This window comes from Haloactinopolyspora sp. (assembly GCF_027324685.1).
Lineage (GTDB): Bacteria > Actinomycetota > Actinomycetes > Jiangellales > Jiangellaceae > Haloactinopolyspora.
The window spans coordinates 1-56,695 of sequence record NZ_DAHVSH010000175.1 but is presented as its reverse complement, the minus strand read 5'-3'; the positions used below and the strand labels follow the sequence as shown (position 1 = coordinate 56,695).

56 protein-coding genes and 1 pseudogene (1 of these 57 cut by a window edge) are annotated in these 56,695 nt (G+C 67.7%); 36 read left to right on the top strand and 21 right to left on the bottom strand.

The window, feature by feature from the left end; all coding sequences use genetic code 11:
• The 12 genes from M6444_RS19245 to M6444_RS19190 all read left to right on the top strand — a co-directional run.
• Positions 1-1,563, top strand: partial view of an MFS transporter gene (locus tag M6444_RS19245; protein ID WP_298331177.1) — the 3' portion only. The gene continues 78 nt to the left of window position 1, outside the view; 1,563 of the gene's 1,641 nt are visible here — the last part of the coding sequence; its start codon lies off the left edge, out of view; the stop codon is at positions 1,561-1,563.
• Between the two features lie 95 nt (positions 1,564-1,658).
• On the top strand, positions 1,659-1,832 hold the full coding sequence (locus M6444_RS19240; protein WP_298331175.1) for a hypothetical protein: 174 nt from the start codon (positions 1,659-1,661) through the stop codon (positions 1,830-1,832).
• Between the two features lie 40 nt (positions 1,833-1,872).
• On the top strand, positions 1,873-2,238 hold the full coding sequence (locus M6444_RS19235; RefSeq protein WP_298331174.1) for an antibiotic biosynthesis monooxygenase family protein: 366 nt from the start codon (positions 1,873-1,875) through the stop codon (positions 2,236-2,238).
• 45 nt (positions 2,239-2,283) lie between these two features.
• Positions 2,284-3,687 carry an NDP-hexose 2,3-dehydratase family protein gene (locus tag M6444_RS19230; protein ID WP_298331172.1) on the top strand — a complete coding sequence of 468 codons (1,404 nt, stop codon included), beginning with the start codon at positions 2,284-2,286 and terminating at the stop codon, positions 3,685-3,687.
• Positions 3,688-3,727: 40 nt separating this feature from the next.
• Positions 3,728-4,894, top strand: a complete 1,167-nt coding sequence (locus tag M6444_RS19225; RefSeq protein ID WP_298331170.1) for an acyltransferase — start codon at positions 3,728-3,730, stop codon at positions 4,892-4,894.
• Positions 4,895-4,899: 5 nt separating this feature from the next.
• Entirely contained in the window at positions 4,900-5,904 is a 1,005-nt protein-coding gene (locus M6444_RS19220) for an NAD-dependent epimerase/dehydratase family protein (RefSeq protein WP_298331168.1), read from the top strand.
• Positions 5,901-7,010, top strand: coding sequence for a DegT/DnrJ/EryC1/StrS family aminotransferase (locus tag M6444_RS19215; RefSeq protein ID WP_298331166.1), 1,110 nt, complete (start codon positions 5,901-5,903; stop codon positions 7,008-7,010). Before M6444_RS19220 ends, M6444_RS19215 begins: the two co-directional genes overlap by 4 nt.
• 16 nt (positions 7,011-7,026) lie before the next feature.
• The gene (locus tag M6444_RS19210) at positions 7,027-7,629 is read left to right on the top strand and encodes a dTDP-4-dehydrorhamnose 3,5-epimerase family protein (RefSeq protein ID WP_298331163.1); all 603 of its coding nucleotides are present in this window, start codon (positions 7,027-7,029) and stop codon (positions 7,627-7,629) included.
• On the top strand, positions 7,626-8,516 hold the full coding sequence (rfbA, locus tag M6444_RS19205) for a glucose-1-phosphate thymidylyltransferase RfbA (RefSeq protein WP_298331161.1): 891 nt from the start codon (positions 7,626-7,628) through the stop codon (positions 8,514-8,516). The genes M6444_RS19210 and rfbA overlap by 4 nt, the downstream gene beginning before the upstream one ends.
• Positions 8,517-8,544: 28 nt before the next feature.
• Positions 8,545-9,711: a nucleotide disphospho-sugar-binding domain-containing protein gene (locus M6444_RS19200; protein WP_298331159.1), complete on the top strand. Its 1,167-nt coding sequence runs from the start codon at positions 8,545-8,547 to the stop codon at positions 9,709-9,711.
• Positions 9,712-9,735: 24 nt separating this feature from the next.
• Positions 9,736-10,209: a GNAT family N-acetyltransferase gene (locus tag M6444_RS19195; protein WP_298331157.1), complete on the top strand. Its 474-nt coding sequence runs from the start codon at positions 9,736-9,738 to the stop codon at positions 10,207-10,209.
• 76 nt (positions 10,210-10,285) lie between these two features.
• A complete protein-coding gene (locus tag M6444_RS19190) occupies positions 10,286-10,816 on the top strand; it encodes a flavin reductase family protein (protein WP_363326434.1) in 531 nt (176 codons plus the stop codon).
• On the opposite strand, the gene sigJ is transcribed toward M6444_RS19190, so the two are convergent.
• Positions 10,817-11,725: an RNA polymerase sigma factor SigJ gene (gene sigJ / locus M6444_RS19185; RefSeq protein WP_298331153.1), complete on the bottom strand. Its 909-nt coding sequence runs from the start codon at positions 11,723-11,725 to the stop codon at positions 10,817-10,819.
• A 125-nt stretch (positions 11,726-11,850) separates the two neighbouring features.
• On the opposite strand from sigJ, the gene M6444_RS19180 reads away from it, so the two are divergent.
• The 7 genes from M6444_RS19180 to M6444_RS19150 all read left to right on the top strand — a co-directional run bounded on the left by M6444_RS19180 (position 11,851) and on the right by M6444_RS19150 (position 17,432).
• Positions 11,851-12,246, top strand: coding sequence for a nitroreductase family deazaflavin-dependent oxidoreductase (locus tag M6444_RS19180; RefSeq protein WP_298331151.1), 396 nt, complete (start codon positions 11,851-11,853; stop codon positions 12,244-12,246).
• Positions 12,247-12,271: 25 nt separating this feature from the next.
• Complete coding sequence (locus M6444_RS19175) at positions 12,272-13,117, top strand: dienelactone hydrolase family protein (protein ID WP_298331149.1); 846 nt, start codon at positions 12,272-12,274, stop codon at positions 13,115-13,117.
• Positions 13,077-13,397, top strand: a complete 321-nt coding sequence (locus M6444_RS19170) for a hypothetical protein (protein WP_298331147.1) — start codon at positions 13,077-13,079, stop codon at positions 13,395-13,397. The genes M6444_RS19175 and M6444_RS19170 overlap by 41 nt, the downstream gene beginning before the upstream one ends.
• A 5-nt stretch (positions 13,398-13,402) precedes the next feature.
• Positions 13,403-13,771, top strand: a complete 369-nt coding sequence (locus tag M6444_RS19165; protein WP_298331145.1) for an antibiotic biosynthesis monooxygenase family protein — start codon at positions 13,403-13,405, stop codon at positions 13,769-13,771.
• Between the two features lie 73 nt (positions 13,772-13,844).
• On the top strand, positions 13,845-15,575 hold the full coding sequence (locus M6444_RS19160) for an acetyl-CoA carboxylase carboxyltransferase subunit alpha/beta (protein WP_298331144.1): 1,731 nt from the start codon (positions 13,845-13,847) through the stop codon (positions 15,573-15,575).
• On the top strand, positions 15,559-16,044 hold the full coding sequence (locus M6444_RS19155) for a biotin/lipoyl-containing protein (RefSeq protein ID WP_298331142.1): 486 nt from the start codon (positions 15,559-15,561) through the stop codon (positions 16,042-16,044). Before M6444_RS19160 ends, M6444_RS19155 begins: the two co-directional genes overlap by 17 nt.
• A 20-nt stretch (positions 16,045-16,064) precedes the next feature.
• Positions 16,065-17,432, top strand: a complete 1,368-nt coding sequence (locus tag M6444_RS19150; RefSeq protein ID WP_298331140.1) for a biotin carboxylase N-terminal domain-containing protein — start codon at positions 16,065-16,067, stop codon at positions 17,430-17,432.
• Here M6444_RS19150 and M6444_RS19145 read toward each other — a convergent pair.
• Entirely contained in the window at positions 17,398-18,339 is a 942-nt protein-coding gene (locus tag M6444_RS19145; RefSeq protein ID WP_298331138.1) for a hypothetical protein, read from the bottom strand. The two genes, M6444_RS19150 and M6444_RS19145, sit on opposite strands and share 35 nt — an antisense overlap.
• Before the next feature lie 247 nt (positions 18,340-18,586).
• Between M6444_RS19145 and M6444_RS19140 the strand changes: the two genes are divergently transcribed.
• Together M6444_RS19140 and M6444_RS19135 are read left to right on the top strand one after the other, a co-directional pair.
• Positions 18,587-21,370: a BTAD domain-containing putative transcriptional regulator gene (locus M6444_RS19140; RefSeq protein ID WP_298331136.1), complete on the top strand. Its 2,784-nt coding sequence runs from the start codon at positions 18,587-18,589 to the stop codon at positions 21,368-21,370.
• 142 nt (positions 21,371-21,512) lie between these two features.
• Entirely contained in the window at positions 21,513-22,244 is a 732-nt protein-coding gene (locus M6444_RS19135; RefSeq protein WP_298331134.1) for a pyridoxamine 5'-phosphate oxidase family protein, read from the top strand.
• On the opposite strand, the gene M6444_RS19130 is transcribed toward M6444_RS19135, so the two are convergent.
• The 9 genes from M6444_RS19130 to M6444_RS19090 form a co-directional block, all read right to left on the bottom strand.
• Positions 22,241-23,728 (bottom strand): cation:proton antiporter, encoded by a 1,488-nt coding sequence (locus tag M6444_RS19130; RefSeq protein WP_298331132.1) that lies wholly within the window; start codon positions 23,726-23,728, stop codon positions 22,241-22,243. The two genes, M6444_RS19135 and M6444_RS19130, sit on opposite strands and share 4 nt — an antisense overlap.
• A gap of 18 nt (positions 23,729-23,746) precedes the next feature.
• Complete coding sequence (locus M6444_RS19125; protein ID WP_298331130.1) at positions 23,747-23,974, bottom strand: hypothetical protein; 228 nt, start codon at positions 23,972-23,974, stop codon at positions 23,747-23,749.
• A gap of 25 nt (positions 23,975-23,999) precedes the next feature.
• A complete protein-coding gene (gene metG / locus M6444_RS19120; protein WP_298331128.1) occupies positions 24,000-25,517 on the bottom strand; it encodes a methionine--tRNA ligase in 1,518 nt (505 codons plus the stop codon).
• A gap of 621 nt (positions 25,518-26,138) precedes the next feature.
• Positions 26,139-27,605: an HAD-IG family 5'-nucleotidase gene (locus M6444_RS19115; RefSeq protein WP_298331126.1), complete on the bottom strand. Its 1,467-nt coding sequence runs from the start codon at positions 27,603-27,605 to the stop codon at positions 26,139-26,141.
• Positions 27,606-27,612: 7 nt separating this feature from the next.
• Positions 27,613-28,137: a hypothetical protein gene (locus M6444_RS19110; protein WP_298331124.1), complete on the bottom strand. Its 525-nt coding sequence runs from the start codon at positions 28,135-28,137 to the stop codon at positions 27,613-27,615.
• A gap of 10 nt (positions 28,138-28,147) precedes the next feature.
• Positions 28,148-28,987 (bottom strand): carbohydrate ABC transporter permease, encoded by an 840-nt coding sequence (locus tag M6444_RS19105; RefSeq protein ID WP_298331122.1) that lies wholly within the window; start codon positions 28,985-28,987, stop codon positions 28,148-28,150.
• Positions 28,987-29,931 (bottom strand): sugar ABC transporter permease, encoded by a 945-nt coding sequence (locus M6444_RS19100; RefSeq protein ID WP_298331120.1) that lies wholly within the window; start codon positions 29,929-29,931, stop codon positions 28,987-28,989. The genes M6444_RS19105 and M6444_RS19100 overlap by 1 nt, the downstream gene beginning before the upstream one ends.
• Positions 29,928-31,292, bottom strand: a complete 1,365-nt coding sequence (locus M6444_RS19095) for a sugar ABC transporter substrate-binding protein (protein ID WP_298331119.1) — start codon at positions 31,290-31,292, stop codon at positions 29,928-29,930. The genes M6444_RS19100 and M6444_RS19095 overlap by 4 nt, the downstream gene beginning before the upstream one ends.
• Positions 31,289-32,296: a zinc-dependent alcohol dehydrogenase family protein gene (locus M6444_RS19090; RefSeq protein WP_298331117.1), complete on the bottom strand. Its 1,008-nt coding sequence runs from the start codon at positions 32,294-32,296 to the stop codon at positions 31,289-31,291. The genes M6444_RS19095 and M6444_RS19090 overlap by 4 nt, the downstream gene beginning before the upstream one ends.
• A 114-nt stretch (positions 32,297-32,410) precedes the next feature.
• On the opposite strand from M6444_RS19090, the gene M6444_RS19085 reads away from it, so the two are divergent.
• Positions 32,411-33,391, top strand: coding sequence for a sugar-binding domain-containing protein (locus M6444_RS19085; protein ID WP_298331115.1), 981 nt, complete (start codon positions 32,411-32,413; stop codon positions 33,389-33,391).
• Between the two features lie 180 nt (positions 33,392-33,571).
• Here M6444_RS19085 and M6444_RS19080 read toward each other — a convergent pair whose 3' ends face one another.
• From M6444_RS19080 to M6444_RS19070, 3 genes are all read right to left on the bottom strand, one after another.
• The gene (locus M6444_RS19080; protein WP_298331113.1) at positions 33,572-36,046 is read right to left on the bottom strand and encodes a tetratricopeptide repeat protein; all 2,475 of its coding nucleotides are present in this window, start codon (positions 36,044-36,046) and stop codon (positions 33,572-33,574) included.
• A gap of 72 nt (positions 36,047-36,118) precedes the next feature.
• Positions 36,119-37,768, bottom strand: coding sequence for an ABC transporter ATP-binding protein (locus M6444_RS19075; RefSeq protein ID WP_298331111.1), 1,650 nt, complete (start codon positions 37,766-37,768; stop codon positions 36,119-36,121).
• Positions 37,765-38,748: an Lrp/AsnC family transcriptional regulator gene (locus tag M6444_RS19070; protein ID WP_298331109.1), complete on the bottom strand. Its 984-nt coding sequence runs from the start codon at positions 38,746-38,748 to the stop codon at positions 37,765-37,767. Before M6444_RS19070 ends, M6444_RS19075 begins: the two co-directional genes overlap by 4 nt.
• A 159-nt stretch (positions 38,749-38,907) precedes the next feature.
• Here M6444_RS19070 and M6444_RS19065 point away from each other — a divergent pair, with 159 nt between their 5' ends.
• Genes M6444_RS19065 through M6444_RS19035 form a run of 7 tightly spaced genes read left to right on the top strand, consistent with a single transcriptional unit; the run spans position 38,908 to position 46,339 of the window.
• A complete protein-coding gene (locus tag M6444_RS19065) occupies positions 38,908-40,119 on the top strand; it encodes a membrane dipeptidase (protein ID WP_298331107.1) in 1,212 nt (403 codons plus the stop codon).
• On the top strand, positions 40,116-41,756 hold the full coding sequence (locus M6444_RS19060) for an ABC transporter substrate-binding protein (protein WP_298331105.1): 1,641 nt from the start codon (positions 40,116-40,118) through the stop codon (positions 41,754-41,756). Before M6444_RS19065 ends, M6444_RS19060 begins: the two co-directional genes overlap by 4 nt.
• Before the next feature lie 5 nt (positions 41,757-41,761).
• Positions 41,762-42,724 (top strand): ABC transporter permease, encoded by a 963-nt coding sequence (locus M6444_RS19055; RefSeq protein ID WP_298331103.1) that lies wholly within the window; start codon positions 41,762-41,764, stop codon positions 42,722-42,724.
• Positions 42,721-43,590, top strand: coding sequence for an ABC transporter permease (locus tag M6444_RS19050; protein ID WP_298331101.1), 870 nt, complete (start codon positions 42,721-42,723; stop codon positions 43,588-43,590). The genes M6444_RS19055 and M6444_RS19050 overlap by 4 nt, the downstream gene beginning before the upstream one ends.
• On the top strand, positions 43,587-44,759 hold the full coding sequence (locus M6444_RS19045; protein ID WP_298331099.1) for a Xaa-Pro peptidase family protein: 1,173 nt from the start codon (positions 43,587-43,589) through the stop codon (positions 44,757-44,759). The genes M6444_RS19050 and M6444_RS19045 overlap by 4 nt, the downstream gene beginning before the upstream one ends.
• A gap of 13 nt (positions 44,760-44,772) precedes the next feature.
• Positions 44,773-45,618 carry an alpha/beta hydrolase gene (locus M6444_RS19040; RefSeq protein ID WP_298331097.1) on the top strand — a complete coding sequence of 282 codons (846 nt, stop codon included), beginning with the start codon at positions 44,773-44,775 and terminating at the stop codon, positions 45,616-45,618.
• 10 nt (positions 45,619-45,628) lie between these two features.
• Positions 45,629-46,339, top strand: a complete 711-nt coding sequence (locus tag M6444_RS19035; RefSeq protein ID WP_298331095.1) for a VOC family protein — start codon at positions 45,629-45,631, stop codon at positions 46,337-46,339.
• On the opposite strand, the pseudogene M6444_RS19030 reads toward M6444_RS19035, so the two are convergent.
• The 4 genes and pseudogenes from M6444_RS19030 to M6444_RS19015 all read right to left on the bottom strand — a co-directional run bounded on the left by M6444_RS19030 (position 46,329) and on the right by M6444_RS19015 (position 48,655).
• Positions 46,329-46,960 (bottom strand): annotated as a pseudogene (locus tag M6444_RS19030) (dihydrofolate reductase family protein). The gene M6444_RS19035 and the pseudogene M6444_RS19030 overlap by 11 nt on opposite strands.
• Positions 46,957-47,433, bottom strand: coding sequence for an SRPBCC domain-containing protein (locus tag M6444_RS19025; protein ID WP_298331091.1), 477 nt, complete (start codon positions 47,431-47,433; stop codon positions 46,957-46,959). Before M6444_RS19025 ends, M6444_RS19030 begins: the two are co-directional and overlap by 4 nt.
• Positions 47,430-47,768: a metalloregulator ArsR/SmtB family transcription factor gene (locus M6444_RS19020; protein WP_298331089.1), complete on the bottom strand. Its 339-nt coding sequence runs from the start codon at positions 47,766-47,768 to the stop codon at positions 47,430-47,432. The genes M6444_RS19025 and M6444_RS19020 overlap by 4 nt, the downstream gene beginning before the upstream one ends.
• Before the next feature lie 53 nt (positions 47,769-47,821).
• On the bottom strand, positions 47,822-48,655 hold the full coding sequence (locus tag M6444_RS19015) for a helix-turn-helix domain-containing protein (protein ID WP_298331087.1): 834 nt from the start codon (positions 48,653-48,655) through the stop codon (positions 47,822-47,824).
• Between the two features lie 121 nt (positions 48,656-48,776).
• Here M6444_RS19015 and M6444_RS19010 point away from each other — a divergent pair, with 121 nt between their 5' ends.
• On the top strand, positions 48,777-50,216 hold the full coding sequence (locus M6444_RS19010) for an amidase (protein WP_298331085.1): 1,440 nt from the start codon (positions 48,777-48,779) through the stop codon (positions 50,214-50,216).
• A 17-nt stretch (positions 50,217-50,233) separates the two neighbouring features.
• On the opposite strand, the gene M6444_RS19005 is transcribed toward M6444_RS19010, so the two are convergent.
• Positions 50,234-50,668 carry a methyltransferase domain-containing protein gene (locus M6444_RS19005; protein ID WP_363326432.1) on the bottom strand — a complete coding sequence of 145 codons (435 nt, stop codon included), beginning with the start codon at positions 50,666-50,668 and terminating at the stop codon, positions 50,234-50,236.
• Positions 50,669-50,724: 56 nt separating this feature from the next.
• Positions 50,725-52,004, bottom strand: a protein-coding gene (locus M6444_RS19000) for an IS3 family transposase (RefSeq protein WP_298331081.1) whose coding sequence is annotated in 2 segments (ribosomal slippage) — positions 50,725-51,716 and positions 51,716-52,004 — 1,281 coding nt in all. Because the reading frame shifts where the segments join, the coding sequence is not laid out codon by codon here.
• Positions 52,005-52,083: 79 nt separating this feature from the next.
• On the opposite strand from M6444_RS19000, the gene M6444_RS18995 reads away from it, so the two are divergent.
• The 5 genes from M6444_RS18995 to M6444_RS18975 are packed head-to-tail and all read left to right on the top strand — an operon-like array spanning position 52,084 to position 55,664.
• Positions 52,084-52,428 carry a glycosyltransferase family 9 protein gene (locus M6444_RS18995; RefSeq protein ID WP_298331079.1) on the top strand — a complete coding sequence of 115 codons (345 nt, stop codon included), beginning with the start codon at positions 52,084-52,086 and terminating at the stop codon, positions 52,426-52,428.
• Between the two features lie 2 nt (positions 52,429-52,430).
• Positions 52,431-53,567 (top strand): hypothetical protein, encoded by a 1,137-nt coding sequence (locus tag M6444_RS18990; protein WP_363326433.1) that lies wholly within the window; start codon positions 52,431-52,433, stop codon positions 53,565-53,567.
• Positions 53,568-53,569: 2 nt separating this feature from the next.
• Complete coding sequence (locus M6444_RS18985; RefSeq protein WP_298331075.1) at positions 53,570-54,316, top strand: SDR family oxidoreductase; 747 nt, start codon at positions 53,570-53,572, stop codon at positions 54,314-54,316.
• Positions 54,313-54,912, top strand: a complete 600-nt coding sequence (locus M6444_RS18980; RefSeq protein WP_298331073.1) for a histidine phosphatase family protein — start codon at positions 54,313-54,315, stop codon at positions 54,910-54,912. Before M6444_RS18985 ends, M6444_RS18980 begins: the two co-directional genes overlap by 4 nt.
• Positions 54,909-55,664, top strand: a complete 756-nt coding sequence (locus M6444_RS18975; protein WP_298331072.1) for a class I SAM-dependent methyltransferase — start codon at positions 54,909-54,911, stop codon at positions 55,662-55,664. The genes M6444_RS18980 and M6444_RS18975 overlap by 4 nt, the downstream gene beginning before the upstream one ends.
• Before the next feature lie 8 nt (positions 55,665-55,672).
• On the opposite strand, the gene M6444_RS18970 is transcribed toward M6444_RS18975, so the two are convergent.
• Positions 55,673-56,143 (bottom strand): NUDIX hydrolase, encoded by a 471-nt coding sequence (locus M6444_RS18970; RefSeq protein WP_298331070.1) that lies wholly within the window; start codon positions 56,141-56,143, stop codon positions 55,673-55,675.
• A gap of 300 nt (positions 56,144-56,443) precedes the next feature.
• Here M6444_RS18970 and M6444_RS18965 point away from each other — a divergent pair.
• A partial coding sequence (locus M6444_RS18965) for a molybdopterin-dependent oxidoreductase (protein ID WP_298331068.1) occupies positions 56,444-56,695 on the top strand: 252 nt, incomplete at its 3' end.

Below are 56,695 nucleotides of genomic sequence, written 5' to 3'. Positions count from 1 at the left end.
CTGACGATCGTCAACATCGCGATCCCGCGGATGACCGACGATCTGAACGCCTCTCTCGATCAGATCCTGTGGGTGTTCAACGCGTACGCGCTGTGCCTGGCCGTCCTGCTGATCACGGCGGGACGGCTGGGTGACTTGCGGGGGAAGAAGAACGTCTTCCTCGTCGGCGTCGTGGTGTTCACCGTGGCCAGCCTCGCCTGCGGACTCGCCCAGGACCCGAACCAGCTGATCGCCTTCCGTGCGGTGCAAGGCGTGGGAGCCGCGCTGCTGGCGCCGCAGACCTTGGCGATCATCGCCGATGTCTTCCCGGCGTCCAAGCGCGGCGTTGCGCTCGGGATCTGGGGAGCCGTCGCCGGCCTGTCCGCCATCGCGGGGCCGACGGTCGGTGGCTTTTTGACCAGCGCACTCGACTGGCGATGGGTCTTCTTCATCAACATTCCCATCGGGATCGCGGTCGTCGTCCTGGCCGCCTTGGTGATCCCGGCCTCGCAACAACGAATCGAGTACCGCCTCGACATCACCGGGGTCATGATCGCCTCGACCTCGCTGTTCTGCCTGGCTTTCGCGTTGATCCAAGGCGAGCGCTACGACTGGAACGGCTGGATCTGGGCCCTGCTCGCCGCGAGCGCCGTGACCCTGGTGATCTTCCTTCGCCAGCAGCGCGGCGTTCAGGACAAGGATCCGCTCATTCCGTTCACGTTGTTCCGCGACCGCGCGTTCTCCATCGCGAACTTCGTCGCGATCGCCGTGTCGTTCGGCGCGATCGGCCTGTTCCTGCCGATGACGATCTACTTCCAGTCGGTGCTGGGCTTCAGCGCCCTGAAGACCGGACTCGTCTTGCTGCCGATGGCTGCCGGCGGGCTCATCATGGCCGTCCCGGCCGGGGTCCTGTCGGAGCGGTTCGGCGGAAAATGGGTGCTGATCGGCGGGCTCGTGACGTTCGGTGCGGGCATGGCCTGGCTCGTGCCGGTCGCGCAGACCGATGCGAGCTGGACCGCGTTCGTTGCGCCGTTGTTCGTGATCGGACTCGGGTCGGGGTGCAGCTTCACGCCGATGGCCTCGGAGATCATGCGCAACGTACCGCCGAAGTTGAACGGTGCTGCCTCAGGTGTCAACAACGCCATGCGCAACGTCGGGGCGGTGCTCGCGGGTGCGGTGACCGGGGCGGTTCTCCAGACGCAACTGGTCTCCTCGCTGACCGAGCAGGCGCAACAGCGTGCCTCGCAGCTGCCCGACGAGTACCGCGACGGGTTCGTCGATGGCCTGTCCGGCGTGGATGCCGGTGGGTTGAGCGTCGGAACCACGCAGGCGGCACCGGCGCAGCTACCCGACGGGTTGCCCGACAGCGTCGTGCAGGACATGCAGAGCCTGGCCGCGCAGGTCTTCAGCAACGGCTACATCGAGGCGTTGGCGCCGACGCTGCTGGTCTGCGTTGGTGCGCTGGTCGTCGGCGCGCTGGCCTGCCTGGGCCTGAAGAGCCACACCGAGCCGGTGGCCAATCCGTTCGGGTTACCGGTCGACGACGACGCCGAGGAGTTGGCCGCGCTGGACGAACGCGCCTGACACATTCACCACCGGTGAGCTGCCGGGTTTCGCTCGATTCGATCGAGCGGAGTCCGGCAGTTTCGTTCTGCCGCACCGTGGGAGGAGGGATTCTCTTGAGTGCCCTGAACACCGGTGGCGCGCTCATGGACATCGTGAGCTTCGCCATCAAGGTGAGAAAAGCCAAAGGCTCCACCGACCGGCTGGACCACATCGACGTCTTCGTCGGGCTGGCCGGCGTGCTGTCCGTGCTCGCCAGACGGCGGCGGCAGCGCAACGTCATCGCTTGATTCACCCGCCTTCGTTCGAACGATCACGAAAGGACCGACCATGAAGATCGAGGAACTGGATCCCACCACGCCTCTCATGGCGCAGCTTCAACAGAAGACCGGGCCCATCACGCTGATCAACACCGTGACCGTGCCCCGCGAGATGCGCGAGAAGTTCTTGGAGACCTGGCGCGAGGACGCGTCGTTCATGAAGGCCCAGCCCGGGTTCATCTCCACGCAGCTGCACCAGGGCACCGCCGACAGCCAAGTCATGGTCAACGTCGCGGTCTGGGAGTCCTCAGAAGCGCTGTTCCGCGCGTTCTCCGACCCTGAGTTCCAGAAGGCGAGCAGCAAATACCCCGAGGGGATCGTCGCGTACCCGCACGTGTTCGAAAAGGTCGCCGTCGAAGGCCTGTGCGTGGCCTGACGGCGACCCCGCCGGCCATGTTGGAAGATTCCGAGGTGACATGTCATGACGACGCCGTCGACCATTGCGGAGTCCATGCTCGCGCGCGAGCGTGACAGCCTCGACCTCGCCGAGTTCGATCGCGAGATCGAAGAGTCCAAAGGGCACATCTACACCCACGCCGAACGCGTACCGCTGGCCAAGCTGAACGACTGGTACGAAGAGCCTGACAGCGGCTGGCTGCGGCATCGCAGCGGAAAGTTCTTCTCCATCGAGGGGCTGCGATTCAGTCTCCCCGAGGCCCCGGTCTCCGCCTGGTGCCAACCCATCATCAACCAGCCGGAGACCGGGATCCTGGGGATTCTGGTGAAAGAAATCGATGGCATCGTGCACTGCTTGATGCAGTTGAAAGACGAGCCGGGAAACTGCAACGGCGTCCAGTTGTCGCCCACCGTCCAGGCGACGCGAAGCAACTTCACCGGTGTGCACGGCGGGCGTTCGGTTCCTTATCTCGAGTACTTTCGCGAAGTGCGCACGGACCAGGTGTTGGCCGATGTGCGCCAGTCGGAGCAGGGCGCCTGGTTCTTGCGGAAGCGAAACCGCAACATGATCGTCTCGACGATGGACGAGATTCCCTCGCGAGACGGTTTCCGGTGGCTCAGCGTGGGGCACGTGCTGTGGCTGCTGCGCCAGCCCGATCTGGTGAACATGGACAGCCGGACGGTCTTGTCGGTCCTGCCGTTCGCTGTCGACGCCGGCCGCACGGGCAGCGCCGCCGGTGACCCGTTCACGAGTGCGCTGGTGAGCTCGTGCGACGCGAGGGCTCGGACTCGTCATGCCGATCGTCAGATCCAATCGTGGATCAGCGAAGGTCGAAGCAAGAACGACGCCACCGTCGAACCGGTCCCGATGGATGCGCTGACGCGATGGCGTCGCAGCGCGGAAAGCATTCAGCACGATACGGGTCAGTTCTTCGAAGTCATCGGGGTGCGGGTGGAATCAGCCGGCCGAGAGGTGGGGCAGTGGACCCAGCCGATGCTGGCGACGAAGGAAGACGGCCTGATCGGGCTGCTGGTCACCACGATCGACGGGGTGCTGCACGTCCTGATGAACCTACGCGCCGAACCCGGCTTGGTCGACGTGGCCGAATTGGCCCCGACGGTGCAATGCACTCCGGGAAACTACGAACACCTGCCACCGTCCGCACGGCCGGTGTTTCTCGAAGAGTTCTTGACCGCAAAGCCGGAGGCGATTCGGTTCGACAGTGTCCTGTCCGACGAGGGCGGGCGCTTCTACCGCGTTCGCAACCGGCATCTCATCGTCGAGACCGACACCGTGTATCAGCATCCTGATTACCGCTGGATGGCGGTGCATCAGTTACGAGATCTGCTCCGGCATTCACATTACCTCAATGTGCAGGCCCGCAGCATCTTGGTGTGCCTGTACAGCTTGCTCGTCGATCGAGCGTGAACATCACTTCGTCATCTTTCTCATCGAGGGGGGATTGTCCATGACGGACGCGACCCTGAACAAGAGCAAACTACCTTCGCTGACCGGGTACCGATTCCTACTGGCCTTTGCGGTGTTGGTGGGTCACGTGGTGTTCGTGTCCGGCATCTTTCCCATGGGCCATGCCGTCCTGGAAGGCATCGACTATTCGAAGGTCCTGGCCGCCGGCGCGGTGTCGTCGTTCTTCGTGCTCAGCGGATTCATCCTCACCTGGACCAGGCGCGCGGACGACACCGCTCGACGATTCTGGCGGCGCAGGGTCGTCAAGATCTTCCCGAACCACGTCGTGACCCTCGTGCTGATGACCGCCCTGATGCTCGCGACCACGGCAGCCACGATGCTGCCCGTGGGCGAGCCGACACCAGGCGGGACGGTGGCGAACCTCTTCCTCGTGCATTCGTGGGTTCCCGACACCGGCCTGATCAGTAGCGGAACCGGGGTCACGTGGTCGCTGGTGGCGGAGATGTTCTTCTACCTGAGCTTCCCGTTCATCATCGCGCCGTTGTGCGCGGTGGCCCAGAAGCATCTCTGGCCAGTGCTGGCCGTGGTCATGGCCGCGATCGTCACCGTGCCGGGGGTCGTGGCGTTGGCCGGTCCCGGGGACACGGTCGTGCCATGGATGTCGTTGTCGGTGGAGACCTGGTGGTTGATCTACTTCTTCCCGCCGGTGCGTGCGCTGGAGTTCGTCTTGGGCATTCTGCTCGCCCGGGCGGTGCTGTCACACCGGTGGCCCATCGCGCATCCGTTCTGGCCGGTCATGGCTCTCCTGGCGGTCTTCGTCGCCACACCGGTGCTCCCGGATGCCTATCTGTGGGGTGCGGCGACCTGTGTGCCGGCGGCTGCCGTGATCGCCACGCTCGCACGCCGTGACGTGGAGCACGGCGTGTCCGGATGGCTGGCCACGCCGGTCATGATGCGCCTGGGTGAGGCGTCGTATGCGCTGTACCTGGTGCACATCCCGGTGACGTTCGCACTGCTCCAGCTGCTCGGACCCGCCCGGGTGTACACCACGACGACGGCCACGTTGGTCGTCCTCGCCGCCATGGCCGCCTCGATCGTGGCCTCGCTGCTGCTCTGGCGGCTGGTCGAGGTGCCCATGATGCGCCGATTCGCTCGGCCGCGGCGGTCCACGGCGGCCGAGCCGACCATCCAACCCGTGGGAGGTTGATCGCCATGTCCGGTAGGGCCGATGGAGCCGCGGACGACGCCAGGCCGTTGATCACCGTGCTCGGTGCGACCGGCTTCATCGGCTCCGCCGTGGTCGCTCGACTCGCGCGGCGTGATGTCCGGCTGCGGGCGGTGGCTCGTCGAGAGGCCGCTGTTCCGGTTGCGGAGGCGGCCGACATCGAGTCGGTGTCAGCCGACCTGACCGATCGCGAAGCCCTCGCCGCCGCGGTGAAGGGCTCCGACGTGGTCATCCACCTGGTGCTGTGCGACGGCGGCTGGCGGGCCGCGGCCGAGCCGGGCGCGCGGCGGGTGAACGTCGGCGTGATGCGTGATCTGATCGACGTGCTCCGATCCGGCGCCGCGGGGTTCGGGCCGCCGCCGGTCGTGATCTACGGCGGGGCGGCCTCCCAGGTGGGTGCGCCGCCCCGCGAGCCGCTGGACGGCAGCGAGCCGGACCGGCCGGCCACGACGTACGACCAGCAGAAGGTGGCTGCCGAGCAGTTGCTGATGGACGCCACGCGCGCAGGACAGGTGCGCGGCATCAGCCTGCGGCTGCCGACGGTCTTCGGTGAAGGCGCGGCCGCCGGTGTGAGCGACCGCGGCGTCATCTCGACCATGGTGCGCAAGGCCCGTGCCGGAGAGCCGATCACCATGTGGCACGACGGCACGGTCCGGCGCGACCTGGTCCACGTCGCCGACATCGCCACGGCCTTCGAGGCCGCGTTGGACCACCCCGACGACTTGGCCGGTCGGCATTGGCTGCTCGGCGCCGGACGCGGCGACAGCCTCGGCGCGGTGTTCACCTGTCTCGCCCAATGCGTCGCGGACCACACCGGGGCACCGCCGGTCCCCGTGATCTGCGCCGAACCGCCCGAACACGCACCCGCCACGGACTTTCAGAGCGTGACGATCGATTCGTCACCGTTCCGGTCGGTCACCGGATGGCGGCCCCGGATCTCGTTACGCGAAGGGCTGGACCGCCTTGTCGCGGCACAGAAGGGGAGATCGTGACCACTTACGTCTGGGATTACCTGCCTGAGTACGAGAACGAACGTGAGGACATCCTCGACGCGGTCGAGCAGGTGTTCCGCTCCGGCCGGTTGGTGCTCGCCGACAGCGTCCGGGGTTTCGAAGACGAGTTCGCCTCTTATCACATGCGCAACCACTGCGTCGGTGTCGACAACGGGACCAACGCGATCAAGTTGGCACTCCAAGCCCTGAATGTCGGTCCCGGTGACGAGGTCATCACCGTGTCGAACACCGCGGCGCCGACGGTGGTGGCCATCGATGCCGTCGGTGCCACGCCGGTGTTCGTCGACGTGCGCGCCGAGGACTTCCTGATGGACGTGCAGCAGGTCGAGGCTGCCATCACGAAGCGGACCCGCTGTCTGTTGCCGGTCCATCTGTACGGCCAGTGCGTGGATCTCGAACCGCTGCGTGAGCTGTGTGAACGCTACGACCTGGTGCTGCTGGAGGACTGCGCGCAGGCTCACGGTGCGCGCCAGGACGGCCGGCTCGCCGGCACGACGGGCCACGCGGCCGCGTTCTCCTTCTATCCGACGAAGGTGCTCGGCGCCTACGGTGACGGCGGCGCGGTGCTGACCGACGACGACGACGTCGCCGCGGGTCTGCGCAGGCTGCGCTTCTACGGCATGGAGCGCACGTATTACACGGTTCAAACGCCTGCGCACAACAGCCGGCTCGACGAGGTCCAAGCCGAGATCCTGCGGCGCAAGCTCACCCGGCTCGACTCCTACGTGGCCGGCCGCCGCGAGGTGGCCCGCCGCTACGTCGAGGGACTTGGCGACACCGACCTCGTGCTGCCCAGCGCCAATCCCGGCAACGAGCACGTCTACTACGTCTACGTGGTCCGGCACCCGCGGCGTGACGACATCGTCGAACGCCTCAAGGCCTACGACATCCACCTGAACATCAGCTATCCGTGGCCGGTTCACACCATGAGCGGGTTCGCCCACCTGCCGCAAGGCCCCGGAGCGCTTCCGGTCACCGAGCACCTGGCCACCGAGATCTTCTCGCTGCCGATGTACCCGTCGTTGCCCATCGGGCTGCAGGACAAGGTCATCGCCGCGGTGCGAGACGTGTTGTCCACCCTTTGAGCCACAGGAGTTCATCATGCAGGTACGCGAACTCAAGGTCGACGGTGCGCTCGAATTCACGCCCCCGGTCTATCCGGACGAGCGCGGACTGTTCGTCTCGCCGTTCCAGGGCCCGGCCTTCGCCGCGGCGACCGGGGGTCGATTCCCGCTGGCCCAGAGCAACCACAGCCGCTCGCGCCGCGGTGTGGTCCGCGGAGTGCACTACACCCGCACCCCGCCAGGCTGCGCCAAGTACGTCTACTGCGCTCGCGGTTCGGCGCTGGACATGGTGGTCGACATCAGGCTCGGATCGCCGACGTTCGGCCAGGTGGACTCGGTGCTGATGGATCAGCAGGACTTCCGGGCCATGTACTTCCCGGTCGGGACGGCCCATGCGTTCGTCGCGCTGGAGGACGACACCGTCATGTCGTACCTCGTCACCAGCAGCTACGTACCGGAGAACGAACTGGCGATCTCGGTGACCGACCCGGAGTTGGCGCTGCCACTGCCCGACGACCTCGAGCTCACCGTCTCCGAACGAGACCGGGTGGCCATGACCCTGGCCGAAGCACAGGAACAGGGGCTTCTGCCGGAGTACGCGCGCTGCCAGGCCATCGAACAACGGGGGAGGAGATCATGAAAGGCATCATCCTGGCCGGCGGCAGCGGGACGCGGCTTCGTCCGCTGACCGGCGCGCTGTCCAAGCAGATGCTGCCGGTCTACGACAAACCGATGATCTACTACCCGCTGTCGGTCCTGATGCTGGCCGGCGTGCGCGAGATGCTGCTGATCAGCACGCCGAGCCAGCTGGGCATGTTCGAGGATCTGCTCGGCGACGGCTCGCGGTTGGGCTTGACAGTGGAATACGCCGCGCAAGACGAGCCGCGGGGGATCGCCGAGTCGTTGATCATCGGTGCCGACTTCATCGGTGACGATCAGGTGTGCCTGGTCTTGGGGGACAACATCTTCCACGGTCCCCGGTTCTCGAAGCTCCTGGGCGACAGCGTCGCCAATCTGGACGGATGCGAGCTGTTCGGCTACCGGGTGAGCGATCCGAGCCGCTACGCCGTCGGCGAGATCGACGACGACGCGCGGCTACTGACCCTGGAGGAGAAGCCGGCCCGGCCGCGGTCGAACCTCGCGGTGACCGGTCTGTACATGTACGACAGCGACGTGGTCGGCATCGCGAAGAACATCGCTCCGTCCGACCGCGGCGAGCTGGAGATCACCGACGTCAACCGGGCCTACCTGGCTCAAGGCCGGGCCGGGCTGACCGAGCTGGGGCGCGGATTCGCGTGGCTGGACATGGGCACGCCGGAATCACTGCTCAACGCCGGCCAGTACGTGCAGCTGCTGGAACAGCGCCAGGGTGAGCGCATCGCGTGCATCGAAGAAGTCGCGTTGCACAAGGGGTTCATCACGCCGCAGCAATGCCGCCGGCTGGGCGAGGAGATGGCCGGTACCGCCTACGGAGCGTACGTGTGCGCCATCGCCGAGCGGCCGAGTCCACACACGCCCGCCGGATGAACCGGTGCCGACAGCAAAGGAGACTGCCATGCGTATCCTGTTCACCACCTCGCCCACGTTCTCTCACACCACGCCGCTGGTCCCGTTGGCCCAGGCGGCCCGGTTGGCCGGCCACAAGGTGCTGTTCAGCGGCGGTGAAATCACCCGCAAGACCGCGGCCAGCGCCGGGTTGGCCGTGCTGGACCCGGCACCCGGCGTGGATGTCACCGAGCCGTACCGGCGGTTCATGACCGACGAATCCAACCGCGACCTGCCGCCGGAGAAGGCCGTCGGTGCATTCGTGGGCATGCTGGCCGAGGTCGGCGGGCTGATGTTGCCCGGCCTGGTCGATGCCGCCCGGGACTGGAAGGCCGACGTCGTCGTGACGCCGGCCTGGATGCCCACGGGGCTGCTGGCCGCGCGGGCGGCCGGGGCCTTGGCGGTGATGCACGGCATCGGACTGCGTTACCAGATGGTCCCGTGGATGGCCGCTGAACCACCCGAGGTCGTGCAGCGCCACGGTGTCACCACTTTCCCCGAGCACTGCGACGTCGAGATCAGCCTGTCGCCGGAGCCCATCGAGCGACTGAGCCCGATGACACCGGGCCAGATGCCGTTCCCGGTCCTGCCGATGCGGCCGAGTACGTACAACGGCTCCGGCGAGGTACCCGGCTGGGTGTTGCGTCGGCGGCGCCCGGTGCGTATCGCCGTCACGATGGGCACGACCTCGGCGGACGACGGCTGGGCGGCGGTGCTCGACGCGGTCGTCAACGGCGCGGCCGATCTCGACGCCGAGGTGGTGCTCGCCACCGGCGGCGTGGACGTGGAGTCCATCATCGGCAAGTTGCCGGACTCGGTTCGAGCCGTCGACTTCATCCCGCTGACCAACCTGCTGGACACCTGCGATGCCGTGGTGCATCACTCCGGCATGAGCTCGATGTTCTCCGCCTTTTGCGCCGGGGTGCCGCAGGTCGCCCTGCCCAGAGACGTGGGCGATTCCCCGATCAACGCGCACGTCATGACCACCCGCGGTGTCGGCGTCGCCGTCCAACGTTCACAGGCGACACCGGAGACGGTCAGCAAGGCGTTGCGCGAGGTCATCGACGTGCCGTCCTACCGCAGTGCCGCCGCCGACGTGGTGGCTGACATCGACGCCATGCCCAGCCCGGCCGACGTGGTCGCCCAGCTCGGTGAGCACGCCGCCCGACTGCGCTGACCAGCAGTGTTGGAGGCGGTTCTCGTGGCAACGACGCGCCGGGCCGACCGGTCGGACATACCGCGGCTCATCGACATCACCGTGAGCATGCACGACGCGATCAACGGGCCGCATCCGCACGGACCGTGGATCCAGGCGTGCGCCGAAGAGTTCGAAGATCGCTTCGCCAACGATCCGACGTTCGCCGCTTTCGTCACCGAGACCGACGACGCCGGCGTGGTGGCGTTCGCCTCAGGTGAGATCCGACGGCGATTTCCCGGCCCGACGGCGCTGCGGCCGGTGTTCGGCTACGCCTTGATCGGCGGGACGGACCCACGGCACCGCAGGCAGGGCCATATGACGGCATCCTGGCGGGCGCTGCTCGACTACTTCGTGGAACACGGCTGCGGACGAGTCAGCATCTTCTCTTCGCAACAGGCCGAGAGCATGCATCGCGCGCTGGGCTTCGAACGTCATGAGGGCTGGCCGGTGCCGATGAACTGGTATGCGGACACATGAGTCCGCCTTGACAGCAACGGAAAGGTCGTCGATGAAGACTCCGGGACTCAGCCACCGGGAAGCGGTCAGCAGCCGCATGGCCGTGCACGAGACGGATCCGGTCGACGGGAAGGTCCTGCGCAACGTGTGCGGGCTGTTCGTCACCGGGGTCACCGTCATCACCAGTGGGGTGGGTGACGCCGCGGACGGTACGACGGTCAACTCGTTCACCTCGGTGTCGCTCGATCCGCCGATGGTGCTGTTCTGCCTGCACAAGGAGTCCAGGCTGCGTCCGGTGGTGCAAGAGACCGGTGCGTACGCGGTGAACTTCCTGGCCGGGCAGCACGAACGACTCGCCCGGGCCTTCGCAGCCCGCGAGACCGCCCCGATTCACACGGTGGCCTCGCACCCGTCGGTGACCGGTGTTCCGGTGCTCAGCGAGGCTCTCGCGTTCCTGTCCTGCCGCCTGGTCGACGAGTTCGAAGGCGGTGACCATGTGGTGTTTCTGGCCGAGGTCGTCGAACTCGGTGTGCTTCGGCAGAACCGGGAGCCGTTGATCTTCTTCCGCGGCGCGCTGGGCGCCTTGGAGGACGAGCCGATGGCCGGGCACCCGATCTGGGACGGCTGATCAGGACTGCACCATCCGGGCCAGCTTGTCGGGGTTGGAGATGCCGTAGATGCTGCGGATCTGCTCGCCGTCCGGGGTGAGATCGAGGATCAGGATGAACCACGGCGTGTCGCCGTCGAGAAGCAGCACGGACGGCTCGCCGTTGGCGAGGCGGTAGTGCATGCTGAGCCCGGACAGCGGGCGCGTGGCGAAACCGGCGAACAGGCGCGCCACCTTCTCTCGGCCCTCGATCGGCTTGCCCGGGGCCGGCGCCTTGCCTCCGCCGTCGGCGCACAAGGTCACATCGGGCGCCAGCACCTTCATGAGTTCGCTCAGGTCTCCGCCCAGCGCCGCGGAGATGAACCGCTCGGTGACCCGCTCCTGAACCTTGCGATCGGGCCGGTATCGCGGCCGCCTGGCCTCGACGTGCTTGCGGGCACGATGTGCGATCTGGCGGATGGCCTGCGGCTTGCGGCCGAGGATCTCGGAGATCTCGGTGTGCTGATAGCCGAACGCTTCGTGCAGGACGAAGACCGCGCGTTCGAGGGGCGACAAGGTCTCGAGCACGACCAGCAACGCCATGGACACTGATTCGGCGTTCGACGCGGAGTCGGTGAACTCGGCTTCGGCGGCGTCGGCGACGAGCGGTTCGGGCAGCCAGGGCCCGACGTAGGTCTCGCGCCGGCGGCTGATGACCGACTGTTGAGTCAGCGCCTGGTTGACCGCGACGCGCACCAGATAGGCCCGCGGGTTCTCGATCTCGTCAGCATCGAGCCGGTCGCTGTGCCGTGTCCATGCCAGCCAGGTCTCCTGGAGCACCTCCTCGGTGTCGGCGATGCTGCCGAGCAGGTTGTACACGACGGAGAACAGCAGCCGGCGATGATCGAGAAACACCTGCGTCGCAGCGTCTTCGGTCGAGGTCTCGGACATTGGCGTGCTCCTCACGTGCCGTTGACCATGAGTGCTGCCCGGAGGCGCCGAGTGTGACATCGGTCCAGTCGACGTGATGCACATCACGTTGTCAAGGCGCTGTCATGAACGACAAGGAGCTGAATATGTCGATACAACGACGGTTGGCCCGGTTCAACCGTGTTTTCGCCAACCGCGTCGTGGGCCCGGCTCTTGCCCGATTACCCGGGTTCGGGTCGTTGCACCACGTGGGACGCGTATCAGGTCGTTCGTACCGGACACCGGTCAAGGTGTTCCGGCAGGCCGACACGTACGTGTTCTCACTGCCGTACGGGTCGGACTCGGACTGGGTCAAGAATGTCCTGGCCGCGGAGGGCTGCGTCCTGGTGACGGGGCGACGCCGAATTCACTTGGGCGATCCGCAGGTGTACGTGGCCGAGGAGGAGACGGCGATTCCGGCGCCTATCCGCGCCATCCTCAACCGCGTCAAAGCACACGAGTACCTCGCCTTGAAACCGGTCAGGGTGTCTTCCTCGCCTTGACCCACGACTCGCCGCAGGGAGAGACATGTCCGAGTCAGCACCCCGAGCCGACCTCACCGGGTGGCGCCGCGCCGCCTTCACCGATGCGGAGGTCACCCACGACGTCTACGAGAAGGGCCACGGACCCGGGGTGGTGCTGCTCTCGGAGATTCCGGGCATCACGCCGCAGGTCCTGGCGCTGGGCGATCACCTGGTCGAGCAGGGCTTCACCGTGGCCATACCGTCGCTGTTCGGCACACCGGGCCGCTCGGCGTCACCCGGCTACGCCATCGGCACCGTGGCCAGGCTGTGTATCTCGGCGGAGTTCCGCGCCTTCGCCACGAAGGCGCGGAGGCCCATCGCCGACTACGTACGCGCGCTGGCTCGGGACCTGAACGCGCGTACCCCCGGTAGCGGGGTGGGCGTCATCGGCATGTGCTTCACCGGCGGCTTCGCCCTGGCTGCCGCCGCCGACGAGTCGGTGATCGCACCTGTTCTGAGCCAGCCGGCGCTACCGTTCCCGACCAGCCGGGCCCGCCGCCGCGACGCCGGGGTTTCTGCGGGCGAGCTCGCCGCGGTGGCCGACCGGGTTGCCGGGTCGGGGTTGTGTGTGCTCGGTCTGCGGTTCAGCCATGACCGCGGCTGTCCAGGTGATCGCTTCGCCGCACTGCGGGCGCGCCTGGGCGACGGCTTCGAGGTCATAGAGCTGAACTCCGGGCCTGGTAACCCCGACGGCTTCAGTAAGAACGCGCACTCGGTGTTGACAGCCGAAGTTCGCGAGCGCGCGGAGAACTCCGCGTTCGCGGCCCGGGCGCGGGTCGTGCAATTCCTGCGAGAAAGGTTGGCGGGCCATGAAAGTTCTGGTGATCGGGCGGCTGCAGAGAATTCTTGACGCCGTGATCCCGGTGCTCCAGGAGGCCGGGTTCACCGCGTCCGGCGTGCGGACCACCGCCGAAGCCGTCACCGGCGTCCGCTCCGGCGCGGTCGACGCGCTGATCATCGGTGCGGGTGTCGACCGGCGGTCACGGCGGGCCCTGCGCTCAGCGTGTGCTGAACACGACGTGCGCGTCATCGAGGCGGAACCGCGCCATGGCGGGCCACAGACCTACGTCAGAGAGGAGGTCGTTCCGCTACTTCGCACGACCGACGGATCGACGATTCGGAGAAGGTGAGTCACGTGATCGAGCTCAAGGGGTTGGACCCGTCGACATCGTTCGAGTCCCAACTGAAGGAAGAAACCGGGACGGTCGTCCTGGTCAACATGTTCCTGGTGCCCGAAGGGGCGGAGGAGCAGGCGATGACCAAGTGGAAAGAGGACGCGGAGTGGATGAAGGCCCAACCGGGCTACATCTCCGCGCAGCTGCACCAAGGCACCGGCGACAGCAGGCTGATGGTGAACATCGCGACGTGGGAGTCCAGCGAGGCTCTGGCCACGGCTTTCTCGGACCCGGAGTTTCAGGCCAAGCACGACGGCTGGCCCGACGGCACCGTCATCTATCCGCACATCTTCGAGCGGGTCGGGGTCCAGGGGATCTGCACGGCGTAGGTCCGGCGTGTCCTGCGGACGCTGCAGGTGCGTCCGCAGGACACGTGAGTGGCGATCTGGAGGGCTGTCATCGATGAGTGACAAGGTGGCGACGTGCCCCGAGTGGGTGCTGTGTGACACATGCCGCGCGATCGTGTACCGAAAGCGATGGATCAGGTCCAAGCTCGTCTGCCCGGAATGCGGGCACCACACCATGGTCGACGGCGAGACGCGGCTGGAACAGCTGGCCGACCCCGGGAGCTTGAAGCAGCTCGACCGTCCGCAGCGCGACAGCCCCGACGTCCTGGGGTTCGTGGACACCATGCCGTACCCCCGCAGGCTGGCCGAAGCGCGCGCGAAGACGGGCCTGGAGGGAGCGGTGACGAGCGCCCAACTGTGCATCGAAGGCAGCCCGGCCGTGGTCGCGGTGATGGACTTCCGTTTCTTGGGTGGCAGCCTCGGCGTACATGCCGGCTCGGCGTTGATCGAAGCCGCCGATGCGGCTCTGGAGCGCCGGTTGCCGCTGATCGTCGTGACCGCGTCGGGCGGAGCGAGGATGCAGGAAGGCGCCATCGCACTCATGCAGATGGCCAGGACCAGCGCCGCGTGGGAGCGTCTCGACTCCGCCGGCCTGCTGACGATCTCGGTCGTCACCGACCCGACGTTCGGAGGCGTGGCCGCGTCGTTCGCGACCTTGTCCGACGTCATCGTCGGGGAGATGGGGGCACGGCTGGGCTTCGCCGGTCGGCGGGTGATCGAACAGACCATCGGCAAGGAGCTGCCCGACGACTTTCAGACCGTGGAGTTCCTGCTCGAGCGAGGCTTCGTCGACATGGTGCTGCACCGGCAATCGCTGCGGGCCGAACTGGCCAAGCTCCTACGTGCCGCCTCGCCGCCGGACACGAGCGGCGAGCACGCCGAGGTGGCGGCCGGTGCTGGAGACTCGGTGGTGCGAGACTCGGCCCAGTTGCCCGCCGACCAGCCCTGGGACCAGGTGCGGTTGTCGCGTGACCTGACTCGGCCCACCATGCTCGACTACGTCAATCTCGTCTTCGACGATTTCCGCGAACTGAGCGGTGACCGGGTGTCCGGCGAGTGCCCGGCCATGGTCACCGGCCTGGCTCGACTGGCCGGTCGCCGCGTCGTCGTCATCGGGCAGCAGAAGGGACACACCCTCGAGGAGTTGTCCAAGCGGAACTTCGGCATGGCCTACCCCGCGGGCTACCGCAAGGCCGCGCGTGTGATGCGGCTGGCGGCCAAGCTGTCCGTGCCGGTGGTCACGCTGGTCGACACGCCCGGTGCGTACCCCGGCGAGCATGCGGAGGAACAAGGACAGGCCGGCGCCATCGCGGAGAACCTGCGCTTGATGATGTCGTTGCCGGTCCCGATCGTCACTGTGGTGACCGGCGAAGGCGGCAGCGGTGGTGCGCTCGGCATCGCGGTGGCCAACCGCGTTCTGATCTGGCAGCACGCCACCTACTCGGTGATCAGTCCCGAGGGCTGCGCCTCGATCTTGTGGAAGGACTCCGCGCAGGGCCCGGCCGCTGCGGCGGCGCTGGGTCTCAGCGCACGTGAGTTGCTGCGCCTGGGTGTGGTCGACGGCGTGTTGACCGAGCCGGACGGTGGTGTCGGAGCCGACCCGATGCTGGCCGCTGAACGTTTGCGCAGCGCGATCACGGCAAGTCTGGACGATCTGGGCCGGCTCGACGCTGACCAACTGAAAGGTGATCGCATGCGTAGGTTCAGCGCGTTCGGCTCCTTCGACACGGCCGACATGGCCGGCATCACCAGCCGCTGGGGGGTGCACGATGAGATGGCGGGGTGACCGGGGCCGGTCGGCCACACCGGTGTATCACGCCATGCTCGAACTGCTCGAGGCGCTGAGTGATCGACCCGACCGGGTCTGTGTGCGCACCGACGACGTGACGATCGAACTGGACTGGCGGGCACCGTCGCCAGCACCGTCGCCTGCACCACCGGGCGCACCACCGGCTGCACCACCGGCGAGTACGGAACCCGAGCAGGCTCCGGACGCCGATCCGGGGATGCGCTACGTCTGTGCGCCCAGTGTCGGGACGTTCTACCAGGCGCACGAACCCGGCGCACCGCCGTTCGTCACCGTCGGGTCCACCGTCACCGCCGGCCAGCAGGTCGGCATCGTCGAGGTGATGAAGCTCATGATTCCGGTCGAGGCGGACGTGGCCGGCACGGTCGTGGAGGTGCTGATCGACGACTGCGTTTCGGTCGAACACGGCCAGCCGCTGCTGGCGCTGGCTCCATCCCAGACTTCATGACCTCAGTGAGGACGGTCGCGATGTTCAAACGAGTTCTGGTCGCCAACCGGGGTGAGATCGCGGTGCGCATCGTGCGTGCGTGTCACGACGCCGGAGTGGAGGCCGTCGTGGCGCATTCCAGTCGCGACCGCGATTCCGAGGCAGTCCGGCTCAGCGACGCGTCGGTGCAGATCGGCCCGCCGCAGTCGACGAAGAGCTACCTCAATGCCGCGGCGATCATCGAGGCCGCGGCGCAGACCGACGCCGATGCGATCCACCCCGGCTACGGCTTCTTGTCCGAGAACGCCGACTTCGCCGCGGCCTGCGCGGCCGCGGGCATCACGTTCATCGGGCCGCCGGCTGCGACGATGGACCTGCTCGGCAGCAAAGTGTCCGCCCGCTCCCTGGTGGCGCGGGCGGACATTCCGCAGCTGCCCGGCAGCATGGAACCGCTGGAGCCCGCGGCCGCCTTCGACCTGGCCTCGGACATCGGATTCCCGGTCATCGTGAAGGCCTCGGCCGGCGGCGGTGGCCTCGGTATGCAGGTGGTCGACGGCCCGGACGACTTCGGGCGCACGTACCGCACGACGGCGGCCACTGCGGGGATGCTGTTCGGCGACTGTCAGGTCTATGTGGAGAAGTACCTCGCGCGGGCCCGTCACGTCGAGGTCCAGGTGCTGTGTGACGCACATGGCAACGCGGTCCATCTCGGCACGCGCGATTGCAGCGTGCAGCGTCGTTACCAGAAGCTGATCGAGGAGTCACCCGCGCCGGGGCTGGACCAGGCTCTGCTCGACGAGATGGGCGCCGCGGCCTGCCGGGGCGCCCTCCTGGCCGGCTACGTCGGCGCGGGGACGTTCGAGTTCCTCGTCGACACCGACGGCCGGTTCTACTTCTTGGAAGTGAACTGCCGTGTCCAGGTGGAACATCCGATCACTGAGATGGTCACCGGTCTGGACATCGTGCAGGAGCAACTGCGCATCGCCGCTGGCGAACCGTTGCGCATCAGACAGTCCGACGTGGTCACCCGCGGTGCGGCGATCGAGTGCCGGATCAACGCCGAGGACCCGTGCCGCGAGTTCGCGCCGGCACCGGGCGTCGTGGCGGAGTTCATCCCCGCAGGTGGGCCGTTCGTCCGTGTGGACACGCACGTGCGTCCTGGCCATGCCGTGCCGGCCGAGTACGACTCCCTGCTGGCCAAGCTCTGCGTGTGGGCACCGGATCGAGAGGGGGCCATCGCCCGGATGCGCCGGGCGCTCGGCGAGTTCCACCTTCAGGGCGCGGGCCTGAGTACGACGCAGACGTTCCTGGCCGATGTCATCGACGACCCCCGCTTCGTGCGCGCCGAGCACGACACCTCGCTGGCCGCAACGGTCACGACGCGTCCTTGTTGTTCATCAGTGCGATGATCTCGTGCAGGTCGTAGCGCGCCCGGGTCGGTTGCCCGTAGCGGGTCAGCTTGCCGCGGCTGGCCCACTTGCGGATCGTCGCGTGCGGAACGCCGGCCACGGTGGCGGCCAGATCGGTGGGCAGGAGCGGGCCGGTGGCCTGCGTGCTCGCGGTCTCGATGATCCGGGCCTGGATCACCGGGCATCGTGGGCGGGCCTGCGCCGGGGGTGTGTTGTCGGTGATGGACAACGGCAGTCGTTCACGGCTGAACGTGCACCGCAGCTGATAACTCAGGGTCGCACTGGACTGGGCAGTGACGTAGGCCGTCCCATTGCACCGGCGTTGCGCGCATGAGCCCAATCGCAGCCGGACGGCCGAGTCGGGATCGACGGCGACCTTGGCTGCTTCGGCCACATGATGAATTTCTGTCACCAAGTCATTCGCCGCAGGATGCTGGGCGAGCCATTCCAGGTTCGCGATCAAGAAAGCCGACAGGTCTTTGACATTCCGTTCCGGAATGGTTGCGACGCGGCGTTCGTCGACGACGAGACTGGACCATGACGCAAGAATCGACATGATGTCTTCGCGCGCGGTGAGGGCGGCGTGGTTCAGCTTGGTCGAGTCCGGCCTGCCGCCACGAACCCGCTCACGCCCGGTACGCTGCGAGGGCGCCAACACGGCTTCACAATAGCTGTAGAGTGCGGGCAAGAGTTGGAGTTCGTGCGACACCTGGTTGAAACACGACGAGCACAAACACGATTCGCCGGTGCCACAGGCCGCTGACTCACATTGCATTGATGTGCCCTCCAAGCTAAATTCGGCCGCATTCGGTTCGGGAGCGTCATCCTTCCGTCGTGCTATTCGGTCGGTGCTCGGTATTGCAACATTCGAGCTATTGCCAGACGCTACACGGGTGGCGTTGCGCAACCGTTGACACAACATTGACAGTTGATTTCCTGGCCGCATGCGGTCAGCGTCGAACCGCACCGCTGGCCGGCGAGCACGGTTGGGCAGGCAGCGCCCGGCACCCTAGTGCTGCCCGTCGCCGAATGGCTTGTCGAGATCTGACAAGACAAGTCAGTCGTCCGAGTTGCCGGTTATGTTGTCGATTGGAGCTGTTTGTGATCAGCTACCACATGTCGAGAGCGCAGTACGAGCGCGAAGGAGACCTCCGATGACGGTGCAGTTCCGCATTCTCGGACCCGTCGAAGTGGTCTCGACGGGTACGACGCTGGCGATGCCGCGCCGTCGGGAGCGCTGTCTGCTCGCTGTGCTGTTGCTGGAGCTCAACCGCGTGGTACCGGCCGGCCGGCTGGCTGACTTGCTGTGGGATGGCGAGCCTTCCGACCGCGCCCGGCACACCTTGCGCAGCCACGTGTCGCGGGTGCGCACGTTGCTGAGTTCGGCTGACGACAGTGTCGAGCTGGCCTCGACCGCCGGCGGTTACCGGCTCTCGGCCGACCCGAACCTCGTCGACGCGCACCGGTTCCGGTCGATGGTGGGCCACGCCATGACGCTCACCGACCTGCAGGACCGGGTCGACGCGCTGCAGGCCGCGCTCGCGCTGTGGCGCGGGCCCGCGATCGACAACGCCGCGAGCGAGTGGTTGCGCAGTCGGATCTGCGCCGACCTGGAGGAGGAGCGCCTGACGGCCATAGAGCATCTGGCCTCGGCGGGCCTGTCGGTCAGTGGCGCGACGATCCTGCCGGAGCTCTCGCAAACGGTCAGCCACCATCCGGGACGCGAGCGGCTGGCCGGGCTGTTGATGCGGAGTCTGCATCAGGCCGGGCGAAAAGCTGAAGCGCTGAACGTCTATGACCGAACACGCTGCTACCTCGCCGACGAGCTGGGGCTCGATCCGGGCCCTGAGCTGCGCCGTCTGCATCATGCGATCTTGCGGGACGAGTCCGTGGCCGAAACCGTGGCGCGAGTGGTGCCCGCTGCGCCGGTGCCGCGTCAGCTGCCGACGGGCATCGTGAGTTTCACCGGCCGAGCCCAGCAGCTGAGCAAGCTCGATGCCATGGTGCCCGGTGACGGCAGCGCGAGATCGTCGACGGTGCTGGCCGTCATCACCGGCACCGCGGGGGTCGGCAAATCGGCACTGGCCATGCACTGGGCCCAACGCGTGGCTCACCGGTTTCCCGACGGGCAGCTGTATGTGAATCTGCGTGGATTCGACCCGAGCGGGCCGCCGGCCACGCCGGCCGCTGCCGTCACCGGGATGCTCGAAGCTCTCGAAGTGCCGGCCGCGCGGATCCCCGACAGCTTGAACGCCCGGGTGGGGCTTTATCGCAGCCTGACCGCGGGGCGGCGGATGCTGATCCTGCTCGACGATGTGAACGACGCGGAACAGGTCCGAGCGCTGCTGCCGGGTTCGTCCGGCTGCGTGGTCGTCGTGACCAGCCGCTATCAGCTGTGCGGCTTGGTCGCGGTCGAGGGCGCGCGCACCTTGACCCTCGACCCACTCGATCCCGGTGATGCGCGGGAGCTGCTGTGCCGCCGTCTGGGTGACGAGCGGGTGGCCGCGGAGCCGGCCGCGGCCGAAGAGATCATCACCCGGTGCGCCCGGCTGCCCCTGGCGCTGAGCATCATGGCTGCTCGTGCTGCTGCGCGGCCGCACTATCCGCTCCGTGCGCTCGCCGAGGAGCTACGCGATCCGGATCGGCTTCTCGACGCGTGCAGCGACCCCGGCACGGCGGCCGACATCCGGAAGGTGTTCGCGCACTCATACCGGACGCTCAGCAGCAACGCGGCGACCTTGTTCCGCATGCTCAGTCTGCGTGTCGGGCCGGACATCTTCGTGCGGGCCGCGGCCAGTCTGGTCGGTGAGTCCGTATCGGAGGTCCGCCGCTCCATGGCCGAGCTCGTCCGGTCGAACCTCGTCGTCGAAGAGACACCGTGTCGCATCACCACCCATCGCCTGCTCACGGCGTACTCCACCGAACTGTCACATGAGTTCGACGGCGCCTCGGCCCGGCGTGCCGCGCTTCGGCGCCTGCTGGACCATTACGTCCATTCCGCCCGCGCCGCGGCGTTGCTGGTCGACCCGCTCCGGTTGCCCATCGACGTGCCCGATCCGGAGCCCGGCGTGCTGCCCGAGGATCCGTCGGTGTCCGGCGGGATGGCATGGTTCATGCGTGAGCACGCAGCGCTGTTCGCCGCCGTGGAGAAGGCGATCCATGCCGGGTTCGGCACACACGCATGGCAGCTGTGCTGGGCGCTGTCCGATTTCGCGCAACGCCGCGGCCTCATTCCGCGCTGGCAGCGGGCGCTGGAGCTGACGTTGCCGCCCGTCCAGGACGCAGACGACGCCCTCGGGCAGGCGCACATCCGGATCGGGATGGCCCGGGCACTGTTCACCGCCGGCGCGTTCGGCGTAGCTCGCCAGCAGCTTCGCCTCGCCCTGGCGTTGTTCGACCACCTGGGGCACCGAGTCTGGTGTGCCCGGACGCAGATCATGGCCGGCGTCGTGTTGCTGCGTCTGCGGCAACAAGACGATGCGCTTCGCTGGCTCCAGCACGCTTATGGCTTGTGTGTGGCCGAAGACGACCCACGCGGGCAGGGCTTGGCGCTGGCCGTCATGGGCCGGGTCCATGCCCGAGCCGGCAACCACGAGGTCGCGCTCGATCATGGTGAGCAGGCGCTGATCCTGCAACAACAGCTCGGCGACCGGGTCGGGCAAGCCATGACCCTGGTCGGCCTCGGCCGCTCGCTGTGCCGCGTCGGCGACTGTTCGGGAGCAGCCGACTGCTTCGAGCGGGCGCTGACGATGGCCAGAGACCTGGGTGATCGCTATCTGGAAGTGGATGTGCTGAGGTATCTCGGCGAGGCGCACGCCGCTGCTGACGACGACGCGCGAGCTCATCGGAGCTGGCAAGAAGCGCTGGCCATCGGCGAATCGATCGGCCGACCCGACGCGGGCGTCATCCGTGACCTGATCGGCAGCGCAGCCCGCTGAGGCACACGGTCCACGTGTCCGGATAATGAAATTTGCTCCGAGAGAGGTGAGTCTGTCCTTTCACTCTGATGCGCAATAGGTGATCATGTGCACGATGGCGACCGGGCAGCCTGGGCGGGCTGGCCCCAGGAGGTTTCACCGCATGACAAATCCGTTCCACGGATTCGACGACGCACGTCCCGGCTCGGCCGGGGAGCATTCTCTTCAAGAAGCCTGCGGCACCGGTGAACGTGCCGACCGTTTCTATCGCGAGCAGATGTCCGACCACTTGAACGCAGCGATGCGCGAGTTCGTCGGCCGGATGGAGATGGTCTTCGTCTCGACGTCGGATTCGCGCGGTGAGTGCGATGCGACCTTCCGCGCCGGACCGGCCGGATTCGTACGTGTGCTCAGCCCGACGACGGTGGCCTGGCCGGAGTACCGGGGCAACGGCGTCATGGCCAGCGCCGGGAACATCACCGAGAACCCGCACGTCGGACTGTTGTTCATGGATTTCGTCCGTGACCTCGTCGGGTTGCACGTCAACGGGGCGGCCTCGTTATTGTCGGCGAGCGAGTTCCAGGATCGGTATCCGGACGAGCAGGTCGACGTCGACGTCCCCGGTCGCCGCCCGGAACGCTGGATCGTGGTCGACGTGCACGAGGCCTACATCCACTGTTCCAAGCACGTGCCCCGTATGGTTCCGGTCCCGCGGACGCGGGAGTGGGGCACCGATGATCGGCGGAAGAAGGGCGGCGACGCGTTCGGCGTGGCCGCTGAACGGGGGCTGGCTCCCCGGCAGCGCACAGCGGCTCGCACGCCGGTGTGGGACGACGCCGCGGTGCCCGAGCCGGAGCCGGTGTGGCGAGGCCGCCATGCCGACCGGTCTCGCTAGCCGGCCGAAGAGTCCGAGCTGCCCATCGGCTCGCGGACGAGAATCTCGTCGACGTAGCAGTACCGCCACCCCTCGCCGGGCTCGAGGGATTCGACGATGGCATGGCGGGTCGCGCGGTGGTGTGCCGAGGTGTGCTTGTTCGGCGAGTCGTCACAGCACCCGACGTACCCGCAGGCCAGGCAGAGCCGTAGCTGCACCCAGTCGTCACCGGTCTCGGCGCATAGCGCGCACACGTCCACGTCGGTCGTGGTCACCTTGATCTGGTCGAGGTGCGTGCAGGCGGTGCTCATCGTCTCGGCACGCACGTAGCGATAGCGCGAGCGCAGTAGGCGGCCCGGGACGAGCCTGGCGAGGTATCCGGAGTTGGCGGCCAGGATCGGGGCGAGCACGGCGAGGACGAGGACGTACAGGGCGACGAACGGTCCGATACGTTCGTCCAACCCCGCTGTGACGGCCAGGGTGGCCAGGATCAACGAGAACTCGCCTCGGCCCAGAACCGTGAGCCCGATGTTGACCGCGGCGCGCTGGTTGAACCCGAACAGCCGCGCCGTCACCATCCCGGCGGCCACGTTGGCCACGAACGTGATCGCGATGGCGACGGCCACGGCTCCCGCGACCGCGCCGAGACCGGCGACGTCGATGCTGAGTCCGAAGGCGATGAAGAACACCGCCGCGAAGACGTCACGGAGGGGGAGTACCACGGACTCCGCCCGTTCCTTGACCGCGGTGCGCGAGATCACCAAGCCGATCATGAGTGCGCCGATGGCGTCGGATACGCCGAACTCCTCGGAGGCGCCGGCGACCAGCACGACGAGTCCGACCATCAGAATGGCCAGCAGCTCGTTCTCGCGGCTGCCGATCAACGCGCCGATCGCGGCGGCGCCGTAGCGCGCCACGACGAACAGCACAGCGAGAAACCCGAAGCTGACCAGCAGGTCGACGACGAACTCGCCAGTGGATTCCGAGCCGGCCAGGACCGGAGAGAGCAAGGCGAGGTACAGCGCGAGGAAGAGATCCTCGAGGACGATGATGCCCAGGATGACCGGTGTTTCGGCGTTGGTGAGGCGATGCAGCTCGATGAGCATCTTCGTCGCGATGGCCGACGACGAGATGCCGACCGCCCCAGCGACGACGAACGCCTCGCGCGTTCCCCAGCCGAGCGTGAACCCCAGGATCAGCCCCGAGGTGACGTTGAGGGCGATGTAGAACCCCGCCGCGGCGAACAGCCGCCCGCCGCCGCCGAAGACCTGCTCGGCCGGGAACTCGACCCCGAGGTGGAACAGCAGGAGCACCAGGCCGAGCGCAGCGAGCACGCTGATGTCGTCCGGGTGCTCGATCAGGACCGGGCCGGGTGTGCTGGGGCCAAGCAGGATCCCGGCGAGCATGTAGAACGGGATGGTGGGCAACCCGGCGCGGCGCCCGGCGCGGGCGAGCAGTCCCGCGACCAGGACGACCGCGCCGAGACCGATCAACTCAGCATGCATGGTGGTGCGCTGGAACCCTCAGGCCTCGAAGAACGTACCGGTCAGTACGGCTGCCACCTTGCGCGCCTGGTCGCTGTTCAGCTCGATGACGGCGCTCGGTTCGTCGGACGTCGTGGTGAAGGCGTAGAGGTCGCGTGATCCGTTCTTACGCACGACGACCGAGATGCGCTGCTCTGCCCGGCCGAGATCGATGTCGAATCGCTTGCCGATGCCCGGCAACTCTTGAACGTGCACACCCTGGCCCATGGCGTCCTCCCGGCAACAGCGCGGATCAGGCCACAGTAGTCGAACGGGAGAACACCGGCCCAGGCTCGCCGACGCTTTTATCGGCGCCGAGTTGCGCGGCCAGGCGTGCGGCGCCATCGGGGACGAATGGTGCGAGTTCGGCAGCGATGATCCGGCCCGCGCGAATCAACGTGCTGAGTACCGCGTCGAGGCGTGGGCCCGCCGCGGCGTCACCGGCGCGCTCCGCGCGGGCCAGTTCCCAGGGGCGCTCGGCATCGACCAGCCGGTTACCTGCCTCGGCCACGACCCGGATCGCCTCCGTCGCCGCCCGGAAGTCGAAGGCTGCCAGATGTCGGTCGACGGTGGAGGGCAGCTGCTGCGCTCTCGCGAGTACCTCGGGGCGGTCCGGGAGTTCGGCGTCGAGATCGACGACGCCGTCACGGAACTTGTGCACCAGGGTCACGGTCCGGTTGGCGAGGTTGCCCACGGCGTTGGCGAGTTCCCGGTCGTGGCGCTCGACGAGGCGCTCCACGGTGAAGTCGACATCGCCGACGCGCGGCACCTCGCGGACCAGCCACCACCGCAGCGCGTCGATCCCGTACCGCTGGGACAGCTCGGCCGGGTCGGCGTCGGTGCCGCTGCTCTTCGAGATCTTGGCGCCGGCCACGCTGACGTAGTCGTGGACGACGATGGTGGTCGGCAGCGGCTGCCCGGCGGCCAAGAGGAGCGCCGGCCAGTGGACGGCGTGGAAGCGCACGATGCCCTTGCCGATGATGTGGACGCGCTCAGCTGATCCAGCCCACCAGGTGTCATAGGCTGCCGCGTCGGTACCGAAGTCCAAGGCGGTGACGTAGTTCGCGAGCGCGTCCCACCAGACGTAGATGACCTGCTCCGGATCGTCGGGAACCGGGATGCCCCATCCGTCGGCACGCGCTGCAAGCCGTGAGACGCTGATGTCGTCGAGGCCGGCCCGGATGAACGCGAGGACCTCGTTGCGTTTGGTCGCCGGCTCGATTCTCAGCTTCCCCGACTCGATCGCAGCCAGCAGTGGTGCGGCATAGCGGGACAACCGGAAAAACCAATTCTGTTCGCTGACGTGTTCAGCCGGGCGGTCGTGCTCGGCGCAGCGGCCGTCGTCGTCCAGTTCGGCGGCGGTGCAGAACTGCTCGCAGCCGATGCAGTAGAGGCCGTCGTAACGGCGGCGGTAGAAGTCGCCTCGCGCGGCGATGCGCCGCCACAGCTCTTCCACGCCCGGGCGATGGCGTGGGTCGCGGCTGGTGCTGATGAAGTCGTCGAGCGACAACGCCAGCTGATCACGCAGGGCGGCGAAGCGAGACGCGTTGGCGGCGACGAACTCATGGACCGGCACGCCCGCCGAGTGAGCGGCGGCGACGTTCTTGAGGGCGTTGTCGTCGGTGCCGGTGAGCGAGCGCACCGGGCGTCCGCGCCGGCGATGGTGCCGGGCGAGCACGTCGGCTTGGACGAGTTCGAGCGCGTGGCCCAGATGCGGCGCTCCGTTCACGTACGGAATCGCGGTCGTGACATAGAAGCGGCCGTTCGTCATGATCATCCTTTCGCCCTGCGCGGGCTGGGGACGAGTACATGACGACTCGAGCCCCTGCACGGCAGGGGCTCGGCTGAGAGAGTCTGGTGATGGTCAGCGCACGCCGGTGAGCCCCTTGCAGGGGCGCATCATTCGGGCGGCGCGGTTGTGCATGACTTCATCCTAACGCAAGCCCGGGCCAACCTCCGAGCTGCGATATGACAAGAGAAGTAGTAGGTAGTGATGTCCGGTTAGGACCTACTTGACCCGCCTTGTGATCGTGCAATCTCGGTTGAATAGAGAAATGCGCCGAGCAATTCTTGTTTTTCGCTTGCGCGCATTCACGAATTGCTAGACTCAACGTCATGACCTGCTGGGTCGTCCGGGCCACAGCATGGATCGGGTGGGTCTAGAAAGTCGAACATCCCCTGTGAAGGAGACGCGGACATGGAACACCTCAGTGTGCTGGACTCGTTGCTCGCCCTTCTCGACGGCGTATTGAAGGGATTGTTGGGCTGACGCCTTAGACCTCCAACACTTCTCTCACTAGGTGGGCGCTCGGCGGCTCCCCACCGCACCGGCCGTGTGTGCCGTGGCATTCTGCCCGGTACGCACGGCCGGTTGTCGTCGTTCAGGGCGCCGTCACTGATCCGGTTCCAGCTGTTCAGGCGCGTGCTCCGGTGCTCGTTCGATCGGCACGATGTCGTGGGGGAGGCTGGTCCGTGCAGCACGCAGGAACGCGAACGGCGTCCTGCGGCCCAGATTGGACACCCGCGAGGTGTACACGTCGGCGTACTTCTCCACCTGCCGCGCGAACAGACTCTTGTCGTTGCCGGCGCGCATCAGTGGTCCCCAGGTAGCGCTGCCGAGTTCCCCGGCCGCTCGGGCCAGGGGAGCGATCCGCTCGTCCAGAGCGCGCAGCGCCTCGCGCAACGACTCCAACGACTCGACGCTGGTGGGTCCGGTGTCGTCGCCTTCGATTCGCCGTAACCGGGCGAGTCGGGCGTAGGCCAGGCGGTCCTCCAGCTCGACCTTGTCCGCCATGAGCCGTCGCAATTGGCTCTCCTGTGGGGCGAACTTGGCGGCATCAGCGATTTCGGCTTCGAGTTCGCGCATGATGAGTGCCGTGCGCCACCGTAGAGCCGACTTGGTGACGTGGACGTCGCCGAACAGGTGGTCGCCGACGTAGAGGATCTCGTCGCCGGTGAGCTGCATGCTCTGCTCGACGTGCTGGGCGCAACCACCGTGGTACACCTCGCCGGTTTCGAACGGGCCGTGGTGCGGTTGAAGCAAGGCGCGTTCCGGGTCGACGACGCGGAAGGCGGGCTCGTTCTGGGAGAAGAAGCGCGGTTTGGCCGCGGCGACGACGACGATGTCGAACAAGTCGCGCCACGACCCCGACGGTACGTAACGGTCGAAGGCGTAACTCATCATCGCCCGGGTGTAGGTCCAGTCGCTGTTGGTGATCAGCAGTAGTCGTTTGCCGGCCAGGCGTTGATCGATGAGCGTCTGCGCGGTGTCGGGGTCGAGGTCGCAGAATCGGTCGGGGTCGGCGACGATCTCCGCCTTCAACGCACCCGTGGTGTGTGACTCGTCCAGGGCCGCCGACACGACGCGGTAGAGCTCGTCGTAACCGAGCGGGCCTGGGATGATTCCGGCGTCCAGCCGGTCGACCAGCTGGGCGTAGAGAGCGGCTTCGGAGATCGTGAACATCGTGTTCATGAATCGATACCGCGGATCGGCGAGATCGACCGCCACGCCGGCGTAGGTGGAACGCAGCTCGTCGAACGAGAGCTGGCGGGTGCCGTGCTGCGCCTGGATGACGTAGCCGAACCTGGTCGCCTTGATCAGATTGCCCCGGTCGAGGTCGATGACCAGACCCTGCAGGTAGTCGGGGTCGAACGTGACGTCGTGGACCGGGTATCCGCCGGCGTCGAGAACCCGGCAGGCATGCCGGAACGCGGCGTGTTCCCACTCGTCGCTGCGGTAGTGGATGAGCGTGTAGTCCATGTCGTAGCCGATGGCTCGGACCGAGCGCAGATTGAGTGTGCGGTTGGCGTAGACGCCGCGTTCCGGTTCGAGGGCTGGCGACTCCGGCATGTTGCTCATCACACCTTCAGATCTGCTGGACCCAACCGACCAGGAACAACGTCGCCACGCCGCACACCACCAGCGCCACCGGCACGGTCCACCATGGCATCGCCTCGCCGTGCAGGGGTCGCGTCATCCGTAGATGCAGGTTCGCGACCCCGACGACGAGCACGACCGCTACCGCCGCGATGGGCACGGAGATGGCGAAATGTGTCAGCCAGGCGCCGGCCCGTGACGGCCCACCCCAGGCATTGTCGTACGGTCCTCGATCAACCACGCCGTAGAGAGCTCCACGAGCGATCATCAACCCGATCATGGCCAGCAGGACCCAGCCCACCAGACCGACGAACACGCTGGCGACGGCGTGTCCCAGCAGCCTTCCCCGCGTACCCACGCGTGGTCCCCGCCGAGCAGCGCCCTGCTTGACGGCGATCAAGCGCATCCACCGCCGGTACGTTTGATCTGGTGCGAAAAGCGACGTGACCACGGCGGCTACGGCAGTCGGCAGGAGCAACGCCAGATAGGCGCCCGGGCGCAGCACGCGGCTCATGCCCCCGACGTTACTTGATGGCGCCCATCGAAAGGCCCCGGACGAGCTGCTTCTGCGCCACCCAGCCGGCCAGCACGACCGGCAGCGAGGCGAGTGTCGCCGCCGCTGACAGTTGGGCCCAGTACAGCCCTTCGCTGGTCATGAAGCCGACGAGGAACAAGGGCACGGTCGCGGCCTGCGATGCGGTCATGTTGACGGCGAAGAAGAACTCGTTCCAGGCGAAGATGACGCAGATCAGTGCGGTAGCGGCCAACCCGGGGGCCACCATGGGCAGCATCACCTGCACGATCGTCTGGCGCAGTGTCGCGCCGTCCATCTGCGCGGCCTCCAGCACCTCGGCCGGGATCTCCTGCAGGAACGAACGCATCATCCACACCGCGATCGGCAGGTTCATCGCGGTGTACAGCACGACGAGCATCCAGACGTTGTCCAGCGCACCGATCCGCCCGGCGATGACGTAGATCGGCACGATCACCGCGACGACGGGCAGCATCTTGGTGGAGATGAAGAAGAACAGCACGTCCTGGGTCCGCTTGACCGGCCGGATCGCCAGTGCGTACGCCGCGGGAACCGCCAGCGCGATCACCAGCAGCGTCGACACGGTCGTCGCGAACAGCGAGTTCAGGAAGTACGGCCCGGCGCCGGCGTCGAAGAGGTTGCCGAACTGCTCCAGCGTCGGGGTGAAGAACAGCTTCGGCGGGTCGGTGGTCGCGTCGGCCTCGTGCTTGAACGCGGTGAGGACCATCCAGAACACCGGGAAGAAGAACAGCAGCCCGACGAACCACGTCAGGACGGTGAGTGCCCCGGCGCCGCGCTGCCGCGTGTGTACTGCGGTGTCGAGTGCAGCCATCATCGCTCCTCGGAGAACGTGCGGAACAGCAACCGGAGCGCGAGCGTGGCGACGACGATCGTGCCGATGACCACGACGACGCCCATGGCGGCGGCTTGGCCGATGTCGAAGCCGAGGAAAGCTCGCTGGTAGATGTAGAAGGGCAGGTTCGTACTGGCCGTGCCCGGTCCGCCCTGTGTGAGGATGTAGATCTGGTCGAACGTGTTGACCACGTAGATGGCGCCGAGCAGCACCCCGAGCTCGATGTAACGGCGCAGGCGCGGCAGGGTGATCGAGCGGAACGTCCGCAGCGCCCCGGCGCCGTCGACCTGCGCGGCCTCCAGCACGTCGCGCCCCTGGCTTTGCAGGCCGGCGAGGACCAGCAGGGTCATGAACGGCGTCCACTGCCAGACCAGCGCCCCGATGACGGCCACCAGTGGGTACGAGCTGGCCCAGTCGACCGGCTCGAAGCCGACCGTGCCGATGACGAAGTTGACGATGCCGAAGACCGGGTCGAGCATCGAGGTCTGCCAGATCAACGCGCTGGCCACGGGCATGACCAGGAACGGCGTGATCATCAGCGTCCGGACCACCGAACGGCCGAGGAAGCGCCGGTCCAGCAGGAGCGCCACGCCGATCCCGAGGAGCATCGCGATCAGCACGCATCCGCCGGTGATCAGGACGGTGTTCACGGCGGCCTGACGGAACACCCGGTCGGTGAAGACGTCGGCGTAGTTGGACAGCCCGACGAATCGCTCGGAACCGGGATTCACCAGGTTCCAGGAGTTCAGCGAGTACCAGACGGTGACGAGGAACGGGATCTGAGTCGCGATGATCGCGAAGATCAGCGCGGGCAGCAGTGGGGCTCGCCGGCGCCAGCCTTCGCGCCGCGCGACTGCTTTCGAGGTCGCGGGGGTCGCCCGGACGGGCGCGGCGGCTCCCGGCGTGACGGTGTCCGTGCTCATTCGCCCACCTCCTGGTAGGACCCGCCCACGGTCTCCGCGTAGCTCTGGGCCTGGTCGAGCGCCTCGTCCACGCTGATCTGCCCGGCGATCGCGGCGGAGATCTGTTGCCCCACCCGGGTGCCGAGATCCTGGAACTCCGGGATGGCCAGGAACTGGATGCCCTCGTACGGAACCGGATCGGCCATCGTCGTTTCCTGGTTGGCGTTCTCGATGGCCTGCAGCGTCGGCTCCGAGTAGGCCTCGGCGACTTCGGCGTACTCCGGGATCTCGTACGTCGACGTGCGGCTGCCGGGCGGGACGCGCTCCCAGCCGTACGCCTCGGCGACGGTGTGCGCGTACTGCTTGTCGGTCATCCAGGCGACGAACTCCCACGCCTCGTCGGGGTGCTCGGTGGAGGAAGGGATGCCCAGGGACCAGGTGTACAGCCAGCCGCTGGCGTCGGTTTCCACGACCGGAGCCTGGGCGTAGCCGTTCAGTCCGGCCGTCACGGAGTCGTCCGGACTCTCCACCACGTTCACCATCGACGTGGCGTCATACCACATGGCCGCACGGCCCTGCCCGTACCGCGTGGCGCAGTCGGCGAAGCCCGAGGTGGCCGCACCGGCTTGGCCGTGCTCACGGACGAGGTCGACGTAGAACTCGACGGCTTCTCGTACCTCGGGTGAGGTGAGCTGGGCGTTCCACTCCTCGTCGAACCAACGGCCACCGAAGGTGTTGATGACGGTGTTCAACGGGGCGAGGTTCTCACCCCAACCGGCCAACCCACGCAGGCAGATGCCGTCCATGTCCGGCAGTTCCGCTTCGATCGCCGCGGCGAGCTCGGCGACTTCCGGCCACGTCGGGTGCTCGGGCATCGTCAGGCCGGCCTGATCGAACAGGTCCTGGCGGTAGACCAGGAACGACGACTCGCCGTAGAAGGGCACCGAGTACATGTCGCCCTCGTAGGACAGCGACTCGCGGACCGGCTCGATGAAGTCGTTGGTGTCGTAGTCCTCGGTGGCGTCGGCGTAGGGCTGCAAGTTGACCAGCCAGCCGTTCTCGGCCCACATGCTGGTTTCGTAATTGCTGACCATGACGACGTCGAACTCACCGCCGCCGGTGGCCACCGAAGCGGTGATCTTCGCCCGGGACTCGTTCTCGGGCAGTGACACGAAGTCGACGTCGATGCCGGGGTGGGACTCGGTGAAATCGTCGGACAACGAGATCGCGTCGGTCATCTGCGGATTCGAGACCACCGCGACGACGATGGTCGTGGCATCGGAGGAACCGGCCGTGAGGCTGCCTGCTCCCGCGCACGCGGTGGTGAGTGCGACTGCGCCCACACCGGCGACGAGCGCCACCCGGGCGCGTCGCCGTGTCATGCCGCCTCACCCCCGTTCGGTACGACCTGCGCCTTGATCGTGGCGCCGGAGCGCATCATCGACAGCGCCTGCTCGAACTCGTCGAGGGCGAACGTGTGCGACACCAGCGGCTCGGTCTGGACGATCCCGTCGGCCACGAGCTCGAGCGCGTCGCCGTAGCTGTGCAGGACGGCCATGGAGCCGACGACGGTGATCTCGTCGTTGTAGATCCGGAACGGCGACAGGTTGACCGAGGCGTCGTCGGCGGCGACGCCGAAGATCTGCAGTCGTCCGCCGCGGTCGAGCGAGTTGAAGGCGTCCTCGATGGCCGGCGGGGCGCCGGTGACGTCCACCGCGGCGTCGAACGCGCGCTTCGGGAGGTCGTCGACGCTGGTGGCCACCTCCGCGGCGCCGAGGCTCTCGGCCAGCGGCAGCTTGGACTCCATCAGGTCGACCACGCTCACTCGGGCGCCGCTGGCCGCCAGCAGCTGCGTCATGATCAGGCCCATGGTGCCGGCGCCGATGACGAGGATGCGCTCACCGGCTGCGACCCCCAACCGCCGGACGCCGTGCACGGCGCACGACACCGGCTCCACCAGGGCGCCCTGGGCGAAGCTGAGCGTGTCCGGCAGCCGGTAGCACGTGGTCGCGGGTACGGCGACGTACTCGGCGAAGGCGCCGTCGACGGTGTCACCGATGGCTCCCCAGTTCGCGCACAGGTTGCCCCGGCCGCGGCGGCATTGCCGGCAATGTCCGCAGAACAGCGACGGGTCGACGGCCACCCGGTCACCCGGGGCGATGCCGGTGTGGACGTCGTCACCGACTTCGGTGACGGTGCCGGCGAACTCGTGCCCCGGGATCAGTGGATACGGGCTGGGCGGGAACTCACCGGCGGCGATGTGCAAGTCCGTGCCACAGATGCCGCAGGCCCCCACCTGGATCACCACATGTCCAGGGTCCGGACGGGGAGCAGGCACGTCACGCACGGAGATCTCGCCGGGTTTCTCGATGACGGCGGCCTTCATGCACCCTCCTAGAAGTTGCACATTTGAGCGAATTTAAGGCTCAGATGTGTACTGTGTTTGTATCGCGCCGTGCGGGCGAGGTCAAGAGGGTCGTGTGCGAGGATCGCGGAGGTGATGATGGCGAAACGGGGCAGACCGCCGAGCGAGGGGCGAAAGTCGCACGGTCCGTCGGAGCTCGTGCTGGCGGGCGCGGTCGCACGGCGTCACTATCTGGACGGGCGGTCGAAGGTCGAGATCGCCGACGAGTTCGGTATCTCGCGGTTCCAGGTGGCGCGCATCCTGACCGACGCCCGGGCCAACGGCTGGGTCCGGGTCGAGATCACCTTGCCCGGTCACATCGATGCCGACCTGTCGATGCAGGTGCGAGACGCTCTCGGGATCCGCAGCGCTGTCGCGGTCGAGGCTCCTGCGCAGGCCGACGTCGCGATCCGGGAGGAGATCGCCGGCGTCGTCGCGGGGCTGCTGGGTGAACTCGTCCGGCCGGGCCAGGTCGTGGGGCTGGCCTGGAGCCGGACCATCGCGGCCACGGCCAGCCGCCTCGAGCACCTGGTGCCCTGCACGGTCGTGCAGCTGGCCGGGTCGCTGGCCGTTCCCGGTGCGTCGTCGGGCACGGTCGAAGTCGTCCGTACCGTGGCCGCGGTCGCTGGTGGTGAGGCGTTGCCGATCTACGCCCCACTGGTGGTCGAAGATGCGGCGACGGCAGCGGCGCTACGCCGTCAGCCCGAGATCGCCCGGGCGCTGGACAAGGCCGCGGAGCTGGATGTGGCCGTCGTCTCCGTCGGGGGATGGGACGCGGGGTTGTCGACGGTGTGGGACGCGGTGTCAGCGGCCGAGCGGGCTGAGGCCCGGGCGCATGGCGCCGTGGGCGAGTCGAGCGGCCGCCTGTTCGACGCCGACGGCAAGGACGTGACAGCCGGGTTCGACGACCGCGTGGTGGGGGTGCCGCTGGACCTGCTGCGCCGGACGCCTGAGGTCGTCGTCACCGCCTACGGGGCGGCCCGCGCCGAGGCGGTGCTCGCGGCCGTGCGCGCGCAGTTCATCACCACGCTCGTCGTCGATACGTCACTGGCGCGTCAACTGCTCCAAGGCGGATGACGGACAGAATGTCAGGCCTATGTCAGGGCGGTGTGGCTGGTTGTCGTTCGCCTGATCGACCAGAGTTGGATCAGGCGGGGGGAGGGCGCGGCCTTCACAGGCCGGCTCCGCCGTTACCGGCCGACTGCGGGACTACTGGGGGGCAAGACCGCAGTCGGCCGGAAAATATACTCCGTCGCGTCAGCGCTGGGTGTCCGGCGTACTGAGCGAGTCCGGTGGGTATCCGCCGGCCACCGCATGCAGGGGAGTGGCTTGCCCCGCCGCCCATGCCTCCTCGAAGTCCTGCGGCGCGAGCGCTGCTTGGACCGCCTTCACGGTGAGGTCGGTGCTGGGACGTTCACACAGCGGTATCGGAACCCCGAGGGTGTCGCGGACGGCTGACGCGGCGCCGAGGAGGAATGCGGCATAGGCGGTGTTGCCGCGCCGCTGGGCCACTGCCGCCAGTGCTTCCAGGACGCTCGAGGTACGCCAACGGTCGCCGAGCTCTTGATGTTCGGCGAGGCTCTCGTCGAGCAGGTGGATCGCTCGCTCGTAGCGGTTCTGCAGCATCGCGACCACACCGAGTTGGTTCAGTGCCCACGCGATGCCCTCGCGGTAGCCGAGTCGCTGCGCTCGCGCGAGGCTTCGATGCAGCAGCCGTTCGGCCGTGGCCAGATCGCCGGCATACATGGCCACGGCACCGAGGTCGATCTTCGCCCAGGTGAGGCCCTCGCCGTCGCCGGTGCGCTGGAAATGTGCCAAGGCCGCCGTCGCGTGCTCGTGGGCGGCGGTGAAGTCCTCGCGTAGCCAGCACACGAAGCCGAGGTGGTGGCGAGCCCAGGCAATGCCGTTACGGTCGCCACGCTCGGTGTAGATGGTCAGGCTCTGAGCGTGCAGATCCACGGCGCGTTCGTAGTCGGCCCGTTCGCGCGCGATACCGCCCAGGTGCCGCAACGCGAGCGCGGCCCCGATGTCGTCACCGGCCTGCCGGTACAGCGTCAGCGCGGCTTCCAGGGACGTCGTGGCGTCGTGGTAGTCGCATTGCAGGAAGGCCAGGTAGCCGAGTCCGCGTAGCGCCTTGGCGCGGGCCAGCATGTGATCAGCCTCGTCGGGGTCCTCGATCCGCAACGCGGCATCCAGCCAGTCGCGGCCCTCGGCGTAGTTCCCCCGAAGGTAGAAGTAGCGCCACAACGCCCCGGCCAGCCGCACGGCGTCGTGCCCGCGCTCGTGGCCCACGGCCCGGCCGAGCGCGACGCGGAGGTTGTCCAGTTCGGTGTCGAGTCGCTCGAGCGCGCCGGCCTGGTCGCCGCCCTCCAACAGCATCTCGGCCTGTTCGGCGAGCTGGACGAAGTACTGCAGGTGCCGGTGCTCCACCTCCGAGCGCTTGCCGCTGTCGTCCAGGCGGTGGTCCGCGTATTGGCGGATGACCGTGAACATGCTGTACCGGGCTTCCGGGCCTTCGCGGTCGACGACGATGAGCGACTTGTCGATCAACTTCCCGGTGAGGTCGAGAATGCGTTCGGGGCAGCGGTCGCTGCGTGCGGTGCAGCACACGGCTTGCGCGGCGGCGAAGGTCCAGCCGCCGGCGAAGATCGCCACTGCTTCGAAGAACTCTCGCTCGTCGGGGTCGAGCAGGTCGTAGCTCCAGTCCAGGGCGGCGTCGATGGTCTGCTGGCGGCGATGGGCGGTCCGGTTGCCGCCGCTGAGGATGCGCGACGACGTGACCAGCTCGTCGGCGATCTGTTCGATGGTGAGGACATTGACCCTGGCCGCGGCCAGCTCGATGGCCAACGGGATGCCTTCGACCTGGCGACACACCCGGCTGACGTGGACGAGGCGTTCGTCGGTGGGCTGCACTCCGTGCGCGGCGGCGCGCGCCAGGAACATCCGGACCGCGTCGGCCTTCTGGATCTCGTCGGCCTCGGCCCGTACCGGCGGCACGGCCAGCGGCTCGAGGTGGCGTACGACCTCGCCGGGCGTGCGCATCAGCTCACGGGTGGTGACGAGGATCTTCAGGCGAGCGCAGCGCTCGAGCAGGACGGCGCACAGCCGCGCGCAGGTGGCGACGACGTGTTCGCAGTTGTCCAACACCAGCAGCAGTTCGCGTCCACCGATGTGGTCGGCCAGCACGTCGACCTCGCCGGTGTCGGAGGCCGGCCGAAGGCCGAGGGCGGTGGACACGGCGTCGACGACCTCGGGGCCATCGGGGCGGTCGGCGAGATTGACCCAGCACACGCCCGCGGCGAAGGTGTCTTTGACCTCCTCGGCCAGCGCGATCGCCAGGCGCGTCTTGCCCACGCCGCCGACACCGGTCAGGGTCAGCAGGCGGGTCCGGCCCCGGGCCAGCAGCGCGGAGGCCTCGGCGAGTTCGGCATCGCGCCCGATCAGCGAGTCCGATTGCCAGGGTGGGCCTTGGACGCGCGGGTGATATCCGCCCGACGACCTGCGTAATGACTCGACGAGTTCAAGCCAATGAACATCGCTCAAGTTCAGCGCTGCGGCCAGCATGCGTACGGTGAGTGGGCGTGGCGCTCGCCGCCGGCCTCGCTCCAGCGAGGCGATGGCGTCAGCGCTGAGTCCGGCCTTCTCGGCGAGTTCCTCCTGAGACAGGCCGGCTGACATACGGTGGCGCCGCAGCAGAGTTGCGAAATCGTCACCGTCATTCGTTGTTGACACGCCCGATGAACCTCCGAGGCGACTCGGGTACATCGGGGGAAATCGTACCGGTTGAAACCGGGGTTGGACGGCCTAACGCAAGGAAGTCCGCAGCTGTCGAGAGCGCCGTTGTTCCGCAGGGTCGGGAACCGGTGCGGCGGCGACCAGTCGCTGGGTGTATTCGTCCACCGGGCGATGCAGCACATCGTCGCGTCCACCCTGCTCAACCACTACGCCGTCGTGCATGACGGCGATGCTGTCGGCCAGCAGCTCCACGACGGCGAGGTCATGGCTGATGAACAGGCACGAGAATCCGAGTTCACGCTGCAACTCGGCGAGTAGATCCAAGACCTTGGCCTGGACCGAGACGTCGAGGGCGCTGGTGGGTTCGTCGGCGACCAGCAGGACAGGGTTCAACGCGATGGCGCGGGCGATGCCGATGCGCTGGCGTTGCCCGCCGGAGAGCTCGTGCGGAAAGCGATTTCGCCAGGCCGAGGGCAGCCCGACGCTGTCGAGCAGCTCGCTCACCCGGCGGTCGATGTGCTGGCGCCCCGCGCCGCGCTCATGCAGGCGCAGCGGCTCGGCGACACAGTCGGCGATGGTGTACCGGGGATTCAATGAGGACGCCGGATCTTGGAAGACCATGCCGACGTCGCGGCGTACGGCGCGCAGCTCGTGCCGCGACATCGTGGTGATGTCGCGCCCGGCGACGACCACCCGGCCGGCGGCGGCACGCAAGAGCCCCACGGCGCAGCGGCCGATGGTCGTCTTGCCGGACCCGGACTCGCCGACCAGGCCGAGGACGTGCCCGCGGGGGATCGACAGCGAGACGTTGTCGACGGCGCGGAATGCTTTGCGCCCGAGGCGGCCTGGGTACTCCAACACCACGTCGTGCAGTTCCAGCGCGGGCGGACCGTCGGGCTCCGGGGTGGTGCGCGCCTGGCCGGCAGGGCGGCGGCCGAGGTGGGGGACGGCGGCCAGCAACTGCTGGGTGTAGGGGTCTTGCGGCGCGCTGAACAGCTCGTCGACCGGCGCCTCCTCGACGATCTCGCCGTCGCGCATGACGACGACGCGGTCGGCGATGTCGGCAACCACGCCCATGTCATGGGTGATGATGACGATCGCGGAATCGAGCCGGTGGCGTAGGTCGCGCAGTAGATCGAGGATCTCCGCCTGCACGGTGACGTCCAGGGCCGTCGTCGGCTCGTCGGCGATGAGCACCTTCGGCTCGCACGAGATCGCCATCGCGATCATCGCGCGCTGGCGTTGCCCGCCGGACAGCTGGTGCGGGTACGAGCCGAACCGGCGTCGCGGGTCGGGCAGCCCCACCAGGTCGAGCAGTTCGACGGCGCGGTCGCGGGCCTGGCGGCGGGACAGATCGGTGTGCAGCCGCAGCGCCTCCACGATCTGCGCGCCGACGGTGAAGACGGGGTTGAGCGCGGTCATCGGTTCCTGGAAGACCATCGCGACCTCGTTGCCGCGCACGTGGCGCAGCTGGCGTTGGTCCAGGTCGGTGATGTCGCGTCCGCCGATCTCGATACACCCGTCCCGGGTGGCGTTGCTCGGCAGCAGGCCCAACACCGACAGCGCGCTGACGCTCTTGCCCGAACCGGACTCGCCGACGACAGCGAGGATCTCGCCGGGTTGCACTGCGAAGCTGACCGCTCGCGCGGCCGAAGTCGCCCGGCCGTCGGCGTGGAAGGCCACGCTCAGGCGGTGCAGCTGCAGGGCCGGCGCGGTCATGGCGCGTCCTCGACCATCGTGTACGCCCGTTTGACGGTGATGAGCTCCAGGCCTGTGTCGACTCGCCGCACGCCGGGCAGCTCACCGAGCACGCGGGTGTTGAACCGATGGAGATCGTCCTGATCCAAGAGGACGACTTCGCAGGCCAGGTCGCTGTAACCGGCCGTGGCGGAGACGTAGCGCACCTCGGGCCGGGCGGCCAGCTGCCGCGCGGCCTCGTCCAGGTGCCGTAGGTCGACGGAGATCCAGTAGAAGACCTCCACTCCGTAGCCGAGCAACTGGGGACGCACGTTGGTGGTGTAGCGGATCCGCCCCTCGCGGGTGAGTGCCTCGACGCGTCGCTTGGCCATCGACTCGCTCACCCCGAGTTGCTGCGCGATGTCGGCGAAACTGCACCGGGCGTCCTGGGCGAGGATGCCGACCAGGGCGCGGTCTCGCTCGTCCAGCGGCTTCGGCTCGATTTCGTCGATGACCCCGCGGTCGGCTTCCAGCGCCTGCGCCGCTTCGGCCGGCAAGGTGCCGTGCGACCAGACGTGGGCGACCTTGTGCTGGGCGATGACCGTCTCGGTCACCGTGGACAAGATCCCGTCGACCTGCTCGATCTCGTCGAACAGCACCCGTGCCAAGGCGCGCTGCGACGGCACGATCAGCTCGAGCACGATGTCGAACGAGCCGGTCGTCAAGGCGGCGAACCGGACGTCAGGCCGGCGGGCCAGTTGTGCTGCAACCTCCGGGGCCCGTCCGACCCGGCAAGTGACCTGGATCAGCACCGGGCTGCCTTCGGCGCAGCGCAGCGGGTCGGTCGAGGCGACCACCCGGACCAGATCGGAGGCGAACAGCCGGTGCGCGCGCCGGGCCACGGTGGAATCCGATGATCCCACGGCGCGAGCGATCTGTTGCCAGCTCGCCCGGGCATGAGTCTGCAAGGCAGCGACGATGCGGCGATCGAGGTCGTCGAGAACAGCGGGCTCGTCGCTCATGGCGGCCATCGTAGCGGATGCTCCGAGGAAATCCACCACATGAAAGTACCGATGCGAGGATGTCCGTCAGTTCAGTTGCTCTGTATGCAGAGATCTGGCATCGTTTGGGCCGTCATGCGGGAGAACCGCAGCTGAGCCGAGTCCAACGGAGGCCCGCACGTGCTTGAACCCGCGAAGCGTTACGACGGCTACCGCTCGTACAGCTATCTGCGTGAAGGCGTGGACTACAAGGCTTTCGACCTGGCGCCCGAGCTCGATCGCGTCCCCGCCTACCAGGGGCTGGAGCTGTCCACACCGCAGCGCGACCGGGTCGTCCGGTTGCTCACCGAGAGCATGGTGATCTCCACCCACGAGCACCCCACCCGGTTCCCCGCCGACATCAGCGAAACGATCGACTACAACCGGCACGGCCGGCATCGCACCGGCTACGAGGGCCTGGCCCGGTCCGGGCTCACCGCGGTCATCGACAACTTCATGGACGGCACCGCGTGCGTGACCAGCCACGCCGGCTGGAAGTGGACCGACATCATCGCCGATCTGGGGATGCGCTTCGCCGATCTGGCGCATCAGGACTTCGTCATCAAGGCCGAGACGGTCGCCGACATCCGCCGCGCCCAGGAGACCGGGCGTATCGCGCTCATCGCAGGCCTGGAAGCATCCACGCCCATCGAGAACGAGCTCGACCGCATCGACATCCTCTACGGCTTCGGGGTGCGTCAGCTCGGTATCGCCTACAGCGAGGCCAACACGCTGGGCAGCGGGCTGAAGGAACGCCGCGACGGCGGCCTGACCGCGTTCGGGCGCAAGGCCGTCGAACGTATGAACGCGCTGGGCATCATCGTGGACGTCTCGCACTCCGGCGACCTCACCTCGCTCGAGGCGATCGAGCACTCGACCAAGCCGGTCATCATCACCCACGCGGGCGCACGCAGTGTATGGAACACCAACCGGATGAAGCCGGACCACGTGATCAAGGCCTGCGCCGAGCGCGGCGGCGTGATCGGCCTGGAAGCAGCCCCGCACACAACGCTGTCGCCGGCTCATCCGCGCCACAGCCTCGAGTCGGTGATGGACCACTTCACCTACTGCGTCGACCTCGTCGGCATCGAGCACGTCGCATTCGGCCCCGACACGCTGTTCGGCGACCACGTCGGTCTGCACCACCTGTTCGCCGGACACCTGTCGATCGGTGAGGCCCACGGCTCGGTGGACTACGAGGAGGTCGAGTACGTCGACGGCCTGGAGAACCCGGCTGAATGCTTCTGGAACATCGTCGGCTGGCTGGTCACGCACGACTACTCCGACGACGAGATCCGTGCGGTCATCGGCGGCAACGCGATGCGCGTCATCGAGGAGGTCTGGCAGTCATGACTCGCATGCGGCGACGCGCGGCGTCGCACCGGATCGCCGTGGTGCTGTCCGCGGCCGTGGTCGCGGGCCTGGCGGCCTGCGTTCCGGCCGAACCCGGCGACGAGGACGGGGCGGACGACTCGGGGTCGGGTGAGGCCGGCGGTGAGCTGGCGATCGGCACCACCGCCGACGTCGTCAACTACAACCCGCTGGTCGGTAACAGCCGGACCGACACGTGGATCACCAACCTGATGTACCCGTCGATGATGACGCTCAATGACGACGCGGAGAAGGTTCCCGCGCTGGCGACGGAGTGGGGCTACAGCGAGGACGGCCTGACGGCGTGGATCGAGATCCGCGACGATCTGCAGTGGTCCGACGGGGAAGCGCTGACCGCCGACGACGTCGTGTTCACCATCGAGGCCGTGGCCTCGGAACAACTGGGGACGGTCGCCGGCATGATCGGTTCCTACGAGAGCGCGCAGGCGGTGTCCGACACCCGCGTCGAGTTCACGCTGAACCGGGTCGACGGCGCCTTCCTCAACAGCGTCGGCTTCTGGATGCCGATCGTCCCCGAGCACGTGTTCAGCCAGGCGCCGTCGGTCGCCGACTTCGCCAACGACTCCGACTGGGTCTCGGCCGGGCCGTTCGTGCTCACCCAGGTCGAACGCGGCCAGCGCTACGTCATGGAGAAGGTCGACAGCTACCCGCTGGGCGAGGACGGCGCGCCGAACGTCGACACTGTGGTGTTCCGCGTCTATCCGGACGTCAACACCGAGGTCCTGGCGCTGCGTTCGGGCGAGCTGGACCTGATCGCGAATGCCCTGCCGCCGTCGGTGGCCGACGACGTCTCCACCGACGACGAGCTCGAGACGTACGTGGTGCCGTCGCTGGGCTGGGCGCACATGCAGTACAACATGCGCCGCCAGCCGCTCGACCAGGTCGAGGTGCGCCGGGCTCTGGCCCACGCCGTGGACTACGAGGCCGTGCGTCAGGTGGCACTCGGTGGGCACGCAGTGTCGGCCAACTCCAGCATCCTGACGCCGACCTTCCCGAAGTGGATGGACGAAAGCGCAGAAGAGTACGAATACGACCCGCAACTGTCTCGTCAGCTCATGACCAAGGCCGGCTTCGACGATGCCGACGGCGATGGCATGTTCGACGGTGTCGACCTGGAGATGATCTACGACTCCGGCGACCCCAACATCTCGTCTTGGGCGGAACTGGTTCGCGACCAGGCTGCCGAGGCCGGCATCACGATCAGCCTGTCCGGCCTGGAGCGCAACACCTACCTGGCGCGGACCGACGAGCGCGATTTCGACATCTACGCCGGGTCGTGGGCCGTCATCGACGAGCCGCAGTCGAACTTCAACCTGCTGTTCGCCCCGGACGGCTTCATCAACTACGCCGGAGTGAACGACCCGGAGGTCAACCGGCTCCTCGACGACGCGGCGTCCGCGCTGACGGTGGAGGACGCGCGGGGGCCACTGCACGATCTCGCCGCGATCGTGACCGACCAGGTCTATGACAACGTGATGTACGTCGAGGAGTTCACCTTCGCGGCGTCAGCGGAGTGGACTGGGTTCGTGCCCAAACCGAGCGAGCTGCTGTCCGTCGTCAACCCGCAGTCGCTGGCCTCGGTGCGGGCTGCGGACTGATCTCGATGGCACTGCTGCGCTTCGCCGGCGTCCGGGTCCTTCGTGGCGTGCTCACGTTGTGGTTCGCGGTCAGCGTGACGTTCTTCCTCGTCCGGCTGTTGCCCGGTGACCCGGCTCTGGCCATCGCGAGCCCGACGATGACCGAGGAACAGCGCGCGCACCTGCTGGCCGAGTTCGGCCTGGACCAGCCGCTGCTCGTGCAGTACGTCACGTATCTGGGTGAGCTGGTCCAGGGCAACCTCGGGATCTCGTTCCGGCAGTCGCAGCCGGTGCTGGACATCCTGCTCGAGCGGCTGCCGTGGACGTTGATCCTCACCAGCAGCGCCCTGGTGGTCACCTTGGCGATCGGGCTCCCGCTCGGTGTGCTGGCGGCAACGCATCGCGGCGGCGCGATCGACCGGGCGGTCCAGATCGGCGGGGTCGTCGGGCAGTCGCTGTTCGTCCCGACCGTGGGGATCGCGCTGCTCTACGCCTTCGGCCTGGGGCTTGGCTGGTTCCCGATCGGTGGTGCCATCGACTCCGACGTCTACGGGCTCGAGGCGTACGTGAGCATGCTGCGGCACCTCGTGCTGCCCTGCCTGAGCCTTGTCGTGCTGCAGATCGGTGCGTACGTGCTGACCTTGCGGACCAATCTGATCGATGCGCTCGGCGAAGATTTCTGCAACGTCGCGCGGGCCAAGGGCGCACCGGAGCGCACCGTGGTGTGGAAGCACGCGCTGCGCAACGCACTGCTGCCCACCACCACGCTCGTCGGCCTCCAGCTCGGCTTCCTGGTCGGCGGCGCGGTGTTGACCGAGACGATCTTCGCCTATCCCGGCGTCGGCCGCGCGATCTACGAATCCGTCGGCCAGCTCGACTTCCCCGTCATGCAGGGTGCGTTCGTGCTGTTGGCAGCCACCGTCGTCGTCGCGAACCTGATCACCGATCTGGCCTACGGCGTCCTCGATCCCCGGGTGAGAGCAACATGAGCGGGGCTGATGTCGCGGGTGTGGCGCCACGGGTGCGCACGTGGCGGGCGTTTCGAGCCAACCCGCTGGGCATGGTGTCGGTGGGGATGCTGCTCCTCCTGGTGATGGTGGCGCTGGCGGCGCCGCTCATCGCGGACTATCCCCGTGGGTACGGCGACGACGTGCTCGCCGCGCCGTCGAGCGCGCACTGGTTCGGCACGGACAATCTCGGCCGCGACATCTTCGCCCAGGTCGTGTGGGGAACCCGGACCAGCCTGGCCGTGGGGCTCGGGGCATCGGCACTGGCCATCGTGTTGGGGGTGGCTGTCGGCGTGGGCGCCGCCTACTTCAAGCGGCTGGACACCGCGCTGGGCATGCTCGTCGACGTCATGCTGTCGCTGCCGGTTCTGCCGCTGATGATCCTGGTCGCCGCGCTTGCCGGCCCGAGCGTGTCGACGCTGGTCGTGGTCATCGCGGTGTTCTCGTGGCCCGAGGTGGCGCGGGTGGTGCGCTCGCAGGCCATGCCGGTGGTGACGCTGTCGTTCGTCGACGCCGCGCATGTCATGGGCGCGCCGAATCGCTGGGTGCTGGTGCGTCACATCCTGCCTGCGGTCTCGCCGGTGATCACGGTGTCGGTCGTGCTCACGGCCTCACGGGCCGTCCTGAGCGAGGCCGGGCTGTCCTTCCTCGGGCTCGGCGACCCCAGCAGCTGGTCATGGGGGACCGTCCTCTACAACGCGCAGCGTTCAGGTGCGTTGAGCTCGTCGTGGTGGACGGCGCTGTTCCCGTCACTGGCCATCCTCGTGCTCGTCGTCGCGGCCACGCTGTGCTCGCTGGCCTACAACGACGCCCGTAACCCCCGGAACCGTCAGGATGCGATTCGATGACCTTCTCTCAGCGGCTGTCGCCGGAGTTCTACCGTGGCGTGCACGAACGACTGCGGACGCGGTTCGATGACGAGAACGTGGACGCCATCGTCGTCGACGATTGGCGCGATGTCGCGTACGTCACCGGGTTCTTCCATCACCCGAACGAACGGCCCGCAGCGGTGTGGGTGGGCCGCGACCGGGTCGTGCTGCTGGTTCCCGAACTCGAACGCGAACACGCGCTGGCCCAGGGTGCCGTGGTCGACGACGTGGTGGCCTTCGACGAGTACCCGGGGGTGCAGAGCCCGTTCGAGACGTTGGCGCGCGCGGTGCCCGAACGCGGCGTCTGGGCGCACACGCCGTCGCTGACCACGGGCCGGCTGGCCGAGTTCGGGTCGGTCTTTCCCACCGTGACCTGGCGGTTGTCTGCGATGGTCGACGAGTTGCGCCTGATCAAACAGCCGGCCGAGATCGAATTGCACCGCCAGGCCGCACAGTTGGGCGACGTCATGCTGCGCGCCGGCCGCGAGTTGATCACCGCCGCCGTCGGCTCGGGGGAGTTGCCGAGCGAAGCCGAGCTGGCCGACCACGTCGTCCGGGCCGGTAGCCGGTGGATGTACGAGTCGCACGTCGACGTCGTCGTGGTTCCCATGCTCACCGGCGGTCTGGTCTATGCCGGGGCGAACTCGGCGTTCCCGCACGGCCTGCCGTCGTCGTACCGGCTACAGCCGGGTGACACGTTCATCCTGTCGCTCGGTGGCGCCGTCGGCGGTCGCTACGCCGAGAGCGAGCGGACCTTCTTTCTGGGCGAGCCGACTCACGAGCAGATTTCATACTTCACCGCCGATCGGCACGCGCAAGAGGTCGGCACTCAGGCGCTGCGGCCCGGCGCGGTGTGCCGCGACGTCAACCGTGCCTGCCTCGACGTGATCCGCGAGGCCGGCTTCGGCGCGCATCTGCGCCACCGGCAGGGGCACGGTATCGGGCTCAATTTCCACGAACCGCCGTGGCTGGAGGACGGCGACGACACTGTTCTGGACACCGGCATGGTCGTCTCCAGTGAGCCCGGCATCTACGTGCCTGGCCATGCCGGCTACCGCATCTCCGACACCGTCCTGGTGACCGAGGACGGTCACGAACGGCTCACGACCTACCCGCGCGGCATCGACGACGTGATCATCGACCTGTAGGAGACAGACACCCATGATCGTTGAGATCAACGGCAACCCGCTCGACGTCGAACTGCTCGGTGGAGACGATCCGTCGAAACCGCTGCTGATCGCCCATCACGGCGCTCCCGGGCTGGGCTCACGTCGTGAACCGAAAGCCGCCTTCGGCCATCTGGCCGACCTGTTCCGCGTGCTCGTCTTCGACGCGCGGGGCAGTGGCCGCAGCGGCGACACACCGCCGTTCACCCATGAACAATGGGTCGCCGACATCGATGCGCTGCGTGAGTGGGCCGGCGCGGAGCAGATCGTCATGGCCGGTGGGTCCTACGGCGGATTCTTGGCCATGGAGTACGCCATCGCGCACCCCTCGAGGGTGCATGCGCTGGTGCTTCGCGACACCGCGCCGGACCACGAGCACGAAGCCGCGGCCATGGCCAACGCGCGCGCCTCCGCCCGTATCGAGGTCGACGAGGACAAGCTGGCGCGGATCATGAACGGCGAGATCCGGGACAACGACGACTTCCGGGACTGCTGGGCCTCGATCCTGCCGTTGTACGACCATGATTTCGACCCGGCATCGCTGCCGGAGCGCATCGATTCCGTCGACTACCACTACGCCACCCACAACTTCGCCTTCGCGGTCAACCAGAAGACCTACGACGTCAAGCCGGGCCTGCCGTCGGTGTCGTGTCCGACCCTGGTGACGGTGGGCCGATCGGACTGGATCACGCCGGTGGAATGCAGCGAGACGATCGCGTCGTTGATCCCGGACTCGTCGCTGGTGATCTTCGAGAAGTCCGGGCATTCGCCGCCACTGGAGGAACCAGAACGATTCCAGCGTGTGGTGCGTGATTTTCTCGTCGAGAAGGTGCTCGGGTAGAAAGGACCCGATGCACCTGGAAAACATCGTGTGGGACTCCGCCGACCCGCACCGCCTGGGAACCTTCTGGGCTGCAGCCTTGGGCGCCGACCCGTTCACCGACGAGCCGGGAGGTTTCGAGGCCAGGCTCAGCCTGGGCGACGAGCTCTTCCTCGACTTGTGCTTCCCGCGGGTGGACGACCCGTCAGATGCTCCCCAGCGTCTGCACCTGGACCTCCACGGTGGCGATCGTCAAGCCGAGATCGTGGAGCGCCTGGTGAGTCTCGGAGCGCGGCACGCCGACATCGGACAAGGCGACGTGCCGTGGGTGGTGCTGGCCGACCTGGACGGCAACCCGTTCTGCGTCATGGAGGGGCGCAGCACCTACCGGGACACCGGCCCGGTCGCCGCGATCCCGCTGGACAGCGCCGATCCGGACCGCGATGTGGAATTCTGGGCCGAGATCACCGGCTGGGTTCGGTACGAAGGCGTGGTCCCGTCGCTGCGGCACCCCTCGGGAGTGGGGCCGCTGCTCGAGTTGTGCCCGGAGCCTGCGCCGAAGGGTGGAAAGAGCCGCCTTCACCTCGATGTTCGCTCCACCGCTGGTGATGGCGACGTCATCGAGCGAGTGACCGCACTGGGTGCGCGCCAACTCACCGAGTACGACACCGGTGATCTGCCGTGGGACGTGTTCGCCGATCCGTCGGGCAACGAGTTCTGCATCTTGGCCCCTACCCGTTGATCAACTCCGTGACCCCGTGGTATTCGCCTGTGGGAGCTTGATCAGTGACGTCGTACTCCAGCATGATCAGCCCGGCGGGCGTGACCTCCTGACGAAGCAGATGGAGACCGCAGCTCGCGCCGTCACCGGCGAAGAGGCGTCGCCCGGTGCGAAGCACGGTGGGGCCACGACGATGCGGAGTGTGTCGATCAGATTCGCCGTCAGGAGCGAGTCACCCAGCCGGGCGCTGCCGTGGATCTGAAGTTCCCGGCCGGGTCGAGCCTTGAGTCGTGCGACAGTCTGGACCGGGTCGCCGGTGAGCACGGTCGTGGGATGCCAGGTGCCCTCGGTGAGGGTGTTGGAGACGACGTACTTCGGCAGGGTGTTCATGCGCTCGGTGAACGGATCGGCTGGATCGGTGATGTTCGGCCAGTCACGAGCGAATGCTTGATAGGTGCGCCGGCCCAGGAGCAGGCCGTCGGCGTGATCGAGCCAGTCCGAAGTGCGCTGGACGAAAGTGGCGTCGATGTAGGGCACGAGCCAGCCGCCGCGGGTGAAACCGTCGCTGGTGTCCTCGTCCGGTGATCCGGGCCCTTGGCAGACCCCATCCATCGTGACGAACTCGGTGAGAGTGATCTTCATCGCGAGGCCGTCCTTTCGGCAAACGCCGCCAACTGGCCCGCGACCGAGCCCCAGCCGTCGGTGAAACCAAGTTTCTCGTGATGTGCTCGGGCAGCGGGGTCGGCATGCCGTACGAGCATCCGATAATCCGTGCCATCCGGGTGATCGGCGAACGTGATCGTCGCGGTCATCGACACCGGGGCGGGATTCGCGGGACGCCACGTGCTGTCGATCGCATTGGTGAACACGATTCGCTCGAGGTCGTCGACGGCCAGAAAACACGCATCCAGGTGGGGCATGAAGTCGACGCCGTCGTCGCTCAGCCTGGTCACGAATGCGCCTCCGGGCCACACGTCCAGCCGGTCGACTTGGCATCGAGACGGAGCCGGCACCCACGATTGGGCAAGGCTGGACGGATTCGTCCATGCACTCCACACGGTTGCGCGCGGAGCTCGGATGATCCGGGACAAGGTGAGGTCGAGGTCGGGATTCACGGCGTGCTGTCCTCCTGGTCGGTGACGAACTGTTCGAGACGATCGGTGCGTTCTTCCCAGATCCGGCGCTGCTCGGCGAGCCAGTCGTCGAGGATGCCGAACCGTTCTCGGTTGAGGACGCAGGTACGCACCCGGCCGGTCTTGGTCGTACGGATGAGCCCGTGTGTTTCGAGGGTCCGGACGTGCTTCATGAACGAGGGAAGAGCCATCGGGAACTCGCGCGCGAGGTCGCCGACGCTTTTGGGTCCGCGGCCGAGGTGACGCACGACGGCGCGCCGGGTCGGATCGGCCAAAGCGACGAAGACGCCGTCCAGTTCCGCCGAATACTGAGCCATATGGCTAAGTATTGCGGACGCAGATAGTTAGCGCAAGGGCTCAGTGTTGTGAGCTACGTCGCCCAGGCGACGTCGTCGACCGCGAGCCATGGTGCGACGGCGACGGCCGTTGGCGTCATGTCGGCGAAGGTCATGACGTCTCGATGCAGGTGGGACTGGTCGACGTAACCACTCTCGGCAGCCACCAGGGCGGGGCTGTGCCCCGCGACGAGGCGTCGCGCAGCGTGGTCGAAGCGGACCAGGCGCCCGGCTCGCTTGGGACTCATGCCGATCTGGGAGCGGAACCGGGACCACAGACGTTTGCGGCTCCAGCCTGCGTCGGCCGCCAACTGCTCGACACGCACCTGTCCGCACGTCGCCACCGTCTGACGCCACGCGAAGGCGACCTCAGGGTCCACCGCCCGGCCCGTGGCGAGGCGTCGAGCCAGCGTGGCCGCCACGATGGCGAACCGGTCATCCCACGACGCCGCCGCACGTAGCCGTTCGTGGATACGCGCCGCTTCGGGACCCCAGAGGTCTTCGAGCGCGGCTGTGGTGCCGGTCAGGTGCGCGGACCCGTCCAGCACGGCGTGTGCGACGACCGGCGACAGGCGCACCTGCAGGGTCTCGATGTCGTGTCCGCCGCCGCGGACCCGGCCGGGCGCGAGACCCAGCACGACATCGCTTTGCTGCCGACGATTGCCGGAGTCGTCGATGGCGTGCAGCCCGTCGCTGAGGTCGATGAGCAGCGTCACGGCCGGATAGGGGATCACGCTGAGGTCGACCGGGTCGGAAGTCCGGGTGCGGAATCCGGCCATCTGGACCCCCGGCAGGCGAGCAGACGTCGAGGGCGTGGCGATGTGCCACCTGGCTGCCGCGGCGGCGAAAGCCGTGTCTGGCGTTCGCATGGCACCAGGCTACGCAGCCGGCTCACCCGGCCAGGTAGCGACGGCGACATTCGTCCAAGACGTGACTCTGTATCGGCGGCGAGGCTGGCGACTGAGCACTAGTACGTCGAAAGGACACGTCGTGACGCATCACGTTGTCGACCCGTTCATGCCCGCCGTCGAGCTCGCCGCGGCCATCCGCCGCAAGGAGGTGAGCCCGGTCGAGGTCGTCGATTGCTACCTCGATCGGATCGACGAACTCGATCCGCAGTTGAATGCCTTCTGTCACCGAGCCGATGACGACGTCCGTAAGGCCGCGGCCGCAGCCGCCGACGCCGTCGCCCGAACGGCATCCGGCGACGATCTTCCGCCGTTCCACGGCGTCCCGCTGCCGATCAAAGACCTGCTCGACGTCGCCGGCTGGCCCACGACCTACGGCTCGGCGGCCACCGCCCGGGTACCGGCGACGGCGTCGGCGCCGATCGTGCAGCGCCTCGTGGACGCAGGATTTCTCCCGTTCGGGAAAACCACCACGTCGGAGTTCGGTGCGGTGTCCTTCACCGAGAGCGCAGCCTTGGGGATCACCCGCAACCCGTGGGACCCGCACCGTAGTCCTGGAGGGTCGTCCAGCGGCGCGGGTGCTGCGGTGGCGGCCGGCATGGCACCCATCGCCCACGGAGCTGACGGCGGCGGATCGATTCGCGTCCCCGCCTCGTGCAACGGTCTCGTAGGCCTCAAGCCCACGCGCGGCATGGTCACCAACGACGTCGTCGAGGACGAAGGGTTCGCCACGAACGGCGTGCTCACCCGCACGGTGGCCGACACGGCCGCGGCGATGGACGTGCTCGCGCGTCACGATCCGGCTGCGTGGTGGTCGCCTCCGACCCCGCAGCGGTCCTTCGTGGACGCGCTGGCCGCAGCGCCGCCGTCCGGATTGCGGGTCGGTGTGCTCGTCGATCCGCCGATCGACGGCTTGGAGGTTGACCCAGCGTGCGTGCGTGCGGTGGATGCCACCCTCCGAACCCTCGAATCTCGCGGGCATCACGTCGTCGACGTGCCGCTCCCGCTGCCTCCGGCCGACGAACTGGTAGCGGCGTTCACGGCAATCTGGAACGTGGGCGCTGCCGGGATCCCGCTCGCCGACCCGGACCAGGTCGAGCCGCACAACCGTGCGTTGCGCGCTGCCGCACGCGCGATCGACTCCTGGTCCTATGCCGAAAGTGTCCGGAAGACCCAGCAGTTCTCACGCCGCATCGTCGAAGCTTTCGTTGCCGAGTTCGACGTCCTCGTCACGCCGACGATGGCGTGCCTGCCGCCGGCCATCGGTCTCGGCCAAGTCGGCGAGGGTGACGATCCGCTGACGCCCATGATGAGGAGTTACCCGCTGGCGGTGTTCACGTCGGTGTTCAACGTCACCGGTCAACCGGCCATCTCGCTGCCCGTGCATCACGACGAAGCCACCGGCTTGCCCGTGGGTGTTCAGTTGGTGGCTGCCCCGTGGCGCGAAGACCTGCTTCTTCAGTTGTCTCAGGACCTCGAGCAGGCGTACCAGTGGACCGAACGGCGGCCGGGCGTGCGATAGCACCTGACTCGTATGAGTCAATGCGCCGGCAGGGAGATTTCGCGCAGCGGCCGACCGCCGTCGACGAAGAGCCGACCTCCGGGCCTTAGTGCCGCAGCGATCCGGTCAAGCGCCTGATCCCTGAACTGCATGTGTCGGCCGTCGAGGACGCCGACTCGGATGGCGAACGCGAAGTCGAAGGGCTCGTCGTCGCCGTCGAGCGCGAAATCCTCGACGGCGACCTGGCGCACGCTCATCCGTCCGGAGGCGATTTCGTCGGCGGCGATGGCTCGCGCCTGGGCGCAAGCCTTCGCAGAGCGGTCGATCGCGAGGATGTGGCCGTCGACGAGGCGATGTGCGATGGCGCGTGCGGCTGCACCGGGACCGCAACCGATCTCCAGGACGCGGGTATGCCGTTGGAGCGGCAACGCGTCCACCACAGCAGCCAGTCGCGGCGAGAGTCCTGGTGGCACGAGCTCAGGGTATGGCTGGTTTCAGAATGAACCGCTCCGGCGTGTCCGGAGACTTTCTAGTTTGAGACTTCAGCGGCTGCTGGGGTCTGGTGGTGAGCGTAGTGAGCGGCCTCGGCCTCGACGGGCGTGAGGTCGTCGCAGTACTCGAACGGGCGGCGGTGGTTGAACCAGTCGACCCATTCGGCGGTGGCGATCTCGAGGTCGTCGAGTCCCTTCCACGGCCGGCGCGGCTTGACCAGCTCGGTCTTGTAGAGCCCGATCACCGACTCGGCCAGGGCGTTGTCGTAGGACGAGCCCACGGCCCCGGTCGAGGGCTTGATCCCGGCAGCGTCGAGCTGCTCGGAGTAGGCCACGGACATGTACTGGACTCCGTGGTCGTGGTGCGCGATCAGACCGGCCAGGTCCTTGCCCTCGCGGCCGCGCGTCCAGATGGCCTGCTCGACGGCGTCGACGACGAACTGGCTGGTCATCGTCGTGGCCACCGACCAACCCAGGATCCGCCGGGCATAGGCGTCGATGACGAACGCGGTGTAGCACCAGCCCGACCACGTCGAGACATACGTGAAGTCGGCGACCCACAGGCGATCTGGTGCGAGGGGTGCGAAGTTGCGGTCCACCAGGTCCAGCGGCTTGGGCGCCTTCGGGTCGCTGATCGTGGTGCGCTTGACCTTCCCGCGCACCGCACCGGCCAGACCGAGCTCGCCCATCAGCCGCTCGACCGTGCACCTGGCGATCGGCGGCTCGTCGGCTGGCCGTTCACGGTTCAGCGTCAGCCACACCTTCCGGGCGCCGTAGACGCCGTAGTTCGACGCGTGGACCGCGGCGATCCTGGGCTTCAGGTCCTCGTCGCGGACCTCGCGGGAGGTGGGCTTGCGGCCCCGGTGCTCGTAGTAGGTCGCGGGGGCGATCTTCGCGCCCAGCTCGGTGAGCTGGTCGCAGATCGACTCGACACCCCAGCGCAGACCGTCGCCGTCGCGGACACCGACGTGCTCGTCGATATAGCGCACGATCAGCGCTGTGGCCGGTCGAGTTCGGCCGCGAAGAAAGCCGATGCGGACTTCAGGATCGCGTTGGCCCGCTTGAGCTCGGCGTTCTCCCGCCTCAACCGCTTCAGCTCCGCCGACTCCTCAGTCGTCATCCCGGGCCGCTGACCGGCGTCGACCTCGGCCTGGCGGCACCACTTCCGGACAGTCTCCGGCGTCCCGACACCGAGCAGCTCGGCGACCTTGCCCATCGCAGCCCACTCCGACTCGTGATCGGCCCTGATCTCGGCGACCATCCGGACCGCCCGCTCACGCAGCTCGGCCGGGTACCTCCTCGACGTACTCCCTGGCATGACTCCATCCTTCCCAAGGAACGGAGTCTCCGGACATGCCGGGGCGGTTCACGCCAGTCGACATGACGGGATTGAGACTGTGGCCGGCCTGGACGCGGTGGACTGCCTGGATGTGTTCGCGTCTGCAGAAGTCGTGGTCGGCAACGACACGGGGCTGACGCACCTGGCTGCCATGACCGAACGCCCGGACGAGTCCGGGCCTCACGTGATCGGGCTCTACGGTCGTCACGCGCACACCAAGTGGATCACCGGGAACGCGCGCCACCACGCGATCGCGACCCCGTTCTCGCAGATGATGGCGCTCGCCGACCGCTGCCCCGTGCGCGATCACCTCGACGATGCGCTGTGGTCCGACTCGGCCGACCTCACCGGCATCACGGCGGAGATCGTCGCCGACTTCGCGATCGAGCTGGCGGGCTGGTGACCATGCTGCGGATCACCAATCACCGCCGCTACACCGCGAACCACACCTGGCACGTCGACTGGGCCGGCGAGACGCTGTTCGTCAAGGCCAACCCGCACCACGACGAAGCCCATGCCGAGTGCGCCGGACACGCCCGCATCCGTGAGTTCTATCCGGTGCCGCGGCTGCGCCGGACCCGGCGGGTCGGTCCCTGGACCGTGATCGTCTACGACCGGTGGCAGCACCTCGGCCGTGACCGCGGCCTGCTCCTGGACGAGATCACCAGAGCCGATCTCACCGGTGACACGCGACGCCTCGACGTCTGCCTGAATGCCCTGCTGGGCCACTACACGCGCGTCATCGGCCAAACCCTGCGCCACACGAATCACGGGGACACGATCGGCAAGATCTACGGCGGCCGTGCCGCGCCCCACGGCCGCCTTGACCAGTACTACCGCACCAACGCGCCGTGGCCGATCACCGCCTACGGGGCGGCCGTTCGGCCTTCCGACCTCGCAGGCCTACGACTGGTCGTCAACGGCCAGGAGCACGCCGTCGACGTCGCCGACCTGACGCGACGCCTGCGGGCGCAGTTCGTCGGCGAGGCACCGGTCTGGGCCGCGCTCACCCAGGGCGACCCCACCGACCTCAACCTCGGCTGGTCGCCCGAGTGCGGGCCGGTGTGGTTCGACTACGACACCGGTGGCCTGAACGCGCTACCCGGCGAGTTCGCCTGCTTCCTGCTCTACCAGCGACTCCACGGTGCCTGGCTCACCCCGCTCCATCACCAGGGCGCCTTCCTCGACCATCCCTCGGCTCTCGATCCGGCCAGCCTCGTGGAGCCACGGGTCCACGTGGAGTACCGCGGCTCGACGCTGGTCATCAACTACCGGCACGCCCCGAGCCCGGCCCGCCAGTACGTCATGCGCCGCTACCTCGATGAGGTCGTCAGGCCCATCGCTCGTGAACTCGGCATCGCCGACCTGATGACCTGGCTTCGTCCGTACCTGGTGATGCGTCTGCTCGCGGTCTACGACCTCTCCGAACTCGAGCCCCGCGACGTTGCGCTGTCGTTGGCCCTGCTGGCTCAGGTGACCGACCCGGCGGCAGCGCTGTCTGACGCTCTCGCCTTGGTGCCATCCAACGCGGAGGTCGACTGACCGTGACCCGTCCCGTCGCCATCGTCACCGGAGCCGGATCCGGCATCGGTGCAGCGATCGCAAAGCGCCTCTCCGACCGGTACGACCTGATCATCAGCCACCTCAACGACGACGCCGACCTGCAGGACGTGCTCACTACGGTCGAGCAGCGCGGTGCCGCCGCTGTGGCGGTCTTGGGTGACCTCACCGACCCGGCGACGATCGACACGCTCGCACGCGAAGTCCAGGAGTCCACCGACCGGCTGGAGGTCCTCGTCTCCAACGCCGGCGCCTACCCGCGCATCGCCTGGAACGCCCTCGACCTCGACAGCTTTCGCGAGCAGATCGAGATCAACCTGGTCACGCACGCGGCCTGCGCCAAGCTCGTCACGCCGGCCCTCACGGCGCGCCTGTACGGCCGCATCGTCGCCGTGTCGTCGGTGCTCACCCAGTTAGGCCGCGTCGACCTCGCCGCCTACATCGCGGCCAAGAGCGGTCTCGAAGGACTGGTGCGCGCCCTGGCCCGAGAACTCGGACCGTACGACGTCACCGTCAACTGCGTTCGAGCGGGATCCATCGAGGTGCCCGCCGAACACGCCGTCGTCGCCGATCACGAGGCGATGGTCACCCGTCAACTCGACCGGCAATGCGTTCAACGTCGCGGCCAGCCCGACGACGTCGCCGCCGCCGCCGACTTCCTCGCCTCCCACGACGCGGGGTTCATCACCGGCCAGTGCCTCACCGTCGACGGCGGCTGGTGCCTGACATGACCCCCGCCGTGCTCTGGCTGCGTCACGGCACCTGCGACGACGGGCTCTGCCGCCCCGGCGCACACGCCCGCCCGCACAGCGGGCTCACCATCGGAGGGACCGTCGAGGCCGAGCTGGCCGCCGACCAGCTGCGCGTGCGGGCTTGGCGACCGTCGCTCACCGTGTCCAGTCCCCTGCGCCGCGCTCGACAGACCGCGGTCCTCGTGGCCGCCCGGTTGCACTCACGTCTCGCCGAGCCCATCGCCACGTTCATCGAATGGCGGGCTCCCCGCTGCGTTCTCGGCCTCACCGCCAGCCAGTACCCGCCCGAGTATCTCGCCTGGCGGGGACAGCGAGCAGCCAACCCGGACAGCGCCCTGCCCGGAGGAGAGAGCCTCCACGCCTTCGCTGAACGCGCCCGGGAAGCCGCAGCCATCGCTGACCATCTCGCCACCGAACACGGCACGGTACTCATCGTGTCCCACCGGCTGCTCATCGGCGCCGTCGCCGCCCACCACCACGGACACCGCCGCCCAGCCGACGTGTTCCGCCGCGCGACCGACTTCCAACTGGCCCCGGGCCGACCATGGACCGCGCCCATCGAGGAGACCACGTGACTGACGATCACACCCTGCCTCATGAGTCCGACCACGAACAGGCACTCCGCCACCGCCTCGCCCGCCTGCTCACAGACACACCCATCCCGCCGGCGGAACTGGTCGACAACCTGACCCTCTATCTGCGCAGGCAGCCCTTGACCGACCTGCTCTCGATGGACGCGCTCTACCGCATGATCCTCGATATTCCCGGCACGATCATGGAGTTCGGCGTACACCGCGGACGCCACCTCGCTGCCCTCACCGCCCTACGCGCCGTCCACGAGCCCTACAACCCGCACCGACGGATCGTCGGCTTCGACACATTCACCGGATTCCCCGACGTCGCGGACGTCGACACGACCAGCCCCAGCGCCGCTCTGGGCCGGTTCGCCGTCCCCGAGGACTACCCCCGCCATCTTCGTGACGTGCTCGGCACCCACGAACAAGGCGAACATCTCGGCCACATCCGGCGCACCCTGATCGTCCAAGGCGACGCGCGCGACACCCTGCCGCGGTACCTGACCGACAACCCACACACCGTCGTCGCCCTGGCCTACTTCGATCTCGATCTCTACGAACCGACCCGCGCCACCATCGATGCCATCCAGCCATATCTCGTCCAAGGCAGCGTGCTCGCTTTCGACGAGTTCGCTCACGCGAAATGGCCAGTCGAAACAGCCGCACTACGCGACGCCTTCGACGGCCGCCTCGGTCCCCTGCGCACCCTGCCGGGCCGCGCCACCCCTGCGTACCTGCGCTGGGGCTCCTAGTCGCCGTTTCAGCCGGCGGCTCCGGCCTCGATCAGCAACGCCTCGCGGTTGGCCAAGATGAACTCCTTCAACTCGGCCGGCCTCAAATCGATCGACCCAAGATCGTCGCCCTCGAGACCGACCCGGTCCAGGTCGTATCCGCCCCGTGACGGATCGGTGAACTCCGCTCCGCTCCGGGCCTCCTCGTCCAAACTGGCCAGGCGTGCGACGAAGAAGTGCTGCACCGCGACGCCACCGTCGGACGGTGAGCTGAACAGGAACACCTGCGACGCCTCCATGGCCTTCGCCCCCAGCTCCTCCGCCAGCTCCCGATAGAGCGCCGCCTCCACCGAGGGGTCGGTGTCCTCCACGCCGCCACCCGGCGTGGTCCAGTACGGCGCCTTCCCTGGCTTCGTCCGCTTGATCAACACCAACCGGCCAAGCTCATCGATCAAGATCGCGCGCGCCGCACGCCGTCCCACCTTCAGCTGTCCCGTCACGTCGATCAGCCTACGTCCGCAACGCGTCGCCAGCGCGCTTGACGACCACGTGTGCTCCATCTCGCTGCGGGCGGCTTGGGTCGATCGACTTGTCTGCTCGAACCGGCCGACGCACGTTCCCGGCATTGCACCTCACAGTGGACTACGCCGCCAAAGCGCGCGGCGCTGGCGTCGACAGCCGCTCGACAAGCTCAGCGAACGCGGTCCCTTTCTTGCTTCTCGCCCGCGTTACCTGCGTCATCCGGGTCTAGCCTGAACAGCAACGGTCCAGTTGTCCGCGCCGGACGTCGAGGGGGCGCCATGGCAGTGATCACGCGAGGCTTCGGCGGCCGCAGACGCGACGACGCCGATCTGCCACCAGGCCAGTACCGAACCGAGGATTTTCCGGTGCTCTCCGCCGGTCCGACACCTCGGATCGGGCTCGACGAGTGGGAACTGACCGTCGTGACCGAGACCGGCGAGCGGATCACGTGGTCATGGCCGCAGTTCACCGCCCTCCCGGCCGACGAGCCGACCGTGGACATCCACTGCGTCACCCGCTGGTCGAAGTTC

Coding starts and splice junctions, on each gene's coding strand:
- M6444_RS19235 (WP_298331174.1), top strand. CDS start 1,873: ATGAAGATCGAGGAACTGGATCCCACCACGCCTCTCATGGCGCAGCTT.
- M6444_RS19230 (WP_298331172.1), top strand. CDS start 2,284: ATGACGACGCCGTCGACCATTGCGGAGTCCATGCTCGCGCGCGAGCGT.
- M6444_RS19225 (WP_298331170.1), top strand. CDS start 3,728: ATGACGGACGCGACCCTGAACAAGAGCAAACTACCTTCGCTGACCGGG.
- M6444_RS19220 (WP_298331168.1), top strand. CDS start 4,900: ATGTCCGGTAGGGCCGATGGAGCCGCGGACGACGCCAGGCCGTTGATC.
- M6444_RS19210 (WP_298331163.1), top strand. CDS start 7,027: ATGCAGGTACGCGAACTCAAGGTCGACGGTGCGCTCGAATTCACGCCC.
- rfbA (WP_298331161.1), top strand. CDS start 7,626: ATGAAAGGCATCATCCTGGCCGGCGGCAGCGGGACGCGGCTTCGTCCG.
- M6444_RS19200 (WP_298331159.1), top strand. CDS start 8,545: ATGCGTATCCTGTTCACCACCTCGCCCACGTTCTCTCACACCACGCCG.
- M6444_RS19190 (WP_363326434.1), top strand. CDS start 10,286: ATGGCCGTGCACGAGACGGATCCGGTCGACGGGAAGGTCCTGCGCAAC.
- sigJ (WP_298331153.1), bottom strand. CDS start 11,725: ATGTCCGAGACCTCGACCGAAGACGCTGCGACGCAGGTGTTTCTCGAT.
- M6444_RS19180 (WP_298331151.1), top strand. CDS start 11,851: ATGTCGATACAACGACGGTTGGCCCGGTTCAACCGTGTTTTCGCCAAC.
- M6444_RS19175 (WP_298331149.1), top strand. CDS start 12,272: ATGTCCGAGTCAGCACCCCGAGCCGACCTCACCGGGTGGCGCCGCGCC.
- M6444_RS19170 (WP_298331147.1), top strand. CDS start 13,077: ATGAAAGTTCTGGTGATCGGGCGGCTGCAGAGAATTCTTGACGCCGTG.
- M6444_RS19160 (WP_298331144.1), top strand. CDS start 13,845: ATGAGTGACAAGGTGGCGACGTGCCCCGAGTGGGTGCTGTGTGACACA.
- M6444_RS19155 (WP_298331142.1), top strand. CDS start 15,559: ATGAGATGGCGGGGTGACCGGGGCCGGTCGGCCACACCGGTGTATCAC.
- M6444_RS19150 (WP_298331140.1), top strand. CDS start 16,065: ATGTTCAAACGAGTTCTGGTCGCCAACCGGGGTGAGATCGCGGTGCGC.
- M6444_RS19140 (WP_298331136.1), top strand. CDS start 18,587: ATGACGGTGCAGTTCCGCATTCTCGGACCCGTCGAAGTGGTCTCGACG.
- M6444_RS19135 (WP_298331134.1), top strand. CDS start 21,513: ATGACAAATCCGTTCCACGGATTCGACGACGCACGTCCCGGCTCGGCC.
- M6444_RS19130 (WP_298331132.1), bottom strand. CDS start 23,728: ATGCATGCTGAGTTGATCGGTCTCGGCGCGGTCGTCCTGGTCGCGGGA.
- M6444_RS19125 (WP_298331130.1), bottom strand. CDS start 23,974: ATGGGCCAGGGTGTGCACGTTCAAGAGTTGCCGGGCATCGGCAAGCGA.
- metG (WP_298331128.1), bottom strand. CDS start 25,517: ATGACGAACGGCCGCTTCTATGTCACGACCGCGATTCCGTACGTGAAC.
- M6444_RS19115 (WP_298331126.1), bottom strand. CDS start 27,605: ATGAGCAACATGCCGGAGTCGCCAGCCCTCGAACCGGAACGCGGCGTC.
- M6444_RS19110 (WP_298331124.1), bottom strand. CDS start 28,137: ATGAGCCGCGTGCTGCGCCCGGGCGCCTATCTGGCGTTGCTCCTGCCG.
- M6444_RS19105 (WP_298331122.1), bottom strand. CDS start 28,987: ATGGCTGCACTCGACACCGCAGTACACACGCGGCAGCGCGGCGCCGGG.
- M6444_RS19100 (WP_298331120.1), bottom strand. CDS start 29,931: ATGAGCACGGACACCGTCACGCCGGGAGCCGCCGCGCCCGTCCGGGCG.
- M6444_RS19095 (WP_298331119.1), bottom strand. CDS start 31,292: ATGACACGGCGACGCGCCCGGGTGGCGCTCGTCGCCGGTGTGGGCGCA.
- M6444_RS19090 (WP_298331117.1), bottom strand. CDS start 32,296: ATGAAGGCCGCCGTCATCGAGAAACCCGGCGAGATCTCCGTGCGTGAC.
- M6444_RS19085 (WP_298331115.1), top strand. CDS start 32,411: ATGATGGCGAAACGGGGCAGACCGCCGAGCGAGGGGCGAAAGTCGCAC.
- M6444_RS19075 (WP_298331111.1), bottom strand. CDS start 37,768: ATGACCGCGCCGGCCCTGCAGCTGCACCGCCTGAGCGTGGCCTTCCAC.
- M6444_RS19070 (WP_298331109.1), bottom strand. CDS start 38,748: ATGAGCGACGAGCCCGCTGTTCTCGACGACCTCGATCGCCGCATCGTC.
- M6444_RS19060 (WP_298331105.1), top strand. CDS start 40,116: ATGACTCGCATGCGGCGACGCGCGGCGTCGCACCGGATCGCCGTGGTG.
- M6444_RS19055 (WP_298331103.1), top strand. CDS start 41,762: ATGGCACTGCTGCGCTTCGCCGGCGTCCGGGTCCTTCGTGGCGTGCTC.
- M6444_RS19050 (WP_298331101.1), top strand. CDS start 42,721: ATGAGCGGGGCTGATGTCGCGGGTGTGGCGCCACGGGTGCGCACGTGG.
- M6444_RS19045 (WP_298331099.1), top strand. CDS start 43,587: ATGACCTTCTCTCAGCGGCTGTCGCCGGAGTTCTACCGTGGCGTGCAC.
- M6444_RS19040 (WP_298331097.1), top strand. CDS start 44,773: ATGATCGTTGAGATCAACGGCAACCCGCTCGACGTCGAACTGCTCGGT.
- M6444_RS19035 (WP_298331095.1), top strand. CDS start 45,629: ATGCACCTGGAAAACATCGTGTGGGACTCCGCCGACCCGCACCGCCTG.
- M6444_RS19020 (WP_298331089.1), bottom strand. CDS start 47,768: ATGGCTCAGTATTCGGCGGAACTGGACGGCGTCTTCGTCGCTTTGGCC.
- M6444_RS19015 (WP_298331087.1), bottom strand. CDS start 48,655: ATGCGAACGCCAGACACGGCTTTCGCCGCCGCGGCAGCCAGGTGGCAC.
- M6444_RS18990 (WP_363326433.1), top strand. CDS start 52,431: ATGCTGCGGATCACCAATCACCGCCGCTACACCGCGAACCACACCTGG.
- M6444_RS18980 (WP_298331073.1), top strand. CDS start 54,313: ATGACCCCCGCCGTGCTCTGGCTGCGTCACGGCACCTGCGACGACGGG.